A 56835-nucleotide genomic window follows, 5' to 3' on the forward strand; every position below is an offset into this window, starting at 1 on the left:
TGAACGGGCTGACACAGGTTAGAACCATTACGCCAGGCGTTCATAGTGGATATCAGGATCCGATAGATGCGAGATGGTTAACGAGCAGCCAATTTGATTTTTCGGAAGGGCTTTATGAGAGCGGCTATGGCACTGATATAATAGTCGAATCAGAATCTGGTGAAAAAACTAACGTAAAAACACGTACTCTTACAAATCTGAATCATGGTCGTCAAGTCATTTATATTAAAGCGCTAGGTATGTATGTCGTAACGGATCGTATGCTATGGCAGCCTAAACAGGAGCAAGGGGATACAGACAGTAACGATGTTGCAGCAAATAAGTATACACAGATATGGAACTTCGACTATACGTATTCTTCTAAAAACGTGTGCGGCAATTTCGCATCAGTTTATGTTGGTAGTCAAGTTGAAGATGATGGTAAACCAGTTACATGCCCAGAAACGGAAGGCTCCAATGCAGCTACGCAAAATAATCATATTTTTACAGCTGCTGATGAAGGACCGAATATTGAGCTGTACCATTTTCTAAACGGCCAGGATGAGAATGAGCCGCTAACATATAATAAATATTTCGCATATACAATGGAGGATGGACAAGTAAGAGGCTACTATCGTCATAAAACTACTGATGCAAAAGAAAAAGAAAAGCCGGATGTTCATTTGGAGTGGGAAAGAGAAGGAGAGAGTGATCAATTGCTCGTCACCTTCATTCATCCTCTTGCTCAAGGAAACGCGGCGGGCGACTTGGACGTAACCAAAATGAATTTAGATCCAGCAGTAGCAGAAGGATTTACAGCAAGCAACGGAAATGCGGTGCTGCATTATGTTGCGGCAAAAGATGATGCAGGCGGAATACTTGAGGTTGGTCCATTTACAATAACAGGAGAAGCATTACTTGCAGTGCAACAGGGCAATCAATGGCGAGGTATCGCTTTGGGTGCGCAATCTTTCTCGGCAAAGAAGAAAGGAAATAGCGGAAATACAGTAACGGTTTCTGAACCGAATTTTGAGTTTTTATTTAACGAGGCAACTGGAAAAATAGCAACGAAAACATTTGGTGTTCCAACAGGATTTGACTGGAAGCCTGCTCCTGGAAATAGTCAAGCGCTTGTTCCTGACTACGGATCATTTTATGATTCTGACCCGGTATTGACGGTACCGGGTGGAGGTGGAGGAATCTATACGCCGCCTGTAACAGATACAGATCCTACACAAGTGATCATACAGCAACAAGACTTGGACAGTGGCAGCAACGATCAGTCCGGATATAGTTTGTCATTGGCAGATGAAGTCTCAAGTATCGTTATCCCGCGCCAAGTGGCGAAAAATATGGGGAATAAGCCGCTTACGCTGCAATGGGATAATCGGACGATAGAGCTGCCAGCACAAATGATAGGTCAGTTATTGCAGCTAGCGAAGGATGACGCCAATGGTCAAATCGTGATTACAGCCACGATGCTTAGCGAGCAAAATGGGGCCGGGATACTGCGATCGAGCGGCAAACTGACAGCCGATGCTTTGCGGCCTGCAGGGCAAGCGATGCAATTTGAGGCATCTTATGTTGATGACCACAAGCGAAGCCATGATTTGAATGAATTTCAGCAGCCGGCAATAGTATCGTTCCAACTGCCAGAGCATATAGATGCCGAATTGGCGGGCATTTATTATTGGAATGGCAATGGCGATATTGTATACATTGGCGGCAAATTGGATGCTGCGACTGGCATGATTAGCGCTACAGTTTATTCTTCTGGAAAATTAGTAGTTGCAGAGTATAAAAAAGTATTTGCCGATACAAGAGGACACTGGGGCGAGCGAGTCATTCAAAAAATGGCTGCCAAGCATATAGTCAACGGTACGAGTAATGATACATTTGCTCCTGACAGATCTGTTACTCGTGCAGAGTTTACTGCTATTTTGGCCCGTGCGCTTGGATTGAAGGGGAATACCGCTGCAGCCAGTTTCTCTGATATAGAGCAAACAGCATGGTACGCATCGAGCGTAGCTGCGGCATCCGCTGCTGGAATTATTTCTGGCAAAGGAAATGGAAAGTTTGCTCCTAATGAAAATATAACTAGAGAAGAAATGGCAGTCATGTTGAAGCGGGCGTATACGCATCTTAATGATGCTTTAGAAATTCCACAAACCTCTGCAGCTATTAAAGATTTGGATGCCATACCGGCATGGGCAAAGGATGCTGTGATGGCTGCTTACAGCTTGCAGCTGTTGAAAGGCAGAACCGACGGCAGATTTGATGGCAAGGCTAGCTTAACTCGCGCAGAAGCGGCGCAAGTGACGGCAAATTTGCTTGATAAACAGCAATAGAAGAATGGAGAAGTTTGTATTCGTACGGAGCTTTGTGCTCCGTTACTCTACTTCTGAGCATGCAGCATATCCTGCGCCTCTTATCGATGCATCGCGCACCTTGTCTGTTATTCGCCATAAAGTGGCGGACTGGGGAGTGGTTGCTAATCGGATTGCGGTATGCGGCATGTCAGCTGGAGGACATTTGGCGGCAAGTCTTGGCACCATGTGGCCAGATAAAGAAATTGCTGCGGCCTCAGGCATTAGGATAAACGTCTCCTCCGTCCTATGGATAGGTGCGTTTACCAGTAATTATAAGAACAAGTTAATAATGAAAACTTATAAAGTCTTTTTATTTGAAAAAAGCATGGACCTGGAGCGTATTCGCTCCAGGTCCATTGCATTCAATTGGCTTTGGCAAGCAGGTAAAGAAAATAGGGCGTAACCAGTATCGTAATAATGACACCGGTCGGGATGCCGGCACCAAGACTGATCGTTCGCGTGATCGTGTCGGCGAGCAATATAATGAGGGCTCCGACGAGTCCGGCGACAGGGAGCATGAATTTATGATTGGAGCCCACCAGCCGCCGGGCGATATGCGGGCTGATCATGCCGACGAAAAAGAAATTGCCGCCGAGCGCTACACTGCCTGAGGAAAGAGCGACAGCCGCCAGCGTCAGGCCAATAAATTCTTTGCGGATCGCCAGTCCAAGACCAGCCGCAGTTTGATTGCCAAGACTCAATGTGTTGAGAGCACGTGATTTGTAAAAAACATAAAACCCGATAACGATAATCCAGGGAGCAAGAATACTAATGTAATTCCAATTATCTCCCCAAAGGCTGCCGGCTGACCAGCGCAGCGCGAAGTCATATTGCTTCTTGTCCAACTGCAGCGTCATAAGAAGGGTTATAGCGCCATAACCGGTGCCGACCGCGACTCCAGTCAAAATGAGGCCGGTATGCGAAATTTCCCTGCCTTTGCGATAGGCCAGCAGAAAAATAATAACAGCGGCTGCAATTCCGCCTGCAAAAGCCAGAAGCGGCAGTATAAAAGGCGAGAAGGCTCCGTTTACAGCGAATAAAGTAATATAAAGCATAACAGACAGTCCGGATCCGGAACTGATTCCGAGCGTGCCTGGGCTGGCCAAATCATTTTTCAGTAAGCTTTGCAAAATTGCTCCTGAAAGTGACATGCCAATGCCAACTAATATGGCCAGCGTGATGCGCGGCAAGCGAAAATCAAACACAGTCAGATTTTGCTTTGGCGTTCCTTTTCCTATCAGCACTTGAATGACCTCGCTAGGAGAAAGATTCATTTTGCCGACATTCATGCTGATGACTGCTAACAATAGCAAAAGCGTTCCGAGAATTGCGATGATGACAATTGGCTTTATTTGATTAGACGTATGATTTCTGACCGCCATTTATGAAAACTCCCTCCTTTGTTTGCGCACAAGGTAGAGGAAAAAAGGAACTCCGATTACTGCAAACACGATGCCGAGCGGAGTTTCATGCGGTTTGTTTATCGTTCTCCCGATAATATCAGCGCCCAGTAAAAACACAGATCCATATAAGGCAGAGGCGGGAATGATATAGCGGTAATCGACCCCGATTATATAGCGGACAATATGCGGAACGATTAATCCGACGAACCCGACAGGACCGACGATAAGCACACTTAATCCAGTCAAAATAAGGACGATTACTGTCGCTGATCCTTTGACTAGCTTGGTGCGAAGGCCAAGACCTGCAGCCAGATCGTCGCCAAAATTCAATATCGTAATAGAAGGGGAGAGGCAAATCGCCCAAATGACACCTCCGATAAAAAAAGGGGCGATATAAGCCAGCTCCACCCACTTAGCCCCTGCCGTGCCGCCTGCTGTCCAGTAATCAAGCGCCTGGCCGATTTCATATTTTATAGCCAGGTAGGTACAGAAAGAACTGAACAGCATGGAAATCGAAATACCTGCCAGGACGAGCCGTTGCGGCGTCATGCCTCGCTTGCCCACAGAAGCAAGATAATAAGTAATGCCAGTTGCGAATGCAGCGCCAATACATGAATAAAGCATGACCTCTAAATAGGAACTGCCAGGCAAAAAGACCATGCAGATTGCAATGGCGAGCGTTGCTCCGGAGCTGATGCCCATTAAACCGGAATCGGCAAGCGGATTGCGCGTTGTGCCTTGCATAATTGCACCGCATACAGACAGGCTGCAGCCAACAATAATGTCCGCCACTGTGCGCGGCAAACGAAACGTCTGAATGATTTGGTGTTCGGTTACTGAAGGATCGAACTGAAAAACAGCTCCCCATGCCAGCTTGAAACTCATTTCGGCAGCTCCGAACGTAATCGAAGCCGCAGAACCAATCAGCAATAAAATACAGCCAGTAAACATGAACAGCGAAAATCTAAACAAATTAGTTTTGTTTTTACTTTCATTTTTGGTCATGGTCAGCACCTATAATCTTGATTGCTCACTTTGTTTTTTCCAGCAGCTTATTAAGAATCAGCTCCATCTGCGCGGTCATGCTTACTACATCGGAGTAAAAGAACAGGCCGGTATACTCGCCCGGAATTTCTATAATGTTGCCTGCTGCAACTGCCGGAATGCTCTTCCAGATTTCGGTTTGTGCGAATTCAGATACTTTGTCTTCCATCAAAAACCAAATGACATAATCGCCAAAATATTGCGCTGCCACCTCATAGGATAGGGAGCCGCGGCCATTTCCGGAATCTTTCACAAGCTCTTCAAGTTTTTGCGGCTTTTTCAAGTGAAGATGTTCGTATAGAAGAGTACCGCCGCGAGAACCGGTTTCGTAGAACACGCCGTAAGAATCAGCGCCCCAATCCTGGAAAATACTGAATGTTTTATCTTTGAATATATCCGCACTCAGTTCAGCTTGTGCCTCGGCTAATTTATCTTCAAATTGCTTGATCGCGGCTTTCGCCTCTGCTTCGCGTCCAGTCGCTTCTCCAAGAAATTGCAGACGCGCAACCGGTGAGACCGTAGTTTCCGGCACGACAAGCACAGGGGCAATCTTGGAAAACTTATCTGCATCCAGAGGATCATATGTAACGATCAGATCAGGATCCAAGCTCATAATGCTCTCCGCATCCCATTTCTCTATGATAGGGATGTCACCGAATTTATCATAGAAAGGCATCGTTTCCTGCGCCCAGGCGTAAATGCCTGCAGGCTCAAAGCCTAGTGTGAATATATCGCCGATATACCAGTTGACTACAATACGCTGTGGGTTTGCAGGTATTTCAATTTCACCTGTCACTGTCGTTACTTTTCGAGTTGCAGAGGAATCACCGTTTTCTTGTTTGTCTGTATCAGTGGCGCTGCTCGATGGCTCTGCAGTTGGCGTCGGGCTTGTGCTCACCAGTGTAGTGCTGCCAAGGTCATCATTTTTCGCGCAGCCCGCAAGTACTAAAAAACATGCTGCCAATACAAAAACTAAAATTTGAATCTGTTGCTTTCTCTTTCTAACCACAATATAGCCTCCCAATAATGTAATAATTATTTGATAATGATTATCAATTTCAACAAAGCTATTGTATGTTTAACCATTCCAAATTGTCAAGCCTAACATTTCAATTTTAAATAGAGTTGACGAAGAAGAAGCCTCCTGCCCCACTTCATTCATGGGGAGAGAGGCTTCCTTTATGCGGCAAGCGCATGCGAATCGTTGTGCCTGCATCAATCGAGCTGCTGACGCTTACGCCCCAGCCTTCGCCAAAAATCAGCTTAATGCGCTGATTGACGTTTTTTATGCCGATATGCTGCTCATCTAAATTATAGTTTTCCTGCAAGATGCGGTTAAGCTGCAGCAGCTCCTCTTCGGCAATTCCTTTTCCGTTGTCGCTAATGGCCACCTCAGTGGCGAGCTCACCAGTCTCACTTTCAATCTGTACACTTTCAATAGTAATAACACCTGCTTTTCTCGATGGCAAAATACCGTGATTCAAAGCATTTTCCAGCAGCGGCTGTAATGAAAATTTGATAATGACATTAGACAGCGTTTCCGGATCGATCTGCCAGTCGACCTCGAAATGGCGCGGATAGCGAAGTTTCATTAACTCCAGATAGGTTCGGGCGTATGCGGCCTCTTGACTTATAGTAGTGACGGGCTGATCTGAATCCAGCCCATATCGCAAAATATCGGATAACAGTGTAATCGAGTGCGAGACTTGATTATGTCCTTTCGTTAATCCGATTGCCAAAAATTTAATCGACTCCAATGTATTGTAAAGAAAATGCGGATTGATCTGAGCTTGAAGAGCTGTGGTATGCGCTTTATTGAGCAATTGCTGACGCAGCTCTAGTTCCTCCTGTAATATATTTTTAGCATTCATCGTTCGAAAGATGGATTGAATAATATATTTCAATTCATTAAGATGCTTGCGTTCCGACCATTCCATCGCATATCCAAGCCTGTCCTGCCCTTCAAGGAAGGACATGATTTGATTGACCGGAGACAAGGTTTTAATAGAAATAAAGATAGAAACGGCAAGCAGCACGAATACGCCAGCTCCAAAAAATAAAAAAATAAACCAATAAAGCTGCTGTACCTTCTGATCGTACTGACTTAATGGAACAAGCAATAAATACGTCCACGGCTTGCTTTCGTCATCCGGCAGCAAATGCGTTACGATATAATTTTGACCGTCTATTTTTTGGATGCTGGAAAAAGCGGCATGCGGCCAAGCAATGCCGGAGAGCAGCGGCACTTCTTTCATATTCTTCATAAAATCGTCTCGCTGATGGCTGTACATAATTTCATTACGGTCATTGATAATATACAAATATTCGGAGTGCAGCAAGGTGTTGCGGTTTAAAAATTTGCGAAGCTCCTCGATATCAATATTTGTCGTTACGGCTCCTATTTTTTGACCGAAATAGTAGGCTGGACGGGTAAAGGAGATATAGTAGGGATAAATATCATTTCTCAGCCTCAATTGGACAATGGGATCGTTTCCAGCGATCGGCCCGAAAACTTGACTATGCCATGTCGCATCATCAAAATCATCAAGCAGCCTGCTTCCGCGATTGGAAATGATGTAACGGTTTGTGTCGGAATAAATATAAACGGAATCAGTAAATGTATAGGTGCGGGTGTACATCGATATTTTGTCGTATATGTTTTGGTACTGAAGGGATGAGAAGTTTTTCTCATCTTCCTGCAGCAAAAAGCGGTTCACATCCTCCTGATTAATCAGCTCCAGCGAGATATGATTCATTTGATAAAAAATGGTGTCTACCACATCCCGCACGCGCATCAGGTTATTCATGCTGACGGTGCTCGTCTCGCTTTGCATAGCGCGATCCATTTGTTTATAAATAATATAAGTCATTGCGGAAAAGGGAATAACGACCAGAAAAAAAATAAGCAGCAGGCTTTTAACAAACAGGCTTCGAAACTTAAAGTTTCGTACTGCTCGCAATAAAGTAACGGTATTGCTCATAAGGGCGTCTCTTTAAATCTGGAATGAATTAAATACTGTTTTGGGCTTTTGCCGGTAACCTGTTTGAAAATACGTGTAAAATATTCTCTATTTTTATAACCGACCTTCTCCGGTATTTCATAAATTTTGTGCTCACCCGATTGCAGCAGTGAAATTGCCTTTTGAATACGCACCTTGGTTAGAAAATCGATATAATTCATGCCGGTTGACTGCTTGAACATGCGGCTGAAATAAATCGGATGCAGGTAGACGTGATTAGCGACATCCTCCAGCGATATATCAAAATGATAGTTTTCCATAATAAACTGTTTAGCTAGTTCTGTGCTTTGATTGGAGCTTGTTTGGGTCTGATTTATGATAAAGCGGGACAGCTCGGTTAAATATTGAATAGACCAGCTTTTTATTTCGGATAGCGCTTTCATTTCGATGATACAATGATAATCAAAGCGTTTTTTTTGCATGTCCTTATCCAGCATGCCTTTATAAATAAGATCTTGTGTAAGTTTTGCAAATAAATCGATGAAAAAGCGGCGGACAGCCGTTAACGGGTAGGTTTGCAGCAATGCTGTCCATTCATCAAGCTTATCCTCAAGCCCATGCTGCTTCCCTTCAAGCAGCATAGCAAGCAGCTCCGTGCTGTCCGGCATCAGCGGCTTTTGGGAGAGCTCAGTTTTTTCTGTTTGTTCTGCCGGAGCGGTTTCTTTTAATTCTGACAGCTCCAGCAAGGAAGGAAAATACATTTTAGAAATGATAAACAAATCAAACTGAAATAATCTTCTTAAATGAGAGGTTAGCTGGTTTATTTGTCGGCCTAGCTTTTCTTTAAATACTTCGACGGCGTCCTGGTTAGTAGAAACGGCAGCCAAAGTAATCCGCTTCTCGTACGTATGCACGCAATAGAAACGGATAAGGCTGTTACTGCTCTTCAACATATTCAGCAAAGCATGATGTCTTTGTTTGACCGAGCTGTCGGCATCAGCACCGAAGCTTAGTTCCGTATGGAGCAGGCAGCAGGGATGGCTGGCAAGATCGAATTCAAATCGGACAAGCGCAGCTCTTGCAAGCTTACTATCGCTAGTGGCAAATAAACCGCTTGCCAGATCGGCAACAAATTGCTCATGGAGCAACGGAAGCACATCTGAAAATCGGCTTTGTTCTTCTTCTAGTAGAGAGCGTCTGGAAAACTCTTCGTCCAGCTCTTCCCTAAGTTTAGAGAAAACAGCTGCCATTTCCTCATATTTAGTCGGCTTGAGCAAATAGTGATTAACATTGTATTCTATAGCGCGCTTGGCATATTCAAATTGCTGATGTCCGCTAATGAGCACGATTTTGGTCGCCAGCCTTTGTTGATTCACCCACTTGGCCAGCGAGAGTCCGTCAATTTCAGCCATATTAATATCGGTCAAAATAACATCAATATGCTCCTTTTCCAAATAGGCAATGGCTTCCTTGCCGTCTTCAAATGAGGCAGACAGCTCAAAGCCAAAAGCGTTCCAATCCAGAAAATAGGCTAACCCGTTTCTTACGATCTCCTCATCATCTACGATTATTAGCCGATACATAACCTCACCCCGCTTTAATTACCAGTTATTATAACATATGTTTTTTTCAAGAGGTCCCAGTTACAAACAGATTGCTGATAATCATTAATAATAGATACATTAGTTAATTTTCATCCGGTTTAACAGAAATAATGACTGGAACAGGTTAATAAAAAGCGGTTTTGTTGGACTTTTCAGAATGTGAATGAAAACAGGGCACTTCTATAATCAGTGTATAAAGAGAGAAAGGAGTGTGACTGTTGAGCAAATCTGCAAAGAAATACATTCGATTAAATCTTCCGCTGCTATTGCTGGCCTTGCCGGCGCTGCTCTACTTTTTTATATTTCATTATTTGCCGATGTTTGGAGTTATATTGGCATTCAAGGATTACAAGTACAGTGAAGGGATTTTGGGAAGTGCCTGGGCAGGGCTGAAAAACTTTGAATTTTTTTTCTCCTCGCAGGATGCGTTCCGGGTAACTCGCAATACGGTCGGTTATGGCGCCGTGTTTATTGTACTCGGTAATATTGCCGCTGTCTCTGTTGCATTGCTGCTCTATGAAATCCGAAGTAAAGCAGCCTTGAAGGTGTATCAGACGAGCATGATTTTGCCTCGGTTTTTGTCCTGGGTCATTGTCGGATATATCACGTATGCAATATTAAATCCGTCTTTGGGAGCATTGAATCAGCTGTTGCAATATTTGGGGTACAGTCCGGTTGATTGGTACGCCGACCCGAAGTATTGGCCTTTTATTATTACGTTTTCCGACATTTGGAAGCATGTTGGTCTTAATTCAATCATTTATTATGCAGCGCTGATGAGCATCGATCCAGAATTGTTTGAGGCAGCCAAGATCGACGGAGCAGGAAGGTGGAAGCAAATGCGTTCCATATCTATTCCTTCACTTGTTCCTGTTATAACGATTATAGCGATATTGGCAATCGGTAATTTATTTAGAGGCGATTTTGGCTTATTTTATCAGCTTCCCCGCGATGTGGGCGTACTGTACCCGGCGACAGACATTATTGATACGTATGTATACCGCGGCCTGCGTCAGGGCGACATCGGCATTACGGCAGCTGTCGGCTTGTTCCAATCGGCAGTAGGTCTTGTGCTCGTGCTTGTATCGAACTGGATTATTAAAAAGACAAGGCCAGAAAATGCGCTATTCTAAAAATGCGGGAGGAGAATATGGGGAAGCTTGAACGATTTCAAAATATTGTCATTCATTTGTTTTTTATCACCTTCAGTCTTATGTTTCTAGTCCCGTTATGGCTGGTTGTGTCCGTGTCCATCTCCAATGAAGATGCGGTGCAGCGCCTAGGTTATCAATTGCTGCCAAGCAAGATTGATTTCAGTTCTTATAATATGATACTGAAAAACCCGCAGCAGCTTATTGATGCTTATACAGTAACGTTTTTCCAATCAATTGCTGCAACCGTGCTCGGTGTCTTTATTATGGCTGCGTGCTCGTATGCATTATCGCGCAAATATTTTGCACTGAGAAGAGTGTTCGTGCTGTTTATATTTTTTACGATGCTGTTTGGAGGCGGATTAATTCCGTCCTATATATTAAATACTCAGTACTTGCATCTAGGCAATTCACTTTGGATTTACATTTTTCCGTTTTTGGCAAGCGCTTTCTATATCATTATTATGCGGACTTTCTTTATGGGGCTTCCGGATGCGGTAGTAGAATCGGCCAAAATAGACGGAGCAGGCGAATTTCGTGTATTTGTACAAATTATACTGCCGCTGTCGAAACCGGTACTGGCTACGATCGGCTTGTTCATGCTGCTTGACCGTTGGAACGATTGGTTTACTGCCATGATTTATATCCGCGACCAGAAGCTTTTTACGCTGCAGTATTTGCTGCAAAAAATATTAATGGAAATTGAGTTTCTGAAGGCAACTATGACTATGCATATACCGGGTGATATGCATGCAAATTTACAGCAAATGCCGTCAGAAACGCTAAGATTTGCGATGGCTGTCATTGCAGCAGGTCCTTTACTGCTCGTATTTCCCTTTTTTCAAAAATACTTTTCAAGGGGACTTACGCTAGGCGCTGTAAAGGGCTGAAAGGTATTCCAAATATAAGATGAATAAAAGAAATGGGGTAATGTTCATGCGGAAAAAACTATTTGTAAGCAAATCTGTTTGGAAGAGCTGGTTTGTTCTGCTTGCAGCTGTAATCATGCTGGCAGGCTGCTCGACAGGCAAGGGGAATGAAGGAAATAAAAGCAGTCAAACTGAGGGTAGCAGCACTCCGTCACAAACAGAGAAAAAAACCGATACAGATGAAAAGGTCACGTTGCGCTGGGTATTCCCAGGTCCAGGCAAGCAAAAGGATTCGGAAGAAGTATGGGCTGCATTTAATGAAAAACTGAAGGAATATTTGCCTAATACAACCGTGTCATTCGAAGTGTATCCGGTAGCTGAGTATGCCGATAACTGGAGATTGCTGGCTGCTTCCGGAGAAGCTATTGACTTGGCTTGGATGGGCTATGTACAGGACGTTGCTGCGGAGATTAATAAGGGCTCCTATATGGCGCTGGACGACTTGCTTGACAGTGAATCGCCGATTACAAAGCAATTGCCTGATTGGTTAATGAACCTTGCGAAGTTCGACGGCAAGCAATATGGTATTCCCAACTTCCAGAATGTAGCTGATGTGCGAATGGGGATACGGATACCGAAAGAATTTGTGGATAAAGGTTATATAGATCCAGCCGAAGCTGAGCAAATATTTACACAATATGGAGTTAATTCGAAAGAGGCTTATGATGTTATCGAGCAGTACTTGGCTAATCTTAAGGAAAAAGACGAGCTGCGTTTAGGCGCAAGCACCTTCTCATTTAATTGGGCGCCGGGAGACAGACACGGGTCATTGGGCGCACCGTTTACATTAAGAGGAGATTTCAAGGATGCGGACAGCTTGCGGGTTGTAAATATATACGATACTCCTGAGATGAAGCTGATGTATGATACAGCAGCAGACTGGTTCAAGAAGGGCTATATCAGAAAAGATATACTAAGCGTGCAAAATCCGAGAACAGACGAAGGAAAGCCGGACGGCTATGTCTATTGGATTCATAACGTATCTGCAGACCAAGCGAATTTTGACAGTGAACGTTACGGCTTCCCGATCGAGGTTATACCAATGGAGCAGGAGGACTATATTACACGTCCTATTTACAATACGATGACCGGCATTACTAGAACGTCCAAGCATCCGGAACGGGCGATGCAGCTGCTTGAGCTCATGCATACAAAGGAAGGAAAAGAGCTGTACAATTTGCTGGTTTGGGGATTAGAAGGCAAGCATTATAAAAAAGTATCCGATGATCGCATTGAAACGATCGGTTATGCCGGACAAGGAACAGCGGATGCGAATTACGGGCTGTGGAAATGGGTAATGGGCAATACCGCTAACAGCTATGAGACACAAGCCGATCCTGCAGGCTTTAATGAAATGTGGCAAAAGCTGAATGAAGAAGCTATTAAATCACCAGTATTGGAGTTTAAGCCGAATTCCGAGCCGGTCAAGACGGAAATTGCACAAGTGCAGGCAGTGGTCAAAGAATACAGCGCAAGCTTGCAGTCAGGAGCGCTGCCGGATCATGAGAAGCAATATGCTGATTTTGTTGAAAAAATGAAAAAGGCAGGCTCAGATAAAGTAGTTCAGGAATATCAGCGTCAATTAGAGCAATTCATATCGACTCAAAAGTAGGTGCTAATAGGATGAAGCCGAATATTATTCTCATCACTACGGATCAGCAACGAAAAGATAGTATGAGCGGTTACGGTTTCTCCAATGCGCAAACTCCGCATTTAGATCGGTTAGCTAAAGAAGGAGTAGTGTTTGAACGAAGCTATTGCACAAGCCCTGTTTGTACGCCAAGCAGGGCTTCTCTTTATAGCGGCAAGTATGTATCCAAACACGGCGCTTGGAATGTAGGAACTGCTCTGCCTGAAGACGAAAAGCTGCTTTCACATCGACTGACTGAAGCTGGATACCGGACCCATCATATCGGAAAAGCACATTTTCAGCCTTATTTGTCCCCCCTCGAGCAATCGCGCGAATCTATCTTGACTGGCTGGGAGCAAAATTTTGAATCTTTTGACGGTCCGTATTACGGTTTTCAAACGGTTGAGCTTGCAATGGGGCATTCTTTATATGGGGGCTGCGGCCATTATGGCATGTGGCTGAAGCAAAGGAGCGGCAGAACGACGTTTGAAGCAAGCAGCGATTGCCGTGAAAAATTCGGGGGAGAAGCTTATGATTGGCAAATAAAAGAGTCTGATCATAGCAGCTGGTGGACGGCAGAGAGAGCAGCTGTTTTTTTGAAGGAACAAAAGGAACGGGCTGAACAGCCGTTTTTTTTAAGCATCGGTTTCCAGGACCCTCATCATCCGCACGCAGTACCTGTCGAAAGAACGGGGAAAATAAATAAAAGTGCTATGCAGCACCCACAATATATGGAAGGAGAGTTGCAGGATAAGCCGCCGCATTTTGAGGCCGTGCATGCAGGAGACTGGAGTCCGGACCATCCCATGCATGGAATGTTTCCGATGGCTGGCCAGTCATCTAATAGATTCGATTATAGACTTGTACATGAAGAAGATGCGATCAAAGGGAAAGCTTACTATTACGCAATGGTGGAAATGATTGATGAAGCGGTTGGCAGGATTTTGCAGGCTCTTAATCAAAATGAGCTTGATCAAAATACAATTATTATTTTTACTACGGATCATGGCGAGCTGCTCGGCGATCACGGAATTTGGATGAAAGGACCATTCCACTATGAGCAGCTTGTTAATATTCCATTTATTATTCATGGACCGTCATACTTTCCGGCAGGGCGGGCGGATGCGATTATAAGTCTGGTAGATGTAGTACCCACTATACTGGAGTTGTGTGAAATATCTATTCCTTCCGGCCTGGACGGTGTCTCCTTTAAACAGCTTTTGTTAGGTCAGAGTGCAAGTATTAGAGCTGCGGCTTTAATCGAGCATGTAGATGATCCTGGCGGGCTGCGTTTGAAAACGGTCGTGACGGAGCGCTACAAATGCACGATATATTACGGGGAATATGGAAAACAGGCTGGCGAACTGTATGATTTGTTCGAGGATCCAGCCGAGATGATAAATTTATGGGGCAATGCACAATATAATGGAATTAAATTTTCCATGATGCACTTGCTGCTTCAAGAGCTGGAGAAGCTTGAGCGCAGGGAAGGAAGGGACGTATACGCGTAATCGTTTGTTACCAAATGGACTCAAAGCCGTACAGTTTTTTGCAAAGCGCCTCCATATAAAAGTAGTCTCCAAAAATCGTGTATACACCTTGGCCATTCTGCTCTTTTAATATGCCGGGTATAGGAGGTTCATAGTTCGTATATTTTGTTGCTAGCGTCATTAAAATATGGTCCATTGCACATTGAATCGCAGGCTCTTTTTTAAATTTTAATATTTCGTAAAAAGCGCTTGCCGCTATGGCCGCGGCAGAAGTGTCGCGATTGCGGCTTTTATTGGCTGGATTTGTATAATCCCAATCCGTCCAAGGCTTGGAACCGCAGGCAGCTGCGGGCTGGTGCTGGGGCAGCTTGAAGTCCCAAACAGGAATCCCATCGTCTTCACTTTTCGCTATGAATTGGAGTGACAGATCTACAGCAGCATTTAAGTATCGTTCATAACCCGTGTATGAAAAAGCAGAAATAAAACCATATATGGCCCAAGCCGTACCGCGTGCCCAGTGAGACTCAATTGCATAGCCGCAATAATTATCTCCGCCAATGGGCTGGCCTGTCTCTTCATGAAAGCGAAAGGCATGATAGATAGAGCCGTCCTCACGGAAGAAATACTTCAGCGTCATATCTGCATGGGCAACAGCGATATTTTTGTAAAAGGGATGATTCGTTTCCTCGCTGGCCCAAAAAAGCAGAGGAAGGTTCATCATGCAGTCAATTATCGCCAGCCCTTTGCTTTGCGTGAAAAAATGATTTTTGGCAAGCTCCTGATCCACGTAGCCAGGAATGATATGATCCATTCGGCCCCAGGCTTGAATGTAGGAGCCGTTCGGGACAAAGCGCATGGCCAGCACAACTGCGGCTTGCAGGGCGATTTTTTTCATATGGCTGTCGTTTGTAGCTTTGTAAAGCGCAACAGCATAAGGGGAATACAGAAAGCCAAGATCATGCATTGTTTCCAACGGGGTATGACATACTTTTGCGGCATATTCATTGGAAAAGGAATGCAGCCATTTTAACCATTTTGTTTCTTTTTTTACCTGATACGTCCAAAAGCCCATGCCTAAAAAGAAAGACGGTGTCCAAGCAAAAATATGACGCAAAGGAATATAGTCCTCCTGCTTGCCTTGAAGATATTGACCGTCAGGACGAGAAATATATTCCCGGATTTCGGGTTTTATTTGCTCCAAATAAATTTCACTTTTAGTTATGCAGCATTGCAAGGCGTGCTCCAAGGTATCTATGAACGGTTTCATATAAGCCTCCTGGTAAGATGCATATTGTTTTTCCTCATTATAGCTGCAGCGAGCGGATTGAAACATGTAGGATTTCTGCAATACATGCACAAATTCGAGAAAAATGGCTGACTTGCATGAAAAGGCGGTGCAAGGATGAGCAGTGAAGAAAAGATAGTATTGAAGCAGTTAGAAAAATTAATGGAATGGTGGGAGGGTTCAGTTAGCGAGGCTGGCTTGCCATGCAAAAGCTTATTATTATCGATATTATCCAAATCGTATCGCATGGCTGCACGGGAAAGTGTGTCACCGGAAGAGCAGGCAATAAAGCCTGCTGTTCAATATATTCTAAAGTATTACAATGAAAAAATAACACTGCAGCAATTAAGCAGAGAGGTTGGTTTGACACCCAGCTATTTTGGAAAGCTGTTTAAAGCTGCTACAGGAGACAGCCCAATTACTTATGTGCACCGGGTACGTGTAGAGAAAGCCATAGAGTTGCTTGGCATCGGCTTTACATGCAATGAAATTGCAGCAATGGTCGGATTTGAGGACCCTTTTTATTTCAGCAAGGTGTTTAAAAAAATAGTTGGCTTATCGCCTAGAGCTTATTTGAATAGTGGTTATCAGAGCGAATTACTTGATAGGCAAACAATATTATGATTCATTAATGATCGTTCAAATATTTTTAATAAACCAATGCAATAAATTTTAGTACATGTTAGCATTCGAATTGACTCGAAAATGAATAAGAAAGGGTGCTGACGTATGAATGTTGCAATTGAAATGATACCAGCCTATCGTCTGGCTTATGTAAGACAGGTTGGGCCGTATGGTCCAGCTAATGTCCAGGCTATGGAGAAGCTGAAGAAATGGGCGGATGAGAAAAGCCTGCTTACGCATTCAGCAATTATTTTTGGCATTCCACAAGACAATCCAGAAACAACTCCTCCTGAAAGCTGCAGATATGATGCCTGTATAGCAGTTTCGAATGACATGATTATCGATGAAGCCACGATTGGCTTAAGCGAGTTTAGCGGAGGCCAATACGCAGTTTGTAAAGTGAAGCATACAGCTGAAGATGTTCGAAAAGCGTGGGCTGAAATTTTTAGAATGATTCAAAACGAAGGCTTTCAAATCGATCAGAAACCAATGATTGAAAGATATACGGGAGAGATGTTAAGCGTGCATTATTGTGAAATATGTGTGCCTATTACAGCTGGATAGATATTTCGACAATAAATATACGATCCCAATTTACGGGAATAACAGAACGTATGTTCTGTTATTCCCGTAAAAAAATAGCCTAATGATTAGGTTAAAGAGAAAATAGATAGGGGCTCGAAATAGATCAAGAAATTATTATGTGTGGCATACAGACCATATTTTCGCTGATAATACTCTATGGAATGATGTAAAAACTCCTCCGTGACATCCAGCCATTCCGCGATGGCATGGCGGCCTGCGATCCCGGCTTGTCCGGCTTCTAACAGCCTGGAGAGCGGTATAAGCTTCTCGTAAGCCCAGCCCCTGGCCCGCAGCTCCTGCTTCAAATTTCGAATGTCCTTCTGATTCAGGATGTTGCCGGAGCTTGTATGATAATGTCCGAGCTCTTCAGCAAGAACGCAGCCTTTTTCCACAGTGGATATATCCTTATTGATCCAAATGATTTTATCAGCGTAGAGACCTTTGTTCCTGGGTGTCATCGGCATCTCATAGGTGTCAATTTCTAGCTGCAGCGCCTCTTTAATCAATGCATCGTATGACAAAGACGTCACTCCTGTATAGTAAAGTTGATATTAAAACATGATTACGAATCTTTTCGCTTCATTTTTACAAAACGCTTAAACGCTTCGATTTCTTCCAATTCTTCTTCTGTCCAATCCTCTCCATCATGGTGAGCAGCAATGGTATCAATGCGCTGTTGCTCCATTCCAATGAGCTGATCCAAGGATACATTGAAAAAAAGCGCGAGCTGGCGAACATTTTCAAGCCGCGGATCGCCAAGACCATTTTCCCATTTTGAAATCATGCCTTTGTTAATAGAGGTTCCGTAGCTTTGATTAATTTTGTCAGCGAGCTCTTCAAGCGAAAGACCTCTTTTTGTACGCAAATCCTTTATTATCTTTCCAATGGGCTGCATTGCAAACTCTCCTTAATGTTATATTGCTATAATTAATCGTACAGCAAAGGTTTCAAAATCGCAACTATTTTATAAGAAAAAAATGGAATTGTTATTGACTTTGAAACTTCAGGCTTTTATACTGTGGTTAGTTTCGAAAATGAAACTTGGTATAGGTTATAGTAGTAATTGTAAATTTATTTGCTGGCAGCTTGGTTTTTAGAAAATGATCATTGTTAGCCAAAAATGAGTAAAAGATTGTCCGGGTTATGAAGTTATGTCGTTCGGTTTCGAAAATGAAACTTTTTCAAAATAGAGAGGGAGTGGCGTATATGAATTTTGTTACTTTATATTATGATATTACAAAAGAAATTGAAATTTATGAACTGCGTTTAATGGATTTGGAGTCGGAGCTAAGAGCAGCACGAAAATTAATGTTTAAAGGGAAGCTTAGCTCTGATCCGTTTCCTGTATTTGTACCGCTCGATAAAGCGGCTGCCGAGTATGATATTGTAGTTGAAAAAATAAAAGAAACGTCGGAGCGGCTGGAGGAGAAAAAGCGAATCCGAGAGAAGATCGAGGAAAACATTCGCGATTTCAAAGGTGTTGAGCATCAGGTTGTGTATATGCGTGATATATTGCTAATGCCGCTAGGCGCCATTGCAGATGAGCTTGGTTATTCTTACAGCTTTGTAAGTAAAATTAGCAGCCGAATTAAAAATGCAAAAAAAGTGAAAAACGAGCTTGCAGAAAGGTGATATATTAGTAGTGTACCAAGCTGCTCAAGAGAGAAGGTCATCCACTTGCGGATGATCTTTTTGTTTTTCATTAGAAGGGAGGGAATGGTTAACTGGAAAAGCAGGGATCGAGATTAGCGAGCAACTAATTTCTCGACCATGCAAAAACACTGCAAAACGAGCTTGCGAAAAGGTGATATAGTAGTAGTGTGCCAAGCTGCTCAAGAGAGAAGGTCATCCACTTGCGGATGATCTTTTGTTGTTGAAAGGGGGTGAGGGCAATGGGCAATCAATAGGAGACTGAAAGTAACAAGGCGTTGCAGTGATGCAAGGCTTTTTTTGTTGCTTTCAGCATCTCCACTAAAAAATTAAGTAAGAAGGGACTGGACGATGGCAAATACGACAATTCAAGAAATGTATGATGCAGTTCGCAGAAAGCTGGAGGAGCGTTTTCCGCAGGTGCCGATAGTGGAGGATGAGACAGCACTTCCTGACCAAACGAAGGGCTTTCGCATAAAGCTTCTGCAAACGACGCATTCGCTGGAGCTAAGCAGACGTTATCGCAGAGCACACACTTTCCTCATTCAATACGGTTTAGATCCAGACCAGACTGATCCTGCATTAGCTGTCGCAGATCTTTATGGCACCGCGGAGCTGCTTACAGATGTATTGGAGTGGGTGGAAGCTGCAGAACGGAAGATGCGCGGGGCTGGGATGCAATTTGAAGTGAGCGAGCAAAAGCTTAAATTTCAAGTTGCGTACAGCTTTCTGAATTGGAAAGACGCTCCAACGGAAACGGCGATGAGAAGTTTGCATCAGGAAGGAAGGGTTGAAGATGAGCAATAAGCAGCCAAAATCAATATTTTCGAAAGAACAGCATCTTAAAAGCAAGAAATGGTCTGGGATTGAGCGGGATATGATAGCCGCCCTTTTAGAGGAAGAAGCAAGCTATACAACCGAAGAGGTTGTCACAAAACTAAAACAATTTATGAAGAAAGGCGTGAAGTAAATGGCTGGTGGACAATCGAATGTACAAAACAAGGTGAGACCCGGTGTTTATATTAATTTTAATGCAAAGCGCAAACCAATGAATAGTGTGGGGGAACGAGGAATTGTTGCTTTCCCGGCGTCGCTGCCTTGGGGAGTGACGGATCGTGTTATCGAACTGGACAGCAGCTCATTTGGCGAAAAAGCAGTGGAAGTACTGGGCTTTAAAGCGACTGATGCACGTATTCAGCATATTGCGGCAGCAATGTCTCATGCATCAAGCGTTTTGCTATATCGATTGGGAGGAACTAATGCTGCAAAGGCTAAAGCAACAGAAGGAGCTTTGACGGCAACTGCCAAATGGGGCGGTCTGCGCGGTAATGATTTGCGCATTGTGATTCAAGCTGATGTCGATGAGTCCAGCAAGTTTAACGTTATTACGCTGCTTGATCTTGAAGAAGTGGATCGTCAAACTGTAGCTCAAATTGAGGAGCTGGAGAATAGCGCATTTATCGATTGGACAGGAACGGGGGCAGTGACTGCATCAGCAGGTGTGGCGCTTGCAGGCGGTACAGAAGGGACACAGTCCGGTTCAGATTTTACAACCGCGCTTGCAAAATTTGAAAGCTATGACTTTAACGTGCTCGGTATTTCGCTAGATGATGCGGCAAGTAAACAGGTTGCTACAGCTTATGTGAAGCGTCAACGTGAGGAAGAAGGTAAAAAGATTGTAGCGGTTATGGCCAACTATCCGGAAGCGGATTACGAAGGTGTAATCAGCTTACACAACGGTATTGTAACTTCTGATGGACTGGAGGTTTCTCCAACTTCGCTAGTATGGGAAGTAGCGGCAATGCAAGCGGCTGCCAATATTAACGAAGCATTAACCTATACTGCAATCCCTAATGCGGTAGGGGCATTCCCGCGTTTGACACATACAGAAACGATTGCTGCTTTGAATAATGGTGAGCTTGTAGTAACAGCTTTGAACGGCAGAGCGGTTATTGAACAGGATATTAATACCTTAACAAGCTTTTCGCTTGATCGCAGCAAAGCGTTCAGTAAAAACCGGGTTATTCGGGTGCTGGACGCGATTGGCAACGATATTAAGCGATTATTCGACACGTTCTATATCGGCAAGATTTCCAACAACAGCAACGGCAGAGCGCTGCTGCAGGCTGAAGTTACCTCTTACTTAAAAAAGCTAGAGGGACTTGGCGCCATCCAAAACTTTGACAGTCAAAAAGATATTGTAGTATCAGCAGGCGAAGCTACTGATGCGGTTCAAATCGAGCTTAACATACAGCCGGTTGACAGCGTCGAGAAAATTTACATGAATGTGGAGGTTGTTTAATATGGCCATTTTTAATGAGAGAGATGCAATCAGCGGAAAAATCGCAACGGCTTATGTCATTATTGACGGTACGAGAGAGGAATTATTTTATGCCAAGTCGCTCGAAGCGACGATTGAAAAAAATAAAGTAGATGTTCCGGTTCTTGGCCGCATGAATACGCCAAAGCGTTCGGCAGGCTGGTCAGGCAGTGGTACGCTTACCATTTACTATGTATCGTCCAAATTCCGTCAGCTCATGCATGAGTATATCAATACGGGCAAGGATTTCTGGTTTGATCTAATGGTAACTAATAATGATTCTGGCTCCAGTGCCGGAGAACAAGTAGCTGTTCTTAAGGATTGCAACTTGGATAGCGTCATTGCTGCTCGATTCGATGCAAGTTCCGACGATATGCTGGAAGAAGAAATGCCATTTACCTTCAATGGCTATGAGCTGCAAACTGCTTTTAATGCGGTGCAAGGCTCTTAATGGAGTCTTTTTTTTCCGTAACAAATATTTCATGCCTGTGCGAATTGTGCAGGCTTTCTTATTTTTTTGAAAAAATCTACTGAAAAATTGATATTGGAGGCAATCAATATGAGTTTACAAGCTTTTTTTGCACAAAACGTACAGGCTGAACTAACGGAGGAAATTGTAATTTCTGAACGTTTTAAGGACAAGGATGGTAACCCGATCAAGTGGAAGCTGAGAACGGTAACTGAAAATGAGAACGAAGCATTGCGCAAGGCAGCGACGCGCCAAGTAAAAGGCAAAAATGGCGTTCGTACGCAGGAAACCGTACAGGAGGATTATGTAGGCAAGCTGGCAGTAGCGAGCGTCGTCTATCCGGATTTGAAAAATGCAGAGCTGCAGAAATCTTACGGGGTAATGGGAGCAGATACATTGTTGAAAACGATGCTGTTTCCTGGCGAATTTGCTGCACTGCTGACGAGAGTGCAGGAAATGAACGGTTTTGACCGTGATATCGATGAAATGGCGGACGAAGTAAAAAACTAATTAATGAGGGCGATGCAGAGGCGAACTATGCCTATTACGCTCTCAATGAATATCAGATTATGCCCTGGGAATTCAGCAGGCTTGAACCCGCTCAGAAGGCCTCGCTAATTGGTTGTATTAAGGTGAGGATTGAAGCTGAGCGCAAGCAGAAGCTGAAGAAGCGTTAAGCATTCTGTTAGGGAGAAAGGAGGTATCACATGGCTTCTATTAATGGTTATTTGAAAATGATGAATCAGCTTGGGGCGTCTGTGAAATCGAACACGAAACTTATCGATAAAGCTGAAGCCGCAATTAATAAGCTGCGTGCAGCGATGAACAAAAGATTAGGGTTTAACTTTACAATGCCATCTCCCAAAAAACTGCTAGGAAATATTAAAGAAGATATAAGTTTTCTTTGGAAATGGTCAATATTCAAAGCCAAGCAAGTTGGTAAAAACCTAATGAACGCTCTTTCACCTAAAAATCTATTCAATAATTTTAGAAACGCATTAAAGCTTCCAGGTTTGAAAGAAGCCCAAACAAAACCTATTGCTCTACCTAATATTACAGCCTCCCCCGCAAAAAAATTAAGCAGCCAGCAAAACTTAGTGAGCAGCGGAGTGAAAAATGCTGTTAAGCTATCTACGGAATGGTTAAAAAATTTGAAAAGTATCGTTGGGAAGTATCTCACGATTAAAAACCTTCCAAAACTGCAGAAGATGACTGTGGGCGGAGCATTAGAAAATCAATCATTGCTGGATAATTTTATTGCACGAACAGGCAGCGTGGAAACCGGGACAAATATGTTCGAAAAGTTTAAGGCACAGGCTCTTGCTGCTGGTCAAGACGTTAATAAATCATTGCAAAATACGCTTTCCTTCTATGGGATGACTAAGAGCTCAGATAATCTGCTGAAAATTAACGACTTGATTAATCGTGCAGCTACTTTTGATCCGGGCGGGAAAGGAATTGATGGTGCGGCCTCAATTGTGAAATCGGCTATGAAGGGGGACACCTCTGGACTGCAGCAGCAATTCGGTTTCGGGTCTGGTGTCCTACAGGAAAAGAATATAGAAAAGCTTGGGAAATCAGGCGATATTCAAGGTGTAATTAAGGCGCTTGAAGAGCTGTTTGAAATGCGAGGAATGGGAGAAGAGGCCTACAAAAAACTTATGGCATCTCCTGCAAAGCAGCTTGAAAAGTTAAGCGGCTATGTGAACAACGCGTTTGCGGAAGCCGGTCAAGGAGCGATTACCGCGCTTGGGCCATTGCTGACAATGTTAAACGAAGCTTTTGAGGCAGGTAAGTTTGATTTCTTTTTCAATGCACTTCATAATTCAATTGCTCTAATAGCAAATATTGTTACGTGGGCTGCTGAGCTTATTCTAAACAATCTCGATATTGTTAAAAATATAATGGCAGCGGTAGGATTAGTTGCGTTAATTGTAGGAGCCGATTTTTTAATAGCCTGGCTGCAAGCCATCTGGCCTTTACTATTAATCATTGGTGTTATTGCTCTTATTATTGGCGTGCTCAATTATTTTGGAGTGTCAACGGAAGAAATTATTGGATTTATTGCCGGACTATTTATGGGCTTTGTAGCTTCAGCATGGAATATGATTGCTTTGTTATGGAATGGATTTTTGGACTTTGCTGCATTTTTAGCAAATTTGTTCGTAGATCCTATCTATGCCATCGAAAAACTGTTCTACGATTTGAATATAGGCTTCTATGGTATTATTTACGATATGCTAAGAGCTGTTGAGAGCTTTGCCAGCGGGTTTACGAACTTGATTGTAAAAGGAATCAATGGAGCTATAAAGGGCTTAAAAGCATTTGGTGGAGTTATTAATAAAATTTTTGGAGTAAACATAGGTGAATTTGAATTACTGGACGAAAATAATGTTCATGCATTAAGCGATGGCGTGAAGTCCATTATGGACAGTTTTGCGGAGCCAGTAAGCAAAAAGGATGTATACAACTTTGACAAAGCCAAGATGGACATGATGGACGTAGACAAGCAGTTCAACAATGGCCAAAAATTTGGAAGCGGTCTGTTCGATAAGGCTGGAAAAGCACTGGGTGGCCTGCTGCCTCAAAATGATTGGGATAAACCGAAGGTACCAGGTGAAATCGGCGGTGTAGGCAAAGTCGGCGAGGTTGGAAAAATTAATGAAACCGTAGATATTAGCAGTGAGGATATTAAAATGATGCGTGAGCTGGCAGAGATGAAAAATATTCAAAACTTTGTCTCGCTTACGCCAAGCATTACGTTCGGCGATACACATGTACGCAATGAGAGTGATTTGGACACTATTTTTGTTCGAATTACAGAACAGCTGAATAAGGATATCGCATCGTCTGTTAACGCGGTCTACACGTAAGGAGGGGGAGTTATGCGGGTATATGCAGTGGAGTTAAGCTTTAATAATAAGGCTGAAGCGATTATATTGCCCGTTAATCCCCAGTCGATGGAGATTAGCGAGACAGGCAATGGCTCAACCTATGATGTGATGGGCTTGGGGCAGGTTAATGTAATTAAGGATCGCGAGCTGACGGAATATAGCTTTAGCAGTATTTTTCCAGCTGTGGAATATTCATTCGTTACTGGTTTCAACGACCTCCCAAAAGTAGTTGAAGGTGAAAATAGCGAGGATAAGGTGAATTTAGCGGAAGGACAGCTTCTGAAGCCAGTTGAATATGTTAAAGCAATCGAAAGGTGGATGGCTGCGAAAAGGCCGATCCGCTTTATTTTTGTCTCGGACACGTATTACATTAATACGCCAGTGAGTATTGAAAGCTTTCAATGGAAGGAAGTAGCCGGCAGCGGCGGCGACATTGAATACTCAATTACACTTAAAAAGTTTGTATTCTATGCGGCCCGGAAAATTGAAAAGTTGAAATCTGTAGGCAAAGCTGCTCCAAACAAAGCTGTTCCTCCACGACCGACCGACAAGGTGCAGCCTAAAACGTATAAGATGATTGCTGGGGATACGTTGTGGAAGATTGCCAAAACACAGCTCGGTGACGGAGCGCGCTGGAAGGAAATACAGAAGCTGAACAGTATTCAAGATGCCGAGATTACGAAGCTGCCTGTTGGAAAGGTGCTGAAGCTGCCATGATTGAAATTAAGCTGAACAATCGTGACGGTACAGAATGGGATATTAGCGAGCTGGTTACGAGCCTGTCCCTGAAAACAGCGCATATCGGAAAAGCGGGTACTTTGACCCTGACCTTTATAAAAAAAGCACTATATCAATCCTCTCGGTTCAAGTATGAGAATGGTGATGTTATCAGGGTGCGCAAAGATGGTGTTAACCTTTTCTACGGATACATTTTCAGCATTAGCGGAGGACGCGATGAAATCGTGTCCCTTACGGCCTATGATCAAATCCGGTATTTGATGAATACGGACACTTATGTATTTAAAAATACGACAGCCGCTGATATCGTAAAGCGCATTGCGAATGATTTTAACTTAAAGCTTGGCAAAATCGCGGATACGAAGTATCAGATCCCGGCTATGGTGGAGGATGGTCAAAAGCTGCTCGATATTATCGATAAAGCCATTACGCTGACATTTTCGAATACCGGGAAAGATTATTGCTTATACGACGACTTTGGGCAATTGTGCTTGCGTGATGTAGATGAGCAGGTAACAGATATTATTGTCGGCGAAGGCAGCCTCATGTATGATTACTCGGTTAGCAGCTCGATAGATGATGACACGTATAACAAAATAAAGCTGTATAAGGATAACAAAGAAACGGGCAAGCGCGAGGTCTATATCGCTGAAGACAGCATTAATATTATGCGTTGGGGTTTGCTTCAGCATTACGAAAGCATCGATGAAAAAATGAATCCCGCTCAAATCGAAGAACTGTTGAATAATCTGGCTAAGCTGAAGAATAGAGAGCAGAAGAGCTTGAAAATTGAAGCAATTGGCGATATTCGAGTACGGGCAGGCATGCGTGTACGCATCCATATTCCAGAGTACCAAGTGAACCAAAATTTGTTGGTAAATGAATGCTCGCATAGTATTGAAGGTGCCGATCATACGATGTCGCTGGAATTGAAGGTGATATAATGGCTGATTTATTAAGTGTGGTGAAGGAAGCGGCTATAGCAGCTGTTGAAGCGGGAAATCCCGTATCGATTGTATATGGCGAAGTATTGCAAAATAATCCGGTGGAAGTGAAGGTCGACCAACGATTTTCGCTGCCAGCGGATTTTTTAGTAGTACCGGAATCCTTGCAGCGTCTTGAAATAACGATTCCAGGTTTAAGCGGAACAGTGTTAGTGCGCAGAGGTCTTGAAAAAGGAGATCAAGTGATCATGATTCGTGCGCAGGGAGGACAGCAGTTTATTATTTTGGATCGGGTGGTGGTGACATGATTCCAAGTCATAGTCCAATGGAAGAGTCAGACAGGCAGGGAGTGATGCCATCACTTACCTGGAGGCTTGATTTGGATAAAGGGCGGATTGTAGGCAAAATAGATGCCCTTGAGGCGGTTAAACAGGCAGTTTTTAAAATTTTGCAGACGGATCGTTACGGACATGACATTTACAGCTTTGATTATGGCCATGAGCTGAAACAGCTGCTTGGCGGAAGTCCGGCTGTAATGGAAAGCGAAGTAAATCGAATGATTCGCGAAGCATTGCTGCAGGACGATCGGATTGTGTCCGTTGAAGAAGCAGAAGTGACTGCAGAAGGAAACAGCTTGCTTATTCGCTGTGTAGTTGTAACTGATTATGGAAGCTTTGAAGTGGAGGTGAACAGAGATGTATGAAATGCAAACCTATGAAGCGATTTTAGCAAGAATGCTGGAGCGGGTGCCGGATTCAATCGACAAGCGTGAAGGCTCGGTTATCTATGATGCTTGTGCCCCAGCCGCAGCGGAGCTGGCCCAATTATATATTGAGCTGGATATTAACTATAGCCTGTCATTTGTGGATACGGCGAGCGGTGAATATTTGGGACGCAAAACAGCCGAATTCGGCGTGCACAGAGCGCCTGCTGCAGCTGCAAGGCGAAAAGGAATCTTTCTCGGGGCTGCGGATGCTCCAATTCAAGTTCCTTTAGGAAGCCGCTTTTCTATTGAAGGCTTAACTTATGCAGTTAAAGAACGGATCGGTGCTGGGGTTTACATGTTAGTTTGCGAGTCGGCCGGCACGATCGGCAATGCACATTTTGGCACGTTAATTCCTATTGATTATGTGGCCGGCCTGGTCAAAGCAGAGCTCGCTGACGTACTGGTTGCTGGCGAGGAGGAAGAAACGGACAGCAGCCTTCGCAGCCGTTTTTACGAAATTGTTAATGAGCCATCCTTCGGTGGTAATGTGGCAGAATATAAGCAATTAATACATGCAATGCCTGGAGTAGGGGCAGTGAAAATATTCCCGGTTTGGAATGGCGGGGGTACTGTCAAATGCACCGTAATCAGCTCCGATTGGGAAATCCCTTCCTCTACTTTAATCGATACGATTCAAAGCGCGATCGATCCTGAGAGTAATCACGGCAAAGGAATGGGGCTGGCGCCGATTGGCCATCAAGTGACAGTTGATGGTGTTTCTAGTATTACAGTAAATGTGGAAACTTCCTTAACCTTGGCTAGTGATTACACGCTAGGTATGATTCGAGCCGATGCTGAAACAGTACTTCGTGACTATTTACTAGAGCTTAGACAGGATTGGGCAAATCAGAATAGCTTGACTGTTCGGTTAGCTCAAATGGATGCTCGATTATTGACTGTGCAAGGCGTTGAGGATGTGTACGGTACTAAAATCAACGGCAATGCAGTTAATTTAACGTTAAATGAGAGCGATGTTCCATTGCTTGGGGCGGTGACGCTGCATGAGTGATCGCATACTCATTCATTTGCCGGAGTTCTATGAGCAAATAGATGATTTTAAGCAGCTTGCGAGCACAGAGTCTGTTGAATTAATTCTTGTTAAAGAGGCTTCAAGCAAACTGCTGAATAATCAATTTGTGATGACTGCTGATCTCCCTACGATTGCTAGAGTGGAGAGGCTGCTTAACATCCAGGCGGATCCTGGAACAGAAACGATAGAGTTTCGCAGAAGGCGCATCGTCAATCGCTTTCAGACAAAGCCGCCATTTACAGTACGCTATTTGCAGCAGCTGCTGGATGCACTAGTCGGCGATGGGCTGACAGTCGTTTCTATAGATAACCAAAACTTCGTTTTGACCGTTACAGTAGAAATCGAAAACGCCAGCGTGTTTCGCGAGGTTATTTACACCATCAACAAAGTGAAGCCTGCAAACATGGTCTATCGGCAAAATACGGCAGTCAGCAATGGACTGAGATTAAAAGAATCGATTTCCAGACGGCCAGTTACCTGGAATTATAAGCTGGATGGTTCCTGGAAGCTTGGGGAGAAAGCATTTGCCAGCGTTGGTCAGGAGGTGCCTTTCGTATGATTCATGCCCAGTTTATTAACAAGGTTGCTGAATATGTAGAGCAGCAAATTTCAAAAGTAGTGCTGAATGGAAGCCACGAAATTACGAGCTTTGAAGTCAAACAGGTTAATGAAAACACCGTTGTTCTGAACTATTTTGTAATGGCTAATGAAGTATCACATATCTCGTTAATCGAGATGAAAGACGCAGCCAATGAAGTAATTACTAGCAATGTCGTAGACGTTCCAGTTACATCGGATACGATGCTGCTGCAAACGATTCTAGTAAAGGAGGCTAATTAATGGCTAAAACAGATTGGACAATTCATGATGTGGTAAAGCCGGAGGATTTAAATCAGCTTAGTCAAGATGTGAATGAAGCCGGCTCGCAGCTTGATGCCCATATAGGGTCGCGTGGGAATGCCCATCTAACTGCAACGAGAACAGATGCTGGATTTATGAGTCCAGCAGATAAGCAGGAACTTGATAAGCTGGCGGAAGAGATGGGGAATATGGGCAATGTTCCTACGCAAGCTAAAACCGTGTCTGGCGCAATTAGCGAACTGCATGCTACTGGTAAAAGCAACGAAAGCTTATTGCAAGGCGCTACAAGTGCTTCAACGGCTAATACCTTAGTTAAGCGTGATGCAAGTGGTAGGTTTAAGGCTGCTGCCCCTGTGGCTGCTGATGATGTTGCGAGGAAAGCGGAGATTGATGCACCGCCGTTTACCACTACAACCGGCACTGGTGTAGCTTATGTTGCTTCTTTTTCACCCGCATATTCAGCGTTAGTAGCCGGCACACGGATAACTGTTAAGTTTCATGTAGCGAACACAGGTGCAGCGACAATTAATGTTAACGGTCTTGGGGCAAAGTCGATATTGAGGGCAAGTGGGGCTGCATTAACAGCAGGCATTATTAAAATGAATGCTGTTATGTCTTTGGTATACGATGGCACAAATTTTATCTTACAGGGTGAAGGGGGGAATGGAAACGCAACAGCCGCCGATCTGTTAATTGGTAAAACAGCATCAGTGGATGCAGGGGATATTGTTGGCACGATGCCAAATCGTTCAGGACATGTTACAGGGCAGTCTATAAGCCGCAGTGGTACAACATTGCGCATTAGACCGCAGCCTGGTTATGTGCCAGGTGATGCCTCTAATAGTGTGCAGTGGGATGATGTGGATTGGATTGCTGAAAATATTCGAGCTGGCGTAGATATATTTGGTGTAATTGGGACATTGGAAGAGGGGGCTAAAGTAGCAAGCGGAACCGTTAATTTTCCTGCCAAGGTGGCGGCAGTTATAGATATTAGAGGGCTAGATTTTAGACCAAAATTGATAGTTGTGTACAATGAAACACAAGGTTATTTTTATTCTGCATTTCCAGTTTCTGCAGGAGGTACTTACAGAACGATTATTTACAATGCAGGGAATTATTCAGTTTCATCGACTGGTCCTACGTTTTATAATGACGGGTTTTCAGCAACAACTTATGTCGGTGTTAATAACGCTAACAATATAGCTACAGTAGCACGTTGGATTGCCTTTGACGCATCATATTACTAAGTATAGGAGGTATTAACATGGAAGTCGGAAACAGAATTGTGTACGACCAAGACGGGGAAATAGTCTCCCAAACAGGCGAAATGAAGGGCGATGTGCTGCCACGTAAAGATATTACGGAGCTGCACTTTATCGACTTGCCTTACGGCTCTATCAATTATAGTATGCATCGTATTGTGAGCATTGCTGTAGTTACCAGACAACCTATTTTAGAGGAAATACAAGTAATTCTAACGCCTGAACAACAGCAAATTATTGATCTTGAAAATCAACTATTGTTATCTAGTGGGGTGATCTAGTGCTTAATGAGACAATCGTTAAAATACTTGTTGATCGTATCCGAAATGGTGAGATTAACCCAGTTACGGGCCAACCTATGGTACTAGATGATATTAAAATAATCGAGTACAAAACAGCAGTCAAGAACATTTTAGGCTCCGCATAGCGCGGGGCTTATTTTTTGGCCAGGAAAATTTACCTTAAGGGAGGCAAACATGAAAGAGCAAACAATTTTAGGCGTTATCGGAGCAGCGGTACTGCCAGTATATCAATTTTTATTTGGAACGGGTGATGCTGTGAACGGAGTTATGATGGCGCTACTTTTCTTTATTGTGATGGATTGGCTCAGCGGCATACGTGCTGCGAATAAAGATAAAAGCTATACAAGCAAGTACGGAATTGATGGTATCTTCCGTACTTTTTTTATGCTATTGTTACCGGCTGGCGGTCATTTGCTTGATAAAGCTTTCGGCATTCCCGATATTATTTTTGGTGCAATAGCATTTGGATTGCTCTATCACGTTATCAAATCTATGACGGCTAACGCAATTAGGGCTGAATGGGGCGAATGGCTGCCAGTTGGTATTTTGGAGAAAGTGACGAGCTGGGTAGAAAGTGAAATTGAACAAAAGGCAAAGCGATCACTAGAGCGAAGGGTAAAGCCTAATGAAGATCATTGACCTTCGCGGCAGGCTTCCAGTCCACAAAAACAATAAATATAATACACGTAAGCTTTCTGATATCCGTTCTATTGCTATCCATCATTCTTTAACAGTTAGTGGAACGCCAGAAGCATTTGCAAATTATCATGTAACTACAAACGGTTGGCCTGGTATTGCGTATACGTATGTCCTACAGCGTGACGGCACAGTGTATCAATGCTGGGATCACACTATTATCGGATATCATGTAGGCAATAGTAATAAGCATGCTTTAGGCATATGTATGGTTGGAGACTTTAGAACGCAGCTGCCAACGCCTGAGCAGTATGTAGCAACCTTGGAACTTACAAGCTGGCTGCAAGGACAGCTGCCCAATGCTACAGTGGTAAAAGGGCATTCTGAGTATCCGGATTATAGCTGGAAAGCTTGCCCGGTAATCGATATGAATGTATTTCGAAAAGACTTAAGCGAAGGGAAGAAGTCGCCAATGACGGCAGAGGAAAGAAAAGTAATGGATGATCTACGGAAACAGATACGCGAGCAGACTGCACGAATTGACGCTCAAGCAAAAGCGCTGGCAGCTGCTGCTGGACGCATAGAAGCTCCTGCATGGTTTGTACAGGAATTTGGCAGCTGCAATTTAGGTGGTTTGATTAATGAACCAACCATGACCTATGAAGGCTGGCGAAATATTGCTATATCGCTGCGAACACAAGGCTTTGGCAATGGACGTGATCGGTGTATGGATATTAAATAGGCAGCACTGAAAAGGACGCGCAGAGGCTAAAAATCAATAGTTGTCCTATGCCAAATCAGCTGTGCTTGCATATTGTAATTTTATAGGGCATCGCGATTCCACTCCGAGCAGCAGCAATGAGCCCAGTCTTTAGGCGGTATGCCTTAATGTCGGATAAAGATGGTAGGTGATAATATGGAAGATTTTCTTCAGTTTATTACTGAGAAAGCACTGATCTTAATGCCTGCACTATTTATTATAGGCATATTTCTAAAGAAAACGCCGCATATTTCAGACTGGATGATTCCGTGGATACTGCTTGTTGTTGGCGTAACAGGGGCAATATTTTTAACAGGAGACACGATTGATGGCATTATTCAAGGTATTCTTGTTACGGGCAGCACAGTGCTTACCCACCAGTTATATAAGCAAACCTCAAAAAAAGATAATTAACTTTTTAATCAGCTGCATAGGCGTCATATGTACGACGAGCAATCTATGTATGACGCCTTATTTTACGGTGAAATCCAATTCTTCTCTTCGACCTTCAAATGACTTCTTCCAACAGCCCATCTAAAATAGTACTATAAGCTTAAGCAGCTTAATTCTAATGCCCAAAAAATTATTTATTGTCGAGTTATTTACCTTGTAAACTATTATACCTAAGCTATAATTAAGATGTAGCTGCAGCAAACTGCGATCAAGAATATCCACTTTAATTAATGTAGCGCTATGGCCATTGGCATCGATAGTGCTTTTTTTGTTTTTACAGCGATGCTAATGTTCCGATTCGTAGGTCTTACATTCACTTCATTTGCTACATAGACACTGGTTTGTCAATTGGATTTAGTTGAAGAATCCTTTATAATATCCTTTATAGTAGTTCTTTTGGTCTATAATAGGGTGTGTAAAAAGGGGTTGAATAAGTGGGACGAACAACTAAGAGAGGGATTATGAAAACAGCTTTCTACAGCTCTTTAATACTAAGCTGTATGCTGACTGCTTATTTCTATATGAAAACGATTACAACACCTCTGGCAATCGGGGTTTTAGCTATAGTTATTTACCTAATAGCAACAACTAATCGTAAGAAACAAAGAGAAGAGCGTGTTGCTGATTCTGGGATTCATGATATTGACCAGATGGATACAAAACAATTTGAATTGTTTTTGCTTCATTTATTTAAAGGTCACGGTTATGCGGTCGAGATTAAAAAGCCGGGAAAATGCAATGGGATAGAGCTTTTAATTACTAAAGGCATGGAACAGACGATTGTTTTTGCCAAAAATGATAAGCGACATTTGGGAATTCAGGCTGTACAGCAAGTTGTAGAGCTGAAGGCTCTCAGCAACGCATCATCTGCTTGGCTTGTTACAAATCGAGATTTTTCTTCAGCAGCCTACGCGCTGGCGGATTCGAAGCAGGTTAGGCTTATTAATAGAGATAGTCTGATGGATATGGTTATAACGCTAAAATTGAATCAGCAAGAGCAATCAGCAGGCAGTGCAAATCATGGGTCTCTACTAAAGCGCCGTTAGCTTAAGCTGATGTAAATTACATATAGTTATGCCCGACATCACTTGTAAATTCAGCATGGGATGGCCGGGCTGTTTTTTTGCCAAAATGGACAAATGTACATAATAAAAAAGATTTCGGAATAAGTCTATAATTACAGGCTGTTGAAAAAGCTCCGCAGTTGCTTAATAGTCTAGATAACAGGCCAAAAGTGTCGGGCTCGAGAGGCTGTCCATTTTGTAACGAATCCTCAAGATACTATTTCGTATAAAAGGTACCTTTTGAAATTCTTACGAATCGTGGATGCGCTATCTGTGAACAAATGCTCATTTGGGCAGCGTTTTACAGCCAATAAGCATGCTAGGATTCGTTACATTTTCAAAACAAGCTTTTTCGGCGTAATAACGCTACTAGGATTCGTTAGAGTTTCCAAACGATTATTATTTAAATGATTTCTCTACATACGTAGACTCAACTTTTATAAATTTCAAAAATTTTTCAAAACGCATCCTTATAATAAAGATAGATTTAAAATGAGGTGAGTTTACGAATGGTTTGGTTGGCATATGCCATTGCTGCTGGGATCGTTATCGTAGCAGGGTGGTATCTTTTTGTTCAAACGGTTGACAAGCACTTCGGCCGAAAAGCGAAGGAAGCGAATATTAAAACGGAATGGTACAGCTCATTGTACGAAAATCATGGGGATGCAATCATATCCGTAGATCATAACTTTAGAATCATCAGAACGAATCAATCGGCTAGTCGTTTGCTCGGTTTGGAGTTGGATCATTACAAGAACCGGCCTGTTGAGTCGATTGTGACAGCTGTTCATCGTAAAGAACAGGATTTGCTGCGCGATTATTTTATGAGAGCGTATTGCGGAGAAGATGCTTCTTTTGAAGCAACGGTTATTTATGATGACGGTAGAGAGGCATATGTGCAAATTAAGTGTGTGCCTTTTTTATTGGAGGAGCAAATTAGCGGCAGCCATTTTGTAATTCGCGACATTACAGAGGAGCATCAATACATTCAAGAGATGAAGCAGCTTGCCTACAAAGATGAGCTTACAGGCTTGTCTAATCGAAGGCATTTCTATGAAGTTATGGGGCAAGCGATGGCAAGAAGCCGTGCCACTAATACGTCAATGGCTGTATTGTTAATGGATCTCGATGGATTTAAGCTGATCAATGACTCGGTTGGGCATTTTATAGGGGATCGGTGCTTGCAGCATATAAGCAAGCAGCTGCTTGAAGCTGCGGTAAACTATAGGGCCGAACTGGCAAGGCTGGGCGGGGATGAATTTGTCATCGTGCTGGAGCACGACGATATTTGGCATGCCGCTGCAAGCTTGTCTGAACAAATTATTGAAGCTTTGCAAGCATCTATAATGGAAATCGACCAGCAGCATCCCGTTACAATTAGTATAGGCATCGCTATTTACCCGGATGATAAGCTGGATATGATGGAGCTGTTGAAAATAGCAGATGAGGCTATGTATACAGTGAAGAGCAATGGCAAAAACGGCTATAGGTTCTACAAAGACGCAAGGGATGAAAAGAAAGAAGTTCAAATTAAAAATAGCGGCTCAAGAGCATCTGAAGGGATTCAGAAAGGGGAAGGCGATTCTTTATTCGCATTAACCGAGCTATTAAAAGAAGTAAGCTATAAAAGCAAAGTTGACTAAACGTTCATCTGAACCAAATTCAATGAATGAAAAACGGTACGTCCTTGGTCAAGGATGTACCGTTTTTTGTTAAAATATTTCATATTTCATGAGTAAACGCGTCTGTCCAAAGGACGGCGTAGCCGTTTATCCTTGTGCGTTAGTTCGTTTTCTCATGATCATTGGATATTTTCCATACATCAAACAGCTTGAACAGTAAGCTTAGCAGTATACCTACGATTGTAGCCAAGGACATGCCCACTAGCTTCAAGTCGCCGATTACAACTTCAAGTCCGCTTAGCCCTGTCGCAAATACGACAGTTGTAAGGAACATATTAGTCGGTTTGCCATAGTCAACCTTGGACTCGATCAGCATACGCAAGCCTGACGCTGCGATAACTCCAAACAATAGCAAGGAAACGCCGCCCATGACAGGCTCAGGAATTGCTGAGATAAGCGCCGAAATCTTGCCCGAGAAAGAAAGAAGGATGGCAATAATTGCCGCACCGCCGATTACGAAGGTGGAGTATACTCTCGTGATGGCAAGAACGCCGATATTTTCGCCATAAGTCGTGTTTGGCGTTGAACCGGTAAAGCCGGAAATAATCGTTGAAATACCATTACCAAGCAAAGAGCGATGCAAGCCAGGATCTTTTTGCAAATCCTTCTCGACAATATTGCTCGTTACAATCAAGTGGCCGATATGCTCAGCGATAACAACTAAAGCTACCGGCGCGATGGCGATAATGGCTGACCAGTGAAATTCAGGCCATGTGAAGGTCGGGGCTTCTACCCAGCCAGCAGCATCGACTTTAGTGAAATTAGTCATTTTCATAAAGTATGCGATGACATAGCCTGCAATAATACCGAATAGAATCGGAATGATGCGCATAAAGCCGCGGAACAAAACGGAACCAAGAACGGTAATAGCTAGTGTAGCTGTCGATAGAATAATAACCTTGCTGTCCATCGCCCATGGTGTATCATATGTGACACCAGGCTTGGCTATCCAGCCGGACATACCTGCTGCAACCGGGATAAGCTCAAGTCCAATGATAGCGACGATAGCGCCCATAGCTGCTGGCGGGAATACAACGTCAATCCATTTAATGCCGACTCGCTGGATAATAAGCGCAACTACCGTGAAGATTACACCTACTGCGATAAATCCGCCTAGCGCTGCGGAGTAGCCGTTGCCGCCAAATGCTTCATTGCCGATAACCGCTCCGGCCGGTGCAATAAATGCAAAGCTGGAGCCCAAATATGCTGGAATTTTGCCGCTGCATATCCATAGGTACAACAATGTGCCGATACCGTTCATTAGCAAGCAGATCGCAGGATCGACGCCGAGCAGATTTGGTACTAGTACAGTAGAACCAAACATGGCGAAAAGATGCTGCAGGCTTAGCATAATACTTTGAGCAAACGGCGGCCTTTCATTAACTCCGATCGTTCTTCTCATGAGAACCCTTCCTTCTATGAATGATGAACTTTTAATTAACCTTTGTTGATTCTACATAGTCTTATGCAGTTTGGCAAGCAGTAAATTGTCATTTAATAAGGAATTATAAGGCTTTTTGCGATTGCTTTTCGGTTTATTTTGAAAAAAACGATTGCAGTAAGAAAATATCTGTTACTTTCAGCTTATTTCTGCGTAAATTAAACATAGAAAACAACAGAGGGGAGAGGGAGAAATGAGCATATTCAATCATCCAAACGGTCCAGGCGGAGATACGCCGACACCGAATGCTTCCAATCAAGCGAAGAAGCCGGAATTAAAGCCGGGGACGATCAAGAAAGCTATTTCTTTTATTGTGGCTGCCATTATTGTTATTTATTTGGGTTCTTCATCTTTTTATACGGTGCAGGAGCAGGAGCGGGCGGCAATACTTACGTTTGGAGCATATTCGCATGATACAGGGGCAGGCTTGCATTTTAAATGGCCCTATCCGATTCAGCAAGTGAAGATTGTGCCTGCGGAATTAACCCAGCATATTACTATTGGTTATCGAGAGGATAGCAAGGGGAAAATGGACACTATTGATGAAGAAGCCATGATGATTACCGGTGATGAGAATATTGTTCTTGCGGATGCCGTAGTCACTTGGAAAATTCATGATTTAGAAAAGTATTTATTCAATATAAGCAATCACGAGCAATTTTTACGTAATTCTGCAAGTGCATCTGTCCGGTCGGTCATTGGTTCTCAGAAGCTGGACTTTGCTATAACTGATGGTAAAACCGTCATTCAAGACGAAGTGCGCAAAAGACTGATTGATTTGCAGGATAAGTACGAAACAGGCATTCAAATCATTGATATCAAGTTCCAGGATATTGAACCGCCAGGCGGCGAGGTTGAAGAAGCATTCCGTAACGTTACAAATGCCAGAGAAGAGAAAAATACGAAGATTAATAACGCAACCCGTTATGAAAATGATCGTATTCCTAAAGCGCGCGGGGAAGCTCAAGCTCTCATTGAAAACGCGGAAGCGGAGAAAAAATCGCGGATTCTTAATGCGCAGGGGGATGTAGCCAAGTTTAATGCTATTTATGAGGAATATTCCAAAAATAAAAATGTTACGCAAAGTCGTCTTATTATAGAAACGCTTGAAAAAATACTGCCTAATGCACAAATATTTATTACAAATTCAGGCTCAGATACGGTCAATTACTTGCCGCTTAATGAGCTGCTGCGTGATCGCGGGACCACTTCAGCGACACAGCAGACTGTACCGCCATCTGCCCAGCCGCAGACTGAGACAGCGCCATCAGCTAATGATGCCAATACGCAAGGTAATGCAGGAGGTGGCAACTAATGAATAAAAAAACAATCATTGCAATTGTTTCAGTCATTTTGCTCATCATTATTGGTTCAGGCTCTTTGTTTATTGTTAATGAAGGAGAATATAAGGTTGTTCTTCGATTTGGCGAAGCTAAACGTACAGTAACCTCGCCAGGCTTGAATGTGAAAATTCCATTTATTGAGAATGTTACGACATTGCCGAAATATCAAATGACCTATGAAAGTGTACCTACACAAATATTAACGAAGGACAAAAAAATTCTATTCGTTGATAATTACACCGTATGGCGAATCGAAAATCCGGCCAAATTTATTCAAAAGCTGCAAACGATTAGCGGTGGTGTAAAACGAATTGATGAGGCAGTATACAATGCCGTTAGACGTAAGCTTTCTGAAATTAATTACGATAGTATTATTAGTGAGAATACGGAACGCGGTAATATTAATGATGAAATTACGAATGATGTTGCATCGGCTCTTATGCGTGATGATTATGGGATTAAAGTTGTTGATGTACGTATTAAAAGAACGGATTTGCCTGAAGGTAATAAGCAAAGTGTATTTAACCGCATGATTTCTGATCGTCAGTCGATGGCAGCACGCTATTTGTCAGAGGGGGATGAGGAATCCCGCAAAATTACGTCCAAAGCTGACAGAACGGTAAAAGAGCTAATTGCTCAGGCTGAGGCTGAAGCTAAAAAAATTATTGCCTCTGGAGAAGGGGAAGCGGCGAAAATTTACAACGATGCTTACGGGAAAGATCCTGAGTTTTATAATTTGTACCGTACGTTAGAAAGCTATATCGTAACTTTGAAAAATGATCCGGTCATAATGATTCCGATTGAATCTCCTTATGCCAAAATATTGTTAGGCCAATAAGTAAAAGTTCAAAAACTGCCTTTGATCATTAAGATTGAGGGCAGTTTTTTTGTTGGAAATTTATGCTTATAGAGACCGCTTTTTTTAATATACGGGGGTATTCAAGCAAGGATGATTTGCTAAAAATTTCAACTGGAAAATGTCGAAATATTTAAGCTGTACAATAAGTTAGGAGTGTAGTAATATCCAATCAACATAATAACTAAAGACTGGCGAGGCAGGTTATGATAATGGCGGAGCGTGCAGCTAAGAAGTCATCGTATCACGTTGTACGGTTTGGCATGACGATGTCAGGACGCGTGTGGAGAAATGCCCGTATAGATTTGGGCGGAGCATGTATTTTTTCTTTATTTAATGTGGTGATGAATCAGTTTTACGTAGCTTTTGCCATTCAGCAGGGAGCCAATAATTTTCAGGTTGGATTGTTAACAGCAGCGCCTGCCATCGGATTGCTGTTTTCCCCTATTTGGGCCAGCATGATTGAAAAAGCGAGAAGTCCGAAAGCGTATGTCGTTATTCCCAATATGGTCGGCCGGATGCTGCTTATATTGCCGGCTATATTTGCGTATCCGTCAGTTTATGTGACAGTAGCGTTATTGTTTCAGCTGCTGATGGGCATCCAGGCTCCTGCTTATGCAGCGCTAATCTCGAGAATGTATCCGTCTGATTTACGTGGCAGGCTGATGGGATACGTCAGGGTTGCGATGGGCATTCTTATGATTCCTATCGCATATATGGTCGGCAGCTGGTCCGAAGCTTTTGGTCCGTCAGGTCCGCTAATTGCAGCTGCTATTGCTGGAACTGTATCGATCAATTTGTTCAATACAATCAAGCTTCCCAAGGAACGGCCAGCCAATGAAGCATCCCAAATGCCGAAGCGTTCGGCTATTATTGCATTACGAGAACAGTGGAAGCTGATCACAACCAATCGGGTTCTCGCCATATTTTTGCTGGCGACCACCTTTTCTGGCTTTGGCAATATGCTGTCCATACCTTTATATCAAATTATTCAAGTGGATGTAATGCAGCTTTCTAATGTTCAGATAGGCCTTGCTCGTGTCGCCTATTTTACTGCGCTATTAGCCAGTTATTGGATTGTGGGCTGGATGATTGACCGTATCCACATCAAGTATACGTTAGCAATTGGAATTGCCGCCTATGCGATAGTGCCGATGTTTTATAGCTTGTGGGGCAGCTACAGTGCAGTCGTAATCGGTCATGCTATTCAAGGGATCGGCGATTCTATATGGGATATTGGCATTTTAGCTTTTGTCTTCCGATTTATGCCTGGCCGCGAAGCTATGGTGTTTGGCATTCATTTATTAGTATTTGGCATTCGCGGAACGATCGGCCCATTGCTTGGGGCTTCTCTCACCTCATCCGTTTCTATTTCAGCCATTTTACTTATAGCCTCGCTATGCGGCTGGATCGGATCGCTGATCTTTATTATAGGAAACCGTAAAAAGGCTCTGGCCAAACTTGATTTTTAAAAAAGAAAAGCCGTCCGCTGTATGGAATGAATGTATTCACTCCATGTGGCTGACGGCTTATTTATTAATATAGAGAAATGGTTAGCGTATCCCGTTCTGACAAGGAATGGAGAGTTGCTTCACTGCCGACAATTTCTACACTAATGAGTGATGCAATACATGTTTTTAATGCATTTTTTCCAGTTTGCAGCTTGCGATGCAATACGGCTGACAGCTTGTCCAATGCTTGTTTATTTGTATCTGTCATATATACCGGTATAGTTTTATTTTGAAATAACAACATGGTTTTCATCATTTTGTCCTCCATCCAATTCATATTTGCCTTGACCTTCGAGTCAATGTCTATGTTTGTATAATAGCGCACAAATATTAATTAATTCTTAAAAATCAATAATAATAAAGTTACAAAGTTGTGACCATTTTGTATTTTTAAAATATAAGAAAGTATTAGAAAAGACAAAATCGCATAAGAAAATGCTAATTAGATAGCTGTTTTTCAGGTGGAATGACCATTATAATAGCAGTGACATGAAGATGATAAAGCTTACATCAAACCAAATAAGGGAGTGCTGACATATGACACAACGAATGGGCATTGGCTTGCAATTGTATACACTGCGTGATGTCATGGCTGACGATTTCGAAGGTGTTTTACGCAAGGTAGCGGCTATGGGGGGCTATGAAGGAGTTGAATTTGCTGGCTATGGCGGTATGGAGGCAGCGGCACTAAAGGCATTGCTGGATGAATTAAATCTGAAGGCAATTGGCAGCCATGTTTCTTTATCTTCACTTTTGGAGCGGCTGGATGAAGAGATTGCTTATTTGAAAGCAATAGACGCTCAATATGTTATTTGTCCGTGGCTTCCTGTTGAAGCACGCGATGCTGCAGCATGGCAAGAGCATATTGCCGCATTTCAGATGATTGGCGAGCGTGTACAGGCTGCCGGCCTTCAATTCGCTTACCATAATCATGATTTTGAGTTCCAGGTTGAATTGGATGGAAAAGCTGTATTCGATGCTTTGTACGAGAAAATAGACGAAAAGTATTTGAAGGTTGAAATGGATATCGGCTGGGTTCAGTTTGCAGGCAAAGACCCGCTTGCTTATATTCGTACCTATGCTGGACGTTTGCCGCTGCTTCATTTGAAGGATTACCTTAAAGATAATGAAGGCAAAATTGATACAGTAGAGCTTGGCAGAGGCGAATTGCCGCTTCAAGATATTATTAATGCGGCATCAGAAGCGTCGGTGCAATGGATCATTGTTGAGCAAGACGTCTGTGCAAATCCACCTCTAGAGGCAGTAGCTGAAAGTATAGAATGGTTGAAATCAAACTATATCAAAGGAGAATTATAATGAGTAAAATTCGTGTAGCCATAATTGGCTGTGGTTCAATTTCCAAGTATCGTCATATTCCTGAATATGCAGCAAATGATCAGGTAGAGCTGGTTGCATTTGTAGATCCTATTATCGAGCGCGCTCAGCAATTTGCTGACGAGCATGGGGCAAAAGCATTTTCTGACCATCAGACTATGCTGGCTGAAGTTAAGCCGGATGCAGTAAGCGTTTGTACACCAAACTATTTGCATGCGCCAATCAGCATCGATGCAGCTAATGCAGGAGCTCATGTGCTTGTTGAGAAACCGATGGCTGTTTCTGATGAGGAAGCTGCTGCTATGATCGCAGCAGCCAGCAGCAATAATGTAAAGCTGATGGTAGGCCATAATCAGCGCTTTATGCCACCGCATGTAAAAGCAAAGCAAGTGCTGCAAACAGGCGTATTAGGCAAAGTGTTGACATTCCGCACCTCCTTTGGGCATCCTGGTCCGGAAGGCTGGAGCGTTGATGGCAAGGGCAGCTGGTTCTTCCGCAAGGATGAAGCGATTATGGGCGCAATGGGCGACCTTGGTGTTCACAAGTCCGATTTGATTCGCTGGATGCTTGATGACGAAGTAGCTGAAGTAGCCGCTTTTATCGGCACGATCGACAAACAGGATACAGATGTGGATGATAACAGCTCTTGCTTGGTAAGAATGAAAGGCGGCGCAATCGGTACGCTAGTTGCAAGCTGGACTTATTACAAGGGCGAGGATAACACGACTATTCTTTGGTGTGAAAATGGCGTTATGAAAATTGGCACGCATCCTGACGATCAGGTTATCGTTGAGCTAAGAAACGGCAGCGTGGAGAAGTATAAGGTAGGCGCTATTTCTACTAATGACAAGCAGGAATCAAGCGGAGTCATCGATGCGTTTGTGGACAGCATCGCAACAGACGCCACACCTGCAGTTAGCGGAGAAGAGGGCCGCAAATCCTTAAATGTTATTTTGGCTATGTTTGAGTCACAAGCAAAAGGACAATTTGTAAAAATCAACTAATATTTTTTAAAAGAAACCGTAAGGCTTGCTGCTCGCTGATAGCAGCTGCTTTACGGTTTTTTATTATATTTATAAGTTTTTTCTATAAACTTGTTCTTATCATTCATCTGTAAACGTGCCTTTCCAAAGGACGGCGGAGCTGTTTATCCTTGGGTACAGATACTTGCTGTCTAACCCATATTGGAACGGCGCACCCGCCTTTTCTAATAAAAATGAGAAAAAATCAGAATGAGATGAGGATAATCTCATAATGAAGGAATGGCGCAGGTTTGCAGCTGTTTTTAGCGTCTTTGGTAATTATTGTGTCATGAAACGGCAAAAATCGCATGTTACCATAGGTTCAGTCGGGAGAAACAATACGAAGACGAACATGGGAGATGATAGCGTGGCAATGAAAAAAATGGGAAAAGCAATCGCTGTAACACTAGCAGCGGCTTACTTAAGCACAAGTTTTGTAGCGCCCAAGCTGCACGCAGCACCTAAAATAGAAACAAAAACTGTGTTTAAAGCCTATCAAGTGCAGCTAGATGTTTTTCAAGTAATTGCACAGAAATATGGTATAGACCTTCAACAATTAAAATCGCTTGAGGAATTGCTGCAGCCGATATTGAATTGGCCAAACGTGACAAAGCCAACAGCACCGCCTGCAACACCGAAGCCAACAACACCACCGGCAACACAAAAACCGACGACACCGCCGGCAACACAAAAACCGACAACACCACCGGCAACGCAAAAACCGACGACGCCGCCAGCGACACAAAAACCGACAACACCACCGGCGACAACAAATCCAACAACGCCGCCAGCAACGACAGCACCTGGCTATTCTGCAGTTCAGCAGCAAATTTTGCAGCTGGTCAACCAAGAGAGAGCTAAGGCTGGTTTGAAGGCACTTGCGCTTGATAGCCTGCTGACGAAGGTAGCTACAGAAAAAGCAAGAGATATGTCAGCAAACAATTATTTCAGCCATACCTCACCTACTTATGGTTCACCATTTGATATGATGAGATCCTTTGGCGTGAAGTATTCCTATGCTGGAGAAAACATTGCGGCTGGACAGCGTTCTGCACAAGAGGTTATGAATGCTTGGATGAACAGCTCAGGACATAGAGCCAATATTTTGAATGCTAATTTTACTAAGATTGGCGTTGGTTACGTAAATAACCAATGGGTACAAATGTTTATCGGTTAAAAGAAACGTTGACGTAAGCAATTGACACACCGTTTCTGCGAAATATAAGAGCCGTTTTGCGGCTCTTATATTTTAAAAAAGTAAAGGGGTTTTATTTTGAAGAAATTATCTGCAATTCTAATGGTAAGCTTGATGTCAATTCTGTTAATGGCTGGTACGGCTAGCGCAGCCCATACGCTATTGAAAGAGGATACATTTTGGAACCTGACTATGGTGCATAAGTGGCCCATGAGCGCAGCATCCTTATCGCTAAAAGCTGCAGAAATTTTAGATCAGGATAATGAATCGGACAAGCAGCAAACAGCTGCTGCCGGACTGCAGCAAGTAGAAGGAATTCAAGCGGCGGTTGCTGAGGATCCGATGCTTCAAAGCTTGAAGGACCATGCTGCCGCTGTAGAGAGCGGTAATACCGCTAAGTTGGCTGACGTCGGCAAGATCCAGCTGCTGTCAGCGCCAGTTACAGATGTGAAAGCTGATGAGGCAGAAGCTGCCCAGAAAGCACAAGCAGCAATTGCGGCTAAGGAAGCTGCTGAAAAAGCAGCAAAAGCTGAAAAAGCTGAAAAAGCGGCAAAAGCAGCCAAGGCTGTAGCAGAGAAAAAAGCTGCGCAGTCCAAGCAGCAAAGCAATAAGGCTAAGGAAACCGCAAAGAAAAAGGCAGCTGTTACTACAAGCTCTGCAGCTAAAGCAAAGGCGACTACTGTAAAGCAAAGCAAAAAGAAAACAACAAATGTAGGAAGCAGCAAGCCTGCAGCTGCTAAAACAAGTGCGTCAAAAAGTACATCCATAATTACTACACCAAGCGGGAAAACATATAACTTTAAAAAGCAGCTTAGCATGCAGGCTACTGCTTACACCGCCGCCGCCTCAGAAAACGGAAAATGGGGCGCTGTTGATTACTTCGGCAATAAGCTGAAGGTTGGAACTGTTGCAGTAGATCCCAAAGTAATCCCTTTAGGCACCAAGCTCTATATTACAGGCTACAAATATGCAGGACTGCCAAAAGGCGGAATGATCGCAGTAGCCAGTGATATGGGAGGAGCTATAAAAGGAAATCGTATTGATGTATTCGTGCCAGACTCAAGGAGCGAAGCGTTAGCATTTGGCATTCAACAGCTAAAGGTTTATGTTATCGAGTAGCGGACTGGTTAATTAATTCCGAAATTAATACGATTTGATACCCGTCTTGCTTAAGGGTATGAATTAACTCAGGCAAAGCCTCGATGGTTCCCATCAGGCTTTGTCCTGTTCCGCCTCCAGCGTGCTGAAGGATGATCGAGCCTGGACGGAGTGTTTTTTTTATATTTGACATGATCTGTTCACTCGTCGGATCATTTTTCCAATCCTCGGAATCTACATCCCAATTGACAATTACGAAGTTTTCCTTGGAGCTCCAGCTAAGTTGCTCAGGCAGCAGCTCGCCATATGGCGGTCTAATAAATCGTGGGGAATAGCCCACGATTTTTTCTATGATTTGATTCGTTTTTAAAATTTGATTGCGATACTGATCCAATGTCAGTTTTGAAAACTGACTGTGATTATAGGAGTGGTTGCCGATTTCATGGCCTTCCTGTTTTATTCTTTCTACAAGTTCAGGGTTTTTCTCTGCGCGATGACCAACAACGAAAAAGGTAGCTTTTACTCCGCATTCCGCCAAAATATCTAATATTTGCGGGGTAAATCGTGGATCTGGAGCATCATCAAAGCTTAAGGCGACCTTCATCTCGTTTCTCGGGCCGTGCAAATAGTAGTGCCCCGGAAATTCGCTTTCCATGTCCCGCCAGGAACGAATTTTCTTTTTGCCTTGCGTTGAAACAGGAGTGTTATGCAGGGCATGTGCGTCTGTTATCGTTCCGAATGAAAATAAGAGGCAGCAAAATAGTAGTGCTGCAGTTAGCTTAAACCATTTTACAAGTTTTATTTTTTGCATCATACTCATCCTTTTAGCCTTTTAGTAAAATAGTGCAACTAATTCCTTAACATGCCCAAAATTGATCAGTTCATTCGGTTTGTGCATAAAAAAGACGAACTCTGAGAAGATCCAGAATTCGTCTTTTTTTTAAATATAGGAAGGTATAAGTTTTCACTTTATACATGTTCCTATATTTCATCGGTAAACGCGCCTGTCTAAAGGACGGCGGAGCCGTTTATCCTTGTATAAGTTTATTTCATTTTGAATACTTGAATGGTGCGCTGCAGTTGGGTGGACATTGTAAGCATTTGCTCGGTTTCCTGAACGACAGCCTGAACGGAATTAATCTGTTCATTCATGGAGGCGGAAACCTGCTCGGTGCCAGCAGCGGATTGCTGTGTAATCGCTGAAATATTCTGGATTGCATTGGATATTTGACGGGCGCTGTCCAGCATCGCGTCGCTCTCTTGTGCAAAGGCATGAATTTGCTCTGCAATAAATTGTACGCTGCTTACAATTTCGGTGAAGATAGCTTCAGATTGTTGAATATGTTCAGCCTGCATAGCGACAACCTCTTCATTGATCTTCATGCTGTTAATCGTCTGCTTAATGCCCTCGTCAATGCTTTTCACCAAGTTGAATACTTCCTTCGTAGAAGCGGTTGATTCTTCCGCAAGCTTGCGGACTTCCTGTGCTACTACGGCAAAGCCTCGCCCATGCTCACCGGCGCGGGCTGCTTCGATAGAGGCGTTAAGAGACAGCAAATTGGTCTGCTCCGCAATATCGGAAATCGTTTTTGTAATGGCGGTAATTCCTCTTGCGCTGTCTGCCAGCTCCTTGATCGTGCTTGCCACCTTATTCGTTGCTTCTAAATTGCGCTGCATGCCGTCAGACTGCACATCAAGCGCTTCTCTGCCTCTGTTGACGAGACTAATCGTCTGGGTTGATCGTTCATTCATTTCATGAGTCGCCTGGGCATAGGAGGCAACCTTCTCTTCGATTGCATTAATCGACTCGCTCATATCCGTAACATCTTCGGATATTTCATTGGCGCCTGTAGCCAGCTCATTGGCAGAAGCTGCCACCTGCTCCATGGCGCTTTTAATATTAATATTTTTATCAAAAATATTGCGGCTTGTTTCTGCAACGTGTCGTGTAATATTCGTCGTTTCTGTAAGAATGTCGCGCAGCTTGTCAACCATGCTGTTGAAGGAATTAACAAGCCCGCCTGCTTCAAAGGAGGATGATTCGATTTTTTGTGTAAAGTCGCCTTTGGAGATACGGTAAGCGGCATTAGAGATTTCGTCAAAAGAGCCCGTAATCGTTTTTTCGAAAAAGGACACGGCTGGAAACAATACAACTGCCGTGATAGCGGTTACAATTATGACAGGCAAAATAGATGCACCTGCAATTAACATGGCAACCGAGGTAAGTATGGCAAAGAACAACAATGTTATGTATGTAGCAACTAGGAGTTTATTACGAACTGATAACGAATAGTACCATTGACTCATAATCATGCTCTCCTTTTTTTAATATAGGGCTAGTATAACATTAGTGGAAAAAAAGGTCTATAATTGTCAGTCATATATTCCTGTTGTTTAAGTCTAATGAACTACACAAAAACGAAAAAATAGGTACAAAAGCGCAAATAACGATTCGGAAAATACTAATAAATATTTCGGTGTCGATTTAATTGGAAAGTGTTACCATGAAGGCGAAAGTAATTTTATGTCGATTAAGGTCGAGAAATTGGAGGAGGATGCAGAATGAACAAAGAAACGGACTCATCATTGACAAGACAGGTAGATTTTGTTTTTCGTCAATTGGAAAATGAACTGACAAATGCTGTAGCCGGTACCGTATTAATTCATGTTAGAAATAATGCTGTAGGTAAATTCGGGATTAGGCATCATCCCATTAATTGCAAGGATGGCCAGCTTAACGACGAGAAGGAGCAAGGCATGACGCCGCACCAGGTAAAGGCATTTCGTCAAATGGCTATCGATGCCTTGAAATATCGCAGAAACTGGACGCATGGAGAAATTTTGTATGACTTCGCCGTTAGAAACAGTTCTAAAAAATCGTGGTCAGCAAGCGTGCTGTTTGAATCCAATTATAATATGTCTTACTGGAATTCGAATTTCAGTGCTAATTATCATGCCAGAAGGCGCGATATTTCAAATTAACATTAAGCTGCGGGCAGTATTAACAATTGTTTGTTTCAAGCTAATTACTCGGATCGTTTTGTTTATTCGCTTGTTCTGCCTTTCTGCGCAAACGGGCTTTTACAATAAAGCCAGCACCTGAGCTGAAAAGCGACAATAAGCCGAATAGAAGCACAAACCAGACGTTATAGCTGATCGATATAGCAGTTAAACTCATAAATAACACTGTTATTACTGCGAATAGGAGAGATAATTTCTTTGACATTTAAGGAGTCTCCTTTACATAGAAAAAATGATAAAAAATTTGAAAAAAATAAATGCTATAATTCGAATACTATTTCGAATGTTGCACATAATAGGAGTGCAAGCTTGCAACACACACTAAAGTGCAGAACTCGAAGGGAGTAATTCCAAAATGGCAAACAATAATAACCGCAGCAGCAACCAACTAGTTGTACCACAAGCTTCCCAAGCTCTTAACCAAATGAAAATGGAAGCTGCTCAAGAGCAAGGCATCCAATTTTCAGCTGACGGCTACAATGGTAACCTTACAACTCGTGATGCAGGCCATATCGGTGGATACATCACAAGAAAGCTTGTTCAAATGGCTGAACAACAATTGTCCGGCGGTGCTCGTTAATAGCTAGTTATACACAATATTGAAAGCAAGGCCCAAGGATAAGCTCCTTGGGCTTTTTTCATATTAAAGATAAACCGCAACCGCAACAAATACTTTGCAACAATGGCAAACTCTGTTTGCGGGTGAGCACTAACGCGCTGAAGCTAACATTTGTGTAACAATCGCTCATGCCCTAGGTTAACTTTTGTGTAAACGAACACTCACGCGCTAAAGCTAACTTTGGTGGAATAAGGCCTTACAAGCTGAAGCTAAGTGCATTTCTTCAAGCCATTGAAAAACGTTGAAAAACACTAACGGAACTGAGGAGACTGTCGATACATTGTGGGCAACTATTGATAAGTAATGAGAAAGAGGAAACGGAGAGCAAGAATGGGAATGGAGAAGCGGCAGCGTCCGCCTTTGTAGGCTAATTTTTTCCTTTACAGGGGTTATTTATTTATGAAAATTAGACTACAACAGCGGTCGGAATCCCAATCTTGATCGCAGTGATACCCCTTTCTATTGCTTGTTGCAACTATCCACAATTAATCGACAGTCTCCTGAGACGCGCTATTGTACGGAAATCAGCTTATTCTAAAATCTAATGGAACTGAGAGACCTTATTTACTCAAAATCACTACCTAAACGGGGAAAAGATCACCTATAGCACCACAGTTCCGTTACAGTTTTAAAACACCTTTTTATTGCTAAATAGAGCCTCTCAGTTCCGTTACAATTCTAAACAGATGGCATTACGACTTTTGCTGGGTTATTTAACTACTACAGCGAATCGACGGCTTCCCGCTTACTGCTTTTGGTCTGTTATCTGGACAATTAAGCTGCTGCGGAGCCTTTTCAACAGTCTGATTTCCTGTACTTAGTTTTAAGAAATTTGGCGTTTTGTGATTCTAAGGGGAAAAACTACATCTAGTTTGGCGCAATTTGCGAAATATAGAGTAATTCAGTAAAACTAGATGCATGTAATCCATTTAGAATCGTTTATTCATTAAAAAAGGAGAGTCTAGATGCACAAAATGTACTTAGTTGTACTTAGTCAGCTTCCACTTGCTCGCCCTCGTCCATTTATTTCAACAAGCTCTATTTCACCGGTAAATCGCCTTGTCCAAGACGCCGGAGCCGTGTGTCCTTGATTTCCTTTTTGATTTTAACACGATCTGTATGAACAAGAAAGGACGAAGTGATCGTTCCTTGATATCTACATCACAATAAAGTGATAAGTTCCCCCTAGCTAGCTGGTCAGTCGATCCGTTATTACGCCTAAAGCTACTGTTTTGAGGTGCCAAAGTGACAGACGTTCCGTTATTGAGCAATAAATAGGGGGAAAAGCCCCATTCAGAGCCTGATAGCGGAATGTGTGTCCGCGTAATTAAAAAAATGATGATTTCTAGGCAAATAACGGAACGTGTGTCCGAATCGATCCATCCTTTGGGCGGACCTACATAAGGATAAACTGGCCCGACTGCCTAAGTGTGTATACTTATGAGCGTACTTATGCGCGGATGCAAACGTTCAAGCCGATCACACTAAACAACCGCTCTCTTTGGAAAGCGGCGGCACAGTTTAGTACGTATCTTTTTAATACGTATCTATTTTTAATCGTTTTATCAGCCTTTCATCGCTAAGCCAGCCCACATATGAGCCGACGGTTTTATTTTGCTCGTCCAGCAGCACAACAGCGACGAACGGATATTGCTTGCGATGACGATATCTAATATCACTCCAGCGTACCTCGTTGCCCCAGCTGTGTTCAATAACGTCTGCGCACGCAAAGCTGGTAAAGTATAGAAAGGAACGGATAACAGGAGAGCTTTTTGATACTTCGACAGCAGGATGATTGGAGCAAGAAACCTGGTCAACCCATCTAAGCCTTTTTCCTTTTAACTCGCCGATTCGATAGCTCCCATCCGAGCAGTGCTTCACAATGTTCCAATTGGACAGCAATACAGTAGGAATGGCATAGTATTTTTCGCCTTCCTGCTGCTCCTCATCCCATTTGGGAAGCTGCTGTAATACTCGCCTTGATGCATAGGTTCGCCATGCGAAGTATACCATGAGCATAAGATAGAGCGGCGGGAAAATTTGCTCAGGACGCGCAAGGTGAGCAGCCCACAAAAAAATAGCAACAATATGTGAACCGAATAAAAACGGATCGAAAATATGGATAATATTCCATGAAATCCATTTGCTTGAGAAGGGTCTCATCGCTTGCGTGCCGTAAGCATTGAACAAATCAGTGAAAACATGCAATACTACAGCTAGCAATACCCATCCTCCAAGATGTCCCCATGGCAGGCTGCCCTTGAAAAAAAGCTGCAAAATAACGGTAATCACTGCTGTCCATATGATGATGGCAGGCAAGGAGTGAGTAATTCCGCGATGATTGCGGATATAGAGCTCATTGCTTTTTAATCTGAGCAATCCATCCAGATCAGGCGCTTGCGAGCCGACTATTGTGCCAATGATAACAGCTTGCTGCAAGGGTAAATCTGAAGCGACGACAGGATCAGCCATCGCAAGGCCAGCAAGTCCGATACCCATTACTAAATGTGTTCCTGTGTCCAAGTATGCTCCTCCTTTTTACAATTCATAACGGACAATTGTGCTCAAAAAGAATGGTTATTAGGTTTTGAAGTAAGTGTTTATTAGGTTGAAGTAAGTGTTTATTAGGTTGAAGTCAATGGTTATTAGGTTGAAGTAAGCGTTTATTAGGTTGAAGTCAGTGCGTATTAAGTTGAAGTCAGCGTTTGAAGCTTCATGCGTAGTATTTTCAAAATAAGATGAAATTATAAGAAGGAAAGGATGTTGGCTTTGTTTATTTGTTTTGCTGAATACAAAATTGCACCCGAATATGCTGAGGCGTATATAAAGCTTACTGAACAATTGAAAAAGCAATACAGTAAAGTGAATTTATATGAGGGAACCGATCAGCCGTTATTATTTGTAGAGGTTTGGAGCTGTGCCTCACTTGAACAAGCCGAACAAACAAAAGAAGAACGACTCAGCGAGCGTTCCTCATGGTCTCCTATATCAGAATGGATCGTTGGCGGCCGATCCAAGCTGCATGTGTGGACGTTTAAGCCGTTATAAATTAAGTTTCAGGAGTTACAATTTGTCCTTGGAATGGGTAGGCGTATTGAATAGGCTCATCGAAAGTTACATAATCAAGGTTCAGCATTAGAAGCAAAAATCTCATGCCTGTTGAAGGATCGCTTATTACGATATGATCCCGGCCTGCCGCTTCAATAATCCCTTTGAATATTTTGGCATTCCACTCGCTGTTATTTTCGTATGTCATATAAAACGTAGCAGCTTTTCCGCGATTCAACCGCAGTATATTTTCTACATATGATTCTTCGGTAGCGGGCGGCGTCATCGTTCCGCCTTGCGGAGTTATGACGGAGCCGCTTGGTACGGCAGGCGGCATAACCGGCATTTGCATTTGCATTGGCATTTGCATCGGTACGCCTTGATAGTATGGAGTAACTCCTGCCCTGCTTGCAAAGAAAGAATTATGCCCGCAGCCTCCTCCTCCGTTGCCGTAAAAATAAGGGTTAAACATAATAATCCCAACCTTTCTACTCAAATAAAAATTGTCAATAAGAAACTGTCCGTCCCCTAGTTAGAGACGGCACAGTTTTGAATAACCCGGAAGCTAGTATACGTTTGGACAATCTCCTTGCGTTGGAATGTAGAAGCAATGGCTTTTGAATCGCCCGCTATGGGTCTGATCCCACCAGGTTGCCGGACAGTTGCCGGAAGGCCTGAAAAACCAAAGCGCGTTAGATGCTGGATGCTGTCTTTCCCCGTTTATGGCACGTTCGGCAAGACGTACATCCTTGTCGCGAGCTCTCTGATAAAAATAGCTTTTTTGTATGGCTTCAAATCCACCTGGGCTTTGATAAACCATATCCGGGATCGAGCGAATATTTTTGAAGTCCAGGCAATTGCCGCGTATCCGGTTGACACCTACGTTGCCAACCATAAGCATGCCCAGCTCCCCTTCGCCTTCAGCTTCTGCCCGCATCAAGCGTGCAAGCATTCTTGTATTTTCTGAATTTGTTTTAATTACACCCAAGCTGCTTCTTCCTTTCTATGGGCTATAGAACCAGTTTATTGATAAGTTAACAAATTGGTGACAAATTTAAGGAAGTAATTGCGTGTCGAAATCATGAACAAAGCCCAAGAACATTGTCTTTGACATGTTTTTTAGGTATGATTAATGACGGCTGTATAGAAAGATGGACGTGACAAGGATAAACAGTATCGCCGTCCTTTGGACGGAAGTGCTTACGTCTTTTCGAATGAATTTGGGAGGCTCGCTTCGTGCTTAAGGACTTGATTTCATTAACAAAACCACGATTGCTGCGATTGAATATGTTTGCTGCTCTGGGCGGCTTTTGGGTTGCTTCCAAATGGCAAATAGATATTATGCTTATGATTTGGATGCTCATTGGTTCAACGTTAACGATGGCTTCTGCCACAGTTGTGAATAACTATTGGGATAGAGAGCTTGATCTTAGAATGGAGCGTACCAAAAATCGTACACTGCCGATGGGAAGAATGAAGCCGGCCTCTGTTCTGGCATACGGTCTCATTTTGGGGATTACGGGGATTGCCATCTTGTTTTTGCTTGTAAATACGATTACAGGCATTCTAGGATTGATCGGCTGGCTCGCTTATATTGTCATTTATACGATATGGCTAAAGCGCACCTCAACATGGAGCACCTCAGTAGGAGGCATATCCGGTGCTATGCCGCCAGTTATCGGGTATTGTGCCGTTGTCGGCACGGTTGATATTGGCGCGTGGTTGCTATTTGCCTTTTTATTTTTGTGGCAGCCTGCACATTTCTGGTCGCTTGCTATTCGCAGAGTGGAAGAATACCGTACAGCGGGTTTTCCATTGCTGCCTGTTGTAAAAGGGATCAAACGTACAAAGCTGCAGATGATTCCTTATATTTTTCTGCTGCTGCCTACTGTAATTTTAATTTATGTGTATGATTATGCTGGAATTTATTTCTTAATTATTGCATTGCTGTTTACAGTGGCATGGCTCATTCATACGCTGATGGGCTTGAAAATTACCGATACGAAAGAAACGGACAAATGGGCAAAAATCAATTTTATTATTTCAATTAATTATTTGATGATTGTATTTATTGCAATGATTGCTAATACATTGCCACAATCATAATAAAAAAGAGAGGTGAGCGCTGTGAGTTTTATCAAGCAGCATAGTTTCAAAATTGCTGTCATCGCATTAGTTCTGGCATTAGGCGCGTATCTATTTTATTCCTATGTATGGAGTCCATCTGAGCCGCTGCCAATTGAAAAGGCAGCGCCGGCGTTCGAGATGGAGGATATTGATGGCAATGTCGTTTCGCTGGACAATACAGCGGGAAAAGCAAGGATCGTTTATTTCTACTTCGCAAATTGTCCTGATGTATGCCCGCCGACAACGTTTTTATTGTCCGAGGCCCAGGAAAAGCTAATAGCGGATAAGAAGATGGGGTCTGAGGTAGAGTTTATTTCCATTACTTTTGATCCGGAGCGGGATACACCGGACGTTATTCGAAGCTTTGCTGAACGTAATTTCGCTAAATTTGATGGCTGGCATTTTTTGCGCGGCGAGGAAGAGCCGACGATCAAGCTGGCTGAGGAGTATGGTGTCGGCGTCATGAAGATCGAGGAGCAGAACACATTTGCTCACTATAATTTCATTATACTTGTTGATCAGAATAATCAGATTCGCAAATGGTTCAACGGCAGTGATGAGGAATTGACTGCTGACGATATCGTAAAAGATATTAAAAGCTTGCTATAATTTAAAATTCATCCTTTTTCCAAATAGCGGGATCGAGTGCTTCGTAGCGAATGAATGCCTCGAGGCCCGCTTTTTCTAATTGCGCAATTAAATATTCCAGCGGTGTATGCTCTACGCCTGGGTAGCCGCGACGAGTGTAGATTTGCTCCGCATCCTGAAAAACGTCGCTTAATAAGCGGCGAATTTTTTTTCCGGAAGAGTCATTGTCGGTAAATATATAGACATGGCTGGCATGCACATGATGGCGAAGCCATTCCAGCCGCTCGGTGCTCGGTGTTCCAAAGGTGCAATAAATATGCACATCCTCCTGAAGCAGCCTCTTCAATTTGCTTTTATCATTTTTACCTTCTACGATAATAGCGTAATCCATAGCAGGTTCACCTCGAATTATGAAAGTATTCCACTTATAAGCAGTTAGCATTCATTATAAGTGTATCCTTGCTGCCTGGGCAAATTTGAGGGAGCCTGCTCAGTTCTTCATGTTAGCTGTGTTTTGGCTGCAGCGTGCCGCCAATGAATGATCGGCAATATCGTAATAGCGATCATTAACAATAAAAAGGCTAAATAATAAGGCGAGACAACGCTTCTAAGCTGGCCGGCGGCAACAGGTCCGATAAATGCGCCGATTGAGGTGGCGATGGACAGAATTGAAAAGGTTCTGCCATACCTTGCTCCGCCGCTTAAATCGATTAATAAAGTAGATAATGCAGGCAATGTAACACCCTTGGCCATACCGATAATAAATAACAGCACCATTAACGGCAGAGGGAAGTCCGATGCGATTGCAAAATAGACTAGCGCAAGCGCAAAAGATCCCCACAGCGTACGGTTAAACGCGGACAGATTATTAAGAAACATCATGCTCAGTGTTACTAGAGCACCTATGCTGATGACAGAGAATAGAAGTCCCGTTGTCATCATCGCTTCCGTAGTTTTTGCCAGCAGCGGGATCTCAAAGGACAGAATGCCTTGCGCGCAGCTCAAAGCAACCGGAAGCAAATAAATGAGCCAAGGAACGCTTGCAGGCGGAGACAAGGCAGGCGCGGCTGTTGCATTTGCATGAGAAGCAGGCGCGTTTGCGGGAACCTTAATATCCTTAATAAAAAATACAGCCAGCAAAGAGGTGGCCACTAGAATCCAGCCCAGCAAGCTGAAGGCAGTCGTAAAGCCTATCTTGGCTACCAAATAGGCGCCTGCCGCCGGAGAGGCAACTGCAGCTATCGTGTGCACCAGGCCATTGCCTGCCATCAGCTTGCCCTGTTCCTTCAAGTCGCTGGACATGCGGGCGAGCAGCGCCATGCATGCGGGCGAAAGAAAGGCCAGCACAAATCCGCTTATGGAGCGCAGCACCAATAATTGCCATGGATCCGTTACATAAGATTGCACTAGCAATATAATGCCTGCTCCGAGCAGGCTGCCGATAATGAACAGCTTGCTTCCGATTCGATCGACGCTGATGCCTGCAATAATATTGCCAGGCAAATGAGTGATCGAGTACATGCCCATCATCAGGCCAATAAAGGAAGGAGCAGCCCCGATAGAAATAGCAAATGGAGTCAGGATCGGATATTGCGCGTGCAAATCAAAGAAAGCGACGAAAAGAAATAAATACAGCCAAAAAGCATTTCTCACTACGCTATGCCTCCTTAAAAAACACTCATATCTACTTGTACGTGAAAGATGGACAGGATATGTCTGTTTGAGAAGGGGATCAGTCGTTTACGGCGAATAATGTGTAAGCTATAATATTTTGTGTTAAGCTCTGGGAGAAGTTATAATGGAGGGGATAGGAATGGAGTTTTTAGATTTTTCTTCGTATGATTGGGATACGTGGACAGCATTTTTTAAAGAGAAATGGATTATTATTGCAATTGCACTCGTAGTATTGTTTTTAATTATCAAAATTGTTAAGACCGTAGTGAAATGGCTGCTTGTGATCGTAATTGTAGCGGGGCTTGTTATTTATAGCGGCTATTCGCTTGATGATGTGAAGGAGCTTGGAAGCAAAGTGACGAGCAGCGTTAAGCAGGAAGCGCTGCAGGCTATGGTAACGAGCGCCAAGGATGCGAAGTATGAAGCAAAGGCAGACGGCTCTTTTGTCGTATCTACCTCCTTGCTAGAGCTGAGCGGCAAGCTTGGCAGCAATGAAGTAGCTCTTTCCTTTCAAGGGGTTGAGCTGGGCAAATTCGAAGTGGACAGCACGATCAAAACGTTTATAGAGCAGGCTAAGCAGAACGGATAACTTGCTGCTGTGCAGCCTGCTGGCAAGATAGGAGTGAATAAAATGCAGGATGATGCACAGAAGCGTCAGCTTGACAACAGGCGCAATTTTTCGTTCAGGCTTAATTTTTTCTTTTTTATTATTTTTGCGCTCTTTAGTCTGCTGATTGTAAGGCTTGCTGTATTGCAGTTTGTAGAAGGTCCCAAGCTAAGCGCGGAAGGCATAAAGAAAAGCACCCGCTATGACAAGATCGCCCCGATCAGGGGCAATATATATGATTCAACTGGTTACCCCATCGCATATTCTACCTCGACACAGTCGCTTTATTACAGCATTCAACCGGCATCCAAGCGCGCCAAATCGTTAGAGCTGGCGAAGGAGGAGGCTGTGAAGCTGGCTGAGGTGTTTGCCAAATACGGCGATCCTGAAAATGAGATGACTGAGGAAGATATTATTCGCCAAATGGATCTCGAATTCCGCCGCAACAATATTTCGACTCCGCGCA

General features: G+C 43.3%; 61 protein-coding genes (2 of these 61 running past the window's edge). 43 read left to right on the forward strand and 18 right to left on the reverse strand.

Annotation, left to right across the window (positions count from 1 at the left end; genetic code table 11):
• Both ACRRU2_RS12805 and ACRRU2_RS12810 read left to right on the forward strand, forming a co-directional pair.
• Nucleotides 1-2327: the end of an S-layer homology domain-containing protein gene (locus tag ACRRU2_RS12805; protein WP_432502148.1), read on the forward strand. The gene continues 3601 nt to the left of window position 1, outside the view; the window shows 2327 of its 5928 coding nt (coding positions 3602-5928); its start codon lies beyond the left edge, outside the window; its stop codon occupies nt 2325-2327.
• Between the two features lie 4 nt (nt 2328-2331).
• Nucleotides 2332-2751, forward strand: coding sequence for an alpha/beta hydrolase (locus ACRRU2_RS12810; protein WP_432502150.1), 420 nt, complete (start codon nt 2332-2334; stop codon nt 2749-2751).
• On the opposite strand, the gene ACRRU2_RS12815 is transcribed toward ACRRU2_RS12810, so the two are convergent.
• The 5 genes from ACRRU2_RS12815 to ACRRU2_RS12835 form a co-directional block, all read right to left on the reverse strand.
• On the reverse strand, nt 2711-3730 hold the full coding sequence (locus ACRRU2_RS12815; RefSeq protein WP_432502152.1) for a FecCD family ABC transporter permease: 1020 nt from the start codon (nt 3728-3730) through the stop codon (nt 2711-2713). The genes ACRRU2_RS12810 and ACRRU2_RS12815 overlap by 41 nt on opposite strands.
• Nucleotides 3731-4756 carry a FecCD family ABC transporter permease gene (locus ACRRU2_RS12820; RefSeq protein ID WP_331699964.1) on the reverse strand — a complete coding sequence of 342 codons (1026 nt, stop codon included), beginning with the start codon at nt 4754-4756 and terminating at the stop codon, nt 3731-3733.
• Between the two features lie 25 nt (nt 4757-4781).
• Complete coding sequence (locus ACRRU2_RS12825; protein WP_432502156.1) at nt 4782-5804, reverse strand: ABC transporter substrate-binding protein; 1023 nt, start codon at nt 5802-5804, stop codon at nt 4782-4784.
• A 145-nt stretch (nt 5805-5949) separates the two neighbouring features.
• On the reverse strand, nt 5950-7776 hold the full coding sequence (locus tag ACRRU2_RS12830; RefSeq protein ID WP_432502158.1) for a cache domain-containing sensor histidine kinase: 1827 nt from the start codon (nt 7774-7776) through the stop codon (nt 5950-5952).
• Nucleotides 7773-9338: a response regulator transcription factor gene (locus tag ACRRU2_RS12835; protein WP_432502161.1), complete on the reverse strand. Its 1566-nt coding sequence runs from the start codon at nt 9336-9338 to the stop codon at nt 7773-7775. The genes ACRRU2_RS12830 and ACRRU2_RS12835 overlap by 4 nt, the downstream gene beginning before the upstream one ends.
• Before the next feature lie 239 nt (nt 9339-9577).
• On the opposite strand from ACRRU2_RS12835, the gene ACRRU2_RS12840 reads away from it, so the two are divergent.
• From ACRRU2_RS12840 to ACRRU2_RS12855, 4 genes are read left to right on the forward strand one after another with little or no spacing between them, the layout of a single operon-like run.
• The gene (locus ACRRU2_RS12840) at nt 9578-10492 is read left to right on the forward strand and encodes an ABC transporter permease (RefSeq protein WP_432502164.1); all 915 of its coding nucleotides are present in this window, start codon (nt 9578-9580) and stop codon (nt 10490-10492) included.
• Nucleotides 10493-10509: 17 nt separating this feature from the next.
• Nucleotides 10510-11400, forward strand: a complete 891-nt coding sequence (locus ACRRU2_RS12845; protein WP_432502166.1) for a carbohydrate ABC transporter permease — start codon at nt 10510-10512, stop codon at nt 11398-11400.
• Nucleotides 11401-11446: 46 nt separating this feature from the next.
• Nucleotides 11447-13051: an ABC transporter substrate-binding protein gene (locus ACRRU2_RS12850; protein WP_432502169.1), complete on the forward strand. Its 1605-nt coding sequence runs from the start codon at nt 11447-11449 to the stop codon at nt 13049-13051.
• Between the two features lie 11 nt (nt 13052-13062).
• Nucleotides 13063-14580 carry a sulfatase family protein gene (locus tag ACRRU2_RS12855; RefSeq protein ID WP_432502171.1) on the forward strand — a complete coding sequence of 506 codons (1518 nt, stop codon included), beginning with the start codon at nt 13063-13065 and terminating at the stop codon, nt 14578-14580.
• A 7-nt stretch (nt 14581-14587) separates the two neighbouring features.
• On the opposite strand, the gene ACRRU2_RS12860 is transcribed toward ACRRU2_RS12855, so the two are convergent.
• Nucleotides 14588-15826, reverse strand: coding sequence for a glycoside hydrolase family 88 protein (locus tag ACRRU2_RS12860; protein WP_432502173.1), 1239 nt, complete (start codon nt 15824-15826; stop codon nt 14588-14590).
• Between the two features lie 135 nt (nt 15827-15961).
• Here ACRRU2_RS12860 and ACRRU2_RS12865 point away from each other — a divergent pair, with 135 nt between their 5' ends.
• Together ACRRU2_RS12865 and ACRRU2_RS12870 are read left to right on the forward strand one after the other, a co-directional pair.
• Entirely contained in the window at nt 15962-16468 is a 507-nt protein-coding gene (locus ACRRU2_RS12865; RefSeq protein WP_432502175.1) for a helix-turn-helix domain-containing protein, read from the forward strand.
• Between the two features lie 105 nt (nt 16469-16573).
• Nucleotides 16574-17032: an AraC family transcriptional regulator gene (locus ACRRU2_RS12870; protein ID WP_331699974.1), complete on the forward strand. Its 459-nt coding sequence runs from the start codon at nt 16574-16576 to the stop codon at nt 17030-17032.
• Nucleotides 17033-17118: 86 nt separating this feature from the next.
• Here the strand turns inward: ACRRU2_RS12870 and ACRRU2_RS12875 are convergent, their stop codons facing one another.
• Nucleotides 17119-17574 carry an ImmA/IrrE family metallo-endopeptidase gene (locus tag ACRRU2_RS12875; protein WP_331699975.1) on the reverse strand — a complete coding sequence of 152 codons (456 nt, stop codon included), beginning with the start codon at nt 17572-17574 and terminating at the stop codon, nt 17119-17121.
• A gap of 41 nt (nt 17575-17615) precedes the next feature.
• Nucleotides 17616-17948: a helix-turn-helix domain-containing protein gene (locus tag ACRRU2_RS12880; RefSeq protein WP_331699976.1), complete on the reverse strand. Its 333-nt coding sequence runs from the start codon at nt 17946-17948 to the stop codon at nt 17616-17618.
• 311 nt (nt 17949-18259) lie between these two features.
• Here ACRRU2_RS12880 and ACRRU2_RS12885 point away from each other — a divergent pair, with 311 nt between their 5' ends.
• From ACRRU2_RS12885 to ACRRU2_RS12985, 21 genes are all read left to right on the forward strand, one after another.
• The gene (locus ACRRU2_RS12885; RefSeq protein ID WP_331699978.1) at nt 18260-18685 is read left to right on the forward strand and encodes a hypothetical protein; all 426 of its coding nucleotides are present in this window, start codon (nt 18260-18262) and stop codon (nt 18683-18685) included.
• Nucleotides 18686-19054: 369 nt separating this feature from the next.
• Nucleotides 19055-19510, forward strand: a complete 456-nt coding sequence (locus tag ACRRU2_RS12890) for a phage tail terminator family protein (protein ID WP_432502179.1) — start codon at nt 19055-19057, stop codon at nt 19508-19510.
• Nucleotides 19500-19673, forward strand: a complete 174-nt coding sequence (locus ACRRU2_RS12895; RefSeq protein WP_432502181.1) for a hypothetical protein — start codon at nt 19500-19502, stop codon at nt 19671-19673. Before ACRRU2_RS12890 ends, ACRRU2_RS12895 begins: the two co-directional genes overlap by 11 nt.
• On the forward strand, nt 19674-21005 hold the full coding sequence (locus ACRRU2_RS12900) for a phage tail sheath family protein (protein ID WP_432502183.1): 1332 nt from the start codon (nt 19674-19676) through the stop codon (nt 21003-21005).
• A 1-nt stretch (nt 21006) separates the two neighbouring features.
• On the forward strand, nt 21007-21474 hold the full coding sequence (locus ACRRU2_RS12905) for a phage tail tube protein (RefSeq protein ID WP_432502185.1): 468 nt from the start codon (nt 21007-21009) through the stop codon (nt 21472-21474).
• A 108-nt stretch (nt 21475-21582) separates the two neighbouring features.
• The gene (locus ACRRU2_RS12910; RefSeq protein ID WP_432502187.1) at nt 21583-22002 is read left to right on the forward strand and encodes a phage tail assembly chaperone; all 420 of its coding nucleotides are present in this window, start codon (nt 21583-21585) and stop codon (nt 22000-22002) included.
• 197 nt (nt 22003-22199) lie between these two features.
• Nucleotides 22200-24365 carry a phage tail protein gene (locus ACRRU2_RS12915; RefSeq protein ID WP_432502189.1) on the forward strand — a complete coding sequence of 722 codons (2166 nt, stop codon included), beginning with the start codon at nt 22200-22202 and terminating at the stop codon, nt 24363-24365.
• 12 nt (nt 24366-24377) lie between these two features.
• On the forward strand, nt 24378-25103 hold the full coding sequence (locus ACRRU2_RS12920) for a LysM peptidoglycan-binding domain-containing protein (RefSeq protein ID WP_432502191.1): 726 nt from the start codon (nt 24378-24380) through the stop codon (nt 25101-25103).
• Nucleotides 25100-26068: an XkdQ/YqbQ family protein gene (locus tag ACRRU2_RS12925; RefSeq protein WP_432502194.1), complete on the forward strand. Its 969-nt coding sequence runs from the start codon at nt 25100-25102 to the stop codon at nt 26066-26068. The genes ACRRU2_RS12920 and ACRRU2_RS12925 overlap by 4 nt, the downstream gene beginning before the upstream one ends.
• Complete coding sequence (locus ACRRU2_RS12930) at nt 26068-26376, forward strand: DUF2577 domain-containing protein (RefSeq protein WP_432502197.1); 309 nt, start codon at nt 26068-26070, stop codon at nt 26374-26376. Before ACRRU2_RS12925 ends, ACRRU2_RS12930 begins: the two co-directional genes overlap by 1 nt.
• The gene (locus tag ACRRU2_RS12935) at nt 26373-26771 is read left to right on the forward strand and encodes a DUF2634 domain-containing protein (RefSeq protein WP_432502200.1); all 399 of its coding nucleotides are present in this window, start codon (nt 26373-26375) and stop codon (nt 26769-26771) included. Before ACRRU2_RS12930 ends, ACRRU2_RS12935 begins: the two co-directional genes overlap by 4 nt.
• Nucleotides 26764-27843, forward strand: a complete 1080-nt coding sequence (locus ACRRU2_RS12940; RefSeq protein WP_432502202.1) for a baseplate J/gp47 family protein — start codon at nt 26764-26766, stop codon at nt 27841-27843. Before ACRRU2_RS12935 ends, ACRRU2_RS12940 begins: the two co-directional genes overlap by 8 nt.
• Complete coding sequence (locus ACRRU2_RS12945) at nt 27836-28423, forward strand: putative phage tail protein (protein ID WP_432502204.1); 588 nt, start codon at nt 27836-27838, stop codon at nt 28421-28423. The genes ACRRU2_RS12940 and ACRRU2_RS12945 overlap by 8 nt, the downstream gene beginning before the upstream one ends.
• Entirely contained in the window at nt 28420-28704 is a 285-nt protein-coding gene (locus tag ACRRU2_RS12950) for a ketopantoate hydroxymethyltransferase (RefSeq protein WP_331699991.1), read from the forward strand. Before ACRRU2_RS12945 ends, ACRRU2_RS12950 begins: the two co-directional genes overlap by 4 nt.
• On the forward strand, nt 28704-29972 hold the full coding sequence (locus tag ACRRU2_RS12955) for a hypothetical protein (protein ID WP_432502206.1): 1269 nt from the start codon (nt 28704-28706) through the stop codon (nt 29970-29972). The genes ACRRU2_RS12950 and ACRRU2_RS12955 overlap by 1 nt, the downstream gene beginning before the upstream one ends.
• 17 nt (nt 29973-29989) lie before the next feature.
• On the forward strand, nt 29990-30268 hold the full coding sequence (locus ACRRU2_RS12960) for a hypothetical protein (RefSeq protein WP_432502208.1): 279 nt from the start codon (nt 29990-29992) through the stop codon (nt 30266-30268).
• Between the two features lie 195 nt (nt 30269-30463).
• A complete protein-coding gene (locus tag ACRRU2_RS12965) occupies nt 30464-30928 on the forward strand; it encodes a phage holin family protein (RefSeq protein ID WP_432502210.1) in 465 nt (154 codons plus the stop codon).
• Nucleotides 30915-31667, forward strand: coding sequence for a peptidoglycan recognition protein family protein (locus tag ACRRU2_RS12970; RefSeq protein ID WP_432502213.1), 753 nt, complete (start codon nt 30915-30917; stop codon nt 31665-31667). The genes ACRRU2_RS12965 and ACRRU2_RS12970 overlap by 14 nt, the downstream gene beginning before the upstream one ends.
• A gap of 174 nt (nt 31668-31841) precedes the next feature.
• Nucleotides 31842-32099: a phage holin family protein gene (locus ACRRU2_RS12975; RefSeq protein ID WP_432502215.1), complete on the forward strand. Its 258-nt coding sequence runs from the start codon at nt 31842-31844 to the stop codon at nt 32097-32099.
• Between the two features lie 473 nt (nt 32100-32572).
• On the forward strand, nt 32573-33184 hold the full coding sequence (locus ACRRU2_RS12980; protein ID WP_432502217.1) for a restriction endonuclease: 612 nt from the start codon (nt 32573-32575) through the stop codon (nt 33182-33184).
• A gap of 527 nt (nt 33185-33711) precedes the next feature.
• Complete coding sequence (locus ACRRU2_RS12985; RefSeq protein WP_432502219.1) at nt 33712-34845, forward strand: diguanylate cyclase domain-containing protein; 1134 nt, start codon at nt 33712-33714, stop codon at nt 34843-34845.
• A 139-nt stretch (nt 34846-34984) separates the two neighbouring features.
• Here ACRRU2_RS12985 and uraA read toward each other — a convergent pair whose 3' ends face one another.
• Complete coding sequence (gene uraA, locus ACRRU2_RS12990) at nt 34985-36286, reverse strand: uracil permease (protein WP_432502221.1); 1302 nt, start codon at nt 36284-36286, stop codon at nt 34985-34987.
• Between the two features lie 232 nt (nt 36287-36518).
• Here uraA and hflK point away from each other — a divergent pair, with 232 nt between their 5' ends.
• The 3 genes from hflK (at nt 36519) to ACRRU2_RS13005 (ending at nt 39996) form a co-directional block, all read left to right on the forward strand.
• Nucleotides 36519-37640: an FtsH protease activity modulator HflK gene (gene hflK, locus ACRRU2_RS12995; protein ID WP_331700000.1), complete on the forward strand. Its 1122-nt coding sequence runs from the start codon at nt 36519-36521 to the stop codon at nt 37638-37640.
• Nucleotides 37640-38506, forward strand: coding sequence for a protease modulator HflC (hflC, locus tag ACRRU2_RS13000; protein ID WP_331700001.1), 867 nt, complete (start codon nt 37640-37642; stop codon nt 38504-38506). Before hflK ends, hflC begins: the two co-directional genes overlap by 1 nt.
• A gap of 230 nt (nt 38507-38736) precedes the next feature.
• A complete protein-coding gene (locus ACRRU2_RS13005) occupies nt 38737-39996 on the forward strand; it encodes an MFS transporter (RefSeq protein WP_432502224.1) in 1260 nt (419 codons plus the stop codon).
• A gap of 64 nt (nt 39997-40060) precedes the next feature.
• Here the strand turns inward: ACRRU2_RS13005 and ACRRU2_RS13010 are convergent, their stop codons facing one another.
• On the reverse strand, nt 40061-40288 hold the full coding sequence (locus ACRRU2_RS13010; RefSeq protein WP_331700017.1) for a 3-dehydroquinate dehydratase: 228 nt from the start codon (nt 40286-40288) through the stop codon (nt 40061-40063).
• A gap of 284 nt (nt 40289-40572) precedes the next feature.
• On the opposite strand from ACRRU2_RS13010, the gene ACRRU2_RS13015 reads away from it, so the two are divergent.
• The 4 genes from ACRRU2_RS13015 (at nt 40573) to ACRRU2_RS13030 (ending at nt 44706) form a co-directional block, all read left to right on the forward strand.
• Nucleotides 40573-41352, forward strand: coding sequence for a sugar phosphate isomerase/epimerase family protein (locus ACRRU2_RS13015; protein ID WP_432502227.1), 780 nt, complete (start codon nt 40573-40575; stop codon nt 41350-41352).
• Nucleotides 41352-42374 carry a Gfo/Idh/MocA family protein gene (locus ACRRU2_RS13020; RefSeq protein WP_432502229.1) on the forward strand — a complete coding sequence of 341 codons (1023 nt, stop codon included), beginning with the start codon at nt 41352-41354 and terminating at the stop codon, nt 42372-42374. Before ACRRU2_RS13015 ends, ACRRU2_RS13020 begins: the two co-directional genes overlap by 1 nt.
• A gap of 391 nt (nt 42375-42765) precedes the next feature.
• Nucleotides 42766-43569, forward strand: a complete 804-nt coding sequence (locus ACRRU2_RS13025; RefSeq protein ID WP_432502290.1) for a CAP domain-containing protein — start codon at nt 42766-42768, stop codon at nt 43567-43569.
• A gap of 96 nt (nt 43570-43665) precedes the next feature.
• A complete protein-coding gene (locus tag ACRRU2_RS13030; RefSeq protein ID WP_432502231.1) occupies nt 43666-44706 on the forward strand; it encodes a 3D domain-containing protein in 1041 nt (346 codons plus the stop codon).
• Here ACRRU2_RS13030 and ACRRU2_RS13035 read toward each other — a convergent pair.
• Entirely contained in the window at nt 44696-45505 is an 810-nt protein-coding gene (locus tag ACRRU2_RS13035) for a polysaccharide deacetylase family protein (RefSeq protein WP_432502233.1), read from the reverse strand. The genes ACRRU2_RS13030 and ACRRU2_RS13035 overlap by 11 nt on opposite strands.
• 224 nt (nt 45506-45729) lie before the next feature.
• Nucleotides 45730-46992: a methyl-accepting chemotaxis protein gene (locus ACRRU2_RS13040; RefSeq protein ID WP_432502235.1), complete on the reverse strand. Its 1263-nt coding sequence runs from the start codon at nt 46990-46992 to the stop codon at nt 45730-45732.
• A 255-nt stretch (nt 46993-47247) separates the two neighbouring features.
• On the opposite strand from ACRRU2_RS13040, the gene ACRRU2_RS13045 reads away from it, so the two are divergent.
• Nucleotides 47248-47667, forward strand: a complete 420-nt coding sequence (locus ACRRU2_RS13045) for an O-methyltransferase (RefSeq protein ID WP_331700011.1) — start codon at nt 47248-47250, stop codon at nt 47665-47667.
• Nucleotides 47668-47707: 40 nt separating this feature from the next.
• Here ACRRU2_RS13045 and ACRRU2_RS13050 read toward each other — a convergent pair whose 3' ends face one another.
• Nucleotides 47708-47911: a hypothetical protein gene (locus ACRRU2_RS13050; protein WP_432502237.1), complete on the reverse strand. Its 204-nt coding sequence runs from the start codon at nt 47909-47911 to the stop codon at nt 47708-47710.
• 150 nt (nt 47912-48061) lie between these two features.
• Between ACRRU2_RS13050 and ACRRU2_RS13055 the strand changes: the two genes are divergently transcribed.
• Entirely contained in the window at nt 48062-48286 is a 225-nt protein-coding gene (locus ACRRU2_RS13055; protein WP_331700013.1) for an alpha/beta-type small acid-soluble spore protein, read from the forward strand.
• A 1575-nt stretch (nt 48287-49861) separates the two neighbouring features.
• Here ACRRU2_RS13055 and ACRRU2_RS13060 read toward each other — a convergent pair.
• Nucleotides 49862-50848, reverse strand: a complete 987-nt coding sequence (locus ACRRU2_RS13060) for a metal-dependent hydrolase (RefSeq protein ID WP_432502239.1) — start codon at nt 50846-50848, stop codon at nt 49862-49864.
• Nucleotides 50849-51085: 237 nt separating this feature from the next.
• Between ACRRU2_RS13060 and ACRRU2_RS13065 the strand changes: the two genes are divergently transcribed.
• On the forward strand, nt 51086-51373 hold the full coding sequence (locus ACRRU2_RS13065; RefSeq protein WP_331702494.1) for a hypothetical protein: 288 nt from the start codon (nt 51086-51088) through the stop codon (nt 51371-51373).
• Between the two features lies 1 nt (nt 51374).
• Here the strand turns inward: ACRRU2_RS13065 and gerQ are convergent, their stop codons facing one another.
• The gene (gerQ, locus tag ACRRU2_RS13070) at nt 51375-51845 is read right to left on the reverse strand and encodes a spore coat protein GerQ (protein ID WP_432502241.1); all 471 of its coding nucleotides are present in this window, start codon (nt 51843-51845) and stop codon (nt 51375-51377) included.
• A 93-nt stretch (nt 51846-51938) separates the two neighbouring features.
• Nucleotides 51939-52361, reverse strand: a complete 423-nt coding sequence (locus ACRRU2_RS13075) for a cell wall hydrolase (protein ID WP_432502243.1) — start codon at nt 52359-52361, stop codon at nt 51939-51941.
• A 248-nt stretch (nt 52362-52609) separates the two neighbouring features.
• Between ACRRU2_RS13075 and cyoE the strand changes: the two genes are divergently transcribed.
• Both cyoE and ACRRU2_RS13085 read left to right on the forward strand, forming a co-directional pair.
• Nucleotides 52610-53479, forward strand: coding sequence for a heme o synthase (gene cyoE, locus ACRRU2_RS13080; RefSeq protein ID WP_331702491.1), 870 nt, complete (start codon nt 52610-52612; stop codon nt 53477-53479).
• Between the two features lie 21 nt (nt 53480-53500).
• Nucleotides 53501-54109, forward strand: a complete 609-nt coding sequence (locus tag ACRRU2_RS13085; RefSeq protein ID WP_331702490.1) for an SCO family protein — start codon at nt 53501-53503, stop codon at nt 54107-54109.
• Between the two features lies 1 nt (nt 54110).
• Here the strand turns inward: ACRRU2_RS13085 and ACRRU2_RS13090 are convergent, their stop codons facing one another.
• Nucleotides 54111-54479: a toprim domain-containing protein gene (locus tag ACRRU2_RS13090; protein ID WP_331702488.1), complete on the reverse strand. Its 369-nt coding sequence runs from the start codon at nt 54477-54479 to the stop codon at nt 54111-54113.
• Nucleotides 54480-54586: 107 nt separating this feature from the next.
• On the reverse strand, nt 54587-55741 hold the full coding sequence (locus tag ACRRU2_RS13095) for an MFS transporter (RefSeq protein ID WP_432502247.1): 1155 nt from the start codon (nt 55739-55741) through the stop codon (nt 54587-54589).
• 160 nt (nt 55742-55901) lie between these two features.
• Here ACRRU2_RS13095 and ACRRU2_RS13100 point away from each other — a divergent pair, with 160 nt between their 5' ends.
• Nucleotides 55902-56351: a hypothetical protein gene (locus ACRRU2_RS13100; protein WP_432502249.1), complete on the forward strand. Its 450-nt coding sequence runs from the start codon at nt 55902-55904 to the stop codon at nt 56349-56351.
• Between the two features lie 42 nt (nt 56352-56393).
• Nucleotides 56394-56835, forward strand: partial view of a peptidoglycan D,D-transpeptidase FtsI family protein gene (locus ACRRU2_RS13105; protein ID WP_331702484.1) — the start only. Its footprint extends 1625 nt past the window's final position; the window shows 442 of its 2067 coding nt (coding positions 1-442); the start codon lies at nt 56394-56396; its stop codon lies off the right edge, out of view.

Origin of the sequence: Paenibacillus sp. GXUN7292, from assembly GCF_050864975.1 — a bacterium.
Classification (GTDB): Bacteria; Bacillota; Bacilli; order Paenibacillales; family Paenibacillaceae; genus Pristimantibacillus.

What these genes read in the sequence shown, in the direction of transcription:
- ACRRU2_RS13055 (WP_331700013.1), top strand. Translation starts at nt 48,062, where the DNA reads ATGGCAAACAATAATAACCGCAGCAGCAACCAACTAGTTGTACCACAA.
- hflC (WP_331700001.1), top strand. Translation starts at nt 37,640, where the DNA reads ATGAATAAAAAAACAATCATTGCAATTGTTTCAGTCATTTTGCTCATC.
- ACRRU2_RS12915 (WP_432502189.1), top strand. Translation starts at nt 22,200, where the DNA reads ATGGCTTCTATTAATGGTTATTTGAAAATGATGAATCAGCTTGGGGCG.
- ACRRU2_RS12865 (WP_432502175.1), top strand. Translation starts at nt 15,962, where the DNA reads ATGAGCAGTGAAGAAAAGATAGTATTGAAGCAGTTAGAAAAATTAATG.
- ACRRU2_RS12850 (WP_432502169.1), top strand. Translation starts at nt 11,447, where the DNA reads ATGCGGAAAAAACTATTTGTAAGCAAATCTGTTTGGAAGAGCTGGTTT.
- ACRRU2_RS12890 (WP_432502179.1), top strand. Translation starts at nt 19,055, where the DNA reads ATGGCAAATACGACAATTCAAGAAATGTATGATGCAGTTCGCAGAAAG.
- ACRRU2_RS13100 (WP_432502249.1), top strand. Translation starts at nt 55,902, where the DNA reads ATGGAGTTTTTAGATTTTTCTTCGTATGATTGGGATACGTGGACAGCA.
- ACRRU2_RS12950 (WP_331699991.1), top strand. Translation starts at nt 28,420, where the DNA reads ATGATTCATGCCCAGTTTATTAACAAGGTTGCTGAATATGTAGAGCAG.
- ACRRU2_RS12855 (WP_432502171.1), top strand. Translation starts at nt 13,063, where the DNA reads ATGAAGCCGAATATTATTCTCATCACTACGGATCAGCAACGAAAAGAT.
- ACRRU2_RS12975 (WP_432502215.1), top strand. Translation starts at nt 31,842, where the DNA reads ATGGAAGATTTTCTTCAGTTTATTACTGAGAAAGCACTGATCTTAATG.
- ACRRU2_RS13035 (WP_432502233.1), bottom strand. Translation starts at nt 45,505, where the DNA reads ATGAGTATGATGCAAAAAATAAAACTTGTAAAATGGTTTAAGCTAACT.
- ACRRU2_RS12870 (WP_331699974.1), top strand. Translation starts at nt 16,574, where the DNA reads ATGAATGTTGCAATTGAAATGATACCAGCCTATCGTCTGGCTTATGTA.
- ACRRU2_RS12880 (WP_331699976.1), bottom strand. Translation starts at nt 17,948, where the DNA reads ATGCAGCCCATTGGAAAGATAATAAAGGATTTGCGTACAAAAAGAGGT.
- ACRRU2_RS13015 (WP_432502227.1), top strand. Translation starts at nt 40,573, where the DNA reads ATGACACAACGAATGGGCATTGGCTTGCAATTGTATACACTGCGTGAT.
- ACRRU2_RS12920 (WP_432502191.1), top strand. Translation starts at nt 24,378, where the DNA reads ATGCGGGTATATGCAGTGGAGTTAAGCTTTAATAATAAGGCTGAAGCG.
- ACRRU2_RS13045 (WP_331700011.1), top strand. Translation starts at nt 47,248, where the DNA reads ATGAACAAAGAAACGGACTCATCATTGACAAGACAGGTAGATTTTGTT.
- ACRRU2_RS12895 (WP_432502181.1), top strand. Translation starts at nt 19,500, where the DNA reads ATGAGCAATAAGCAGCCAAAATCAATATTTTCGAAAGAACAGCATCTT.
- gerQ (WP_432502241.1), bottom strand. Translation starts at nt 51,845, where the DNA reads ATGTTTAACCCTTATTTTTACGGCAACGGAGGAGGAGGCTGCGGGCAT.
- ACRRU2_RS12930 (WP_432502197.1), top strand. Translation starts at nt 26,068, where the DNA reads ATGGCTGATTTATTAAGTGTGGTGAAGGAAGCGGCTATAGCAGCTGTT.
- ACRRU2_RS13090 (WP_331702488.1), bottom strand. Translation starts at nt 54,479, where the DNA reads ATGGATTACGCTATTATCGTAGAAGGTAAAAATGATAAAAGCAAATTG.
- ACRRU2_RS12885 (WP_331699978.1), top strand. Translation starts at nt 18,260, where the DNA reads ATGAATTTTGTTACTTTATATTATGATATTACAAAAGAAATTGAAATT.
- ACRRU2_RS12835 (WP_432502161.1), bottom strand. Translation starts at nt 9,338, where the DNA reads ATGTATCGGCTAATAATCGTAGATGATGAGGAGATCGTAAGAAACGGG.
- ACRRU2_RS12955 (WP_432502206.1), top strand. Translation starts at nt 28,704, where the DNA reads ATGGCTAAAACAGATTGGACAATTCATGATGTGGTAAAGCCGGAGGAT.
- ACRRU2_RS12970 (WP_432502213.1), top strand. Translation starts at nt 30,915, where the DNA reads ATGAAGATCATTGACCTTCGCGGCAGGCTTCCAGTCCACAAAAACAAT.
- ACRRU2_RS12810 (WP_432502150.1), top strand. Translation starts at nt 2,332, where the DNA reads ATGGAGAAGTTTGTATTCGTACGGAGCTTTGTGCTCCGTTACTCTACT.
- ACRRU2_RS12935 (WP_432502200.1), top strand. Translation starts at nt 26,373, where the DNA reads ATGATTCCAAGTCATAGTCCAATGGAAGAGTCAGACAGGCAGGGAGTG.
- ACRRU2_RS13020 (WP_432502229.1), top strand. Translation starts at nt 41,352, where the DNA reads ATGAGTAAAATTCGTGTAGCCATAATTGGCTGTGGTTCAATTTCCAAG.
- ACRRU2_RS12820 (WP_331699964.1), bottom strand. Translation starts at nt 4,756, where the DNA reads ATGACCAAAAATGAAAGTAAAAACAAAACTAATTTGTTTAGATTTTCG.
- ACRRU2_RS13040 (WP_432502235.1), bottom strand. Translation starts at nt 46,992, where the DNA reads ATGAGTCAATGGTACTATTCGTTATCAGTTCGTAATAAACTCCTAGTT.
- ACRRU2_RS12925 (WP_432502194.1), top strand. Translation starts at nt 25,100, where the DNA reads ATGATTGAAATTAAGCTGAACAATCGTGACGGTACAGAATGGGATATT.
- hflK (WP_331700000.1), top strand. Translation starts at nt 36,519, where the DNA reads ATGAGCATATTCAATCATCCAAACGGTCCAGGCGGAGATACGCCGACA.
- ACRRU2_RS13010 (WP_331700017.1), bottom strand. Translation starts at nt 40,288, where the DNA reads ATGAAAACCATGTTGTTATTTCAAAATAAAACTATACCGGTATATATG.
- ACRRU2_RS12900 (WP_432502183.1), top strand. Translation starts at nt 19,674, where the DNA reads ATGGCTGGTGGACAATCGAATGTACAAAACAAGGTGAGACCCGGTGTT.
- ACRRU2_RS12985 (WP_432502219.1), top strand. Translation starts at nt 33,712, where the DNA reads ATGGTTTGGTTGGCATATGCCATTGCTGCTGGGATCGTTATCGTAGCA.
- ACRRU2_RS12830 (WP_432502158.1), bottom strand. Translation starts at nt 7,776, where the DNA reads ATGAGCAATACCGTTACTTTATTGCGAGCAGTACGAAACTTTAAGTTT.
- uraA (WP_432502221.1), bottom strand. Translation starts at nt 36,286, where the DNA reads ATGAGAAGAACGATCGGAGTTAATGAAAGGCCGCCGTTTGCTCAAAGT.
- ACRRU2_RS13050 (WP_432502237.1), bottom strand. Translation starts at nt 47,911, where the DNA reads ATGTCAAAGAAATTATCTCTCCTATTCGCAGTAATAACAGTGTTATTT.
- ACRRU2_RS12815 (WP_432502152.1), bottom strand. Translation starts at nt 3,730, where the DNA reads ATGGCGGTCAGAAATCATACGTCTAATCAAATAAAGCCAATTGTCATC.
- ACRRU2_RS12960 (WP_432502208.1), top strand. Translation starts at nt 29,990, where the DNA reads ATGGAAGTCGGAAACAGAATTGTGTACGACCAAGACGGGGAAATAGTC.
- ACRRU2_RS12860 (WP_432502173.1), bottom strand. Translation starts at nt 15,826, where the DNA reads ATGAAACCGTTCATAGATACCTTGGAGCACGCCTTGCAATGCTGCATA.
- ACRRU2_RS13025 (WP_432502290.1), top strand. Translation starts at nt 42,766, where the DNA reads ATGAAAAAAATGGGAAAAGCAATCGCTGTAACACTAGCAGCGGCTTAC.
- ACRRU2_RS12945 (WP_432502204.1), top strand. Translation starts at nt 27,836, where the DNA reads ATGAGTGATCGCATACTCATTCATTTGCCGGAGTTCTATGAGCAAATA.
- ACRRU2_RS12910 (WP_432502187.1), top strand. Translation starts at nt 21,583, where the DNA reads ATGAGTTTACAAGCTTTTTTTGCACAAAACGTACAGGCTGAACTAACG.
- ACRRU2_RS12845 (WP_432502166.1), top strand. Translation starts at nt 10,510, where the DNA reads ATGGGGAAGCTTGAACGATTTCAAAATATTGTCATTCATTTGTTTTTT.
- ACRRU2_RS12965 (WP_432502210.1), top strand. Translation starts at nt 30,464, where the DNA reads ATGAAAGAGCAAACAATTTTAGGCGTTATCGGAGCAGCGGTACTGCCA.
- ACRRU2_RS13065 (WP_331702494.1), top strand. Translation starts at nt 51,086, where the DNA reads ATGTTGGCTTTGTTTATTTGTTTTGCTGAATACAAAATTGCACCCGAA.
- ACRRU2_RS12905 (WP_432502185.1), top strand. Translation starts at nt 21,007, where the DNA reads ATGGCCATTTTTAATGAGAGAGATGCAATCAGCGGAAAAATCGCAACG.
- ACRRU2_RS13005 (WP_432502224.1), top strand. Translation starts at nt 38,737, where the DNA reads ATGGCGGAGCGTGCAGCTAAGAAGTCATCGTATCACGTTGTACGGTTT.
- ACRRU2_RS12940 (WP_432502202.1), top strand. Translation starts at nt 26,764, where the DNA reads ATGTATGAAATGCAAACCTATGAAGCGATTTTAGCAAGAATGCTGGAG.